Below are 57671 nucleotides of genomic sequence, written 5' to 3'. Positions count from 1 at the left end.
TATATCCCTTACAAATTCAGCACCTATTGCATCTAAAGCGCAGCTTTCTGAAGTTAGAATGTAACCTTCTTCAATTTTCCCCAACGAAAGTGGTCTAATTCCATGTGGATCTCTAGCCCCAATTAATCTATTCTTTGACATAATAGTTAATGCAAATGATCCTCTAACAGCTGACATAGCATCAACTACTGCCTTTGCAAAACCTTTTTTTGCACTTCTTGCTATAAGACATGCAATTACTTCAGAATCTGTTGTAGTATGAAAGATTTGTCCTCCATCTTCAAGTAATTCTTTTATTACATCTGCATTTACTAAAGTTCCGTTATGAGCCATAGCTATTGGTCCCATCTTTGATGAAACGAGTATTGGCTGAGCATTTTCGATGCCTTTTCCACCAGCAGTTGAATATCTTACGTGACCTATAGCTATATGACCTTTTAGCTTTTGTAAATCTTCCTGCTTAAATGCTTCAGTGATTAAACCTAATCCTTTATGTATGTCAATTTTTTCACCATCTGCTACTGCAATTCCAGCACTTTCCTGCCCTCTATGTTGAAGAGCATAAAGTCCATAGTAAGTCATTGATGCTACATCTATTGGCTTATTAGTATATACTCCAAATACCCCACACTCATCCTTAAATTTATCATTACTTGGATCCATTATTAATTCAAAATTCGGATTACTCATCTATACAATCCTTTCACTAATCTATTTTTAGAAAACTTAAAATACATGAGAACTAATGCACAATTAAGGATGAAATTTTTTTGGACTTCTAAATCACATAATTCATCAAAATTCATCAGATAGATAAGAATTTAAAATAACACTCAAGACTTAATTTATGAATTCTCAACCTTCCTCTGTGAACTTAGTTCCCTCATTGTGCATTACTAATTGCATTCTAATATAAATTTTATAATAAATCTGATTCTAAATATATACTACTTAGAAATTCTCTTTAATATTTCAACATAAGCATCTTTAACATTACCTAAGTCTCTTCTAAATCTATCTTTATCTAATTTTTCTCCTGTTGTTGCATCCCAGAATCTGCAAGTATCTGGTGAGATTTCGTCAGCTAAAACTATTGTTCCATCAGCACATCTACCAAATTCAACTTTAAAGTCGATTAAGTTTATGTTTTGTTCTTTAAATACAGCTTTAAGAGTGTCATTAATTTTTGCTGTCATATCATAGATTACTTTTAATTCTTCAAAAGTAGTTGCACCAATTCCAACTGCATGATAATCATTTATTAATGGATCTCCTAATGAGTCATCTTTATATGATAATTCAAATACAGTAGTCTTAAGTTTAAATCCTTCTTCAAGACCTAATCTCTTAGCCATGCTTCCAGCTGCAACATTTCTCACTATTACTTCAAGTGGAACTATTTCAACCTTTTTACATAATTGTTCTCTATCATTTAGTTTCTCTATAAAGTGAGTTTTAACTCCTGCTTTTTCTAATATTTCAAACAATACTGAAGTTATAGCATTATTCATTATACCTTTATCTTCGATTTGGCCTTTCTTTTCTCCATTGAATGCTGTTGCATCATCTTTGTAATATACAATTACTTCGTCAGCCTTATCTGTTGCGTAAATTTTCTTTGCTTTTCCTTCATATAACATTTCTAATTTTTCCATTATAGTTCTACCCCTTCCGCATTTTCCTCAATGAATTTTTTCTTCATATTTAATCTGAATTCTTTTAATTTATTTTTTAATTCATCATTATTAACTGATAACATTTGAACCGCTAACATTCCTGCATTGTAGCTGTTATTTATACCAACAGTAGCAACTGGAATTGATTTTGGCATTTGTACTATAGAATATAATGCATCAACACCTTCAAGAGCTGCCTTAACTGGAACTCCTATTACAGGAAGTATTGTCTTTGATGCTATTACTCCTGGTAAATGTGCTGCAAGCCCTGCTCCAGCTATAATAACTTGGCATCCTTGAGCTTGAATTTCTTCTAATGTTTCTTCTAATTTTTCTGGTACTCTATGAGCTGAAAGTATAAATGCTTTATATTCTACTCCAAATTCCTTTAAAGCATTTGCCGCTCCCCTCATAACCTCTGTGTCTGATTTACTTCCAAAAAATATTGCTACTTGCATCTTAAGCCTCCTGTTTTTTAATTTATATATTTCCTTTAAGTATCTGCAACCCGCATTATAAGTGAGAATCGAAATCTACGATTTCGCTCTTCGAACTTAAGCAGACATCTCAAATCTATGATTTGATGATGGTCGCTTACTCTGTGAGCACTCAGCGAACGAACGTGAGTCGAGTTTCCTTTAAATACCCGCAGCCCGCATTATTACTATAAGTGAGAATCGAAATCTTTGATTTCGCCCTTCGAACTTACTCAGCGAACGAAGTGAGTCGAGTTTCCTTTAAATATCCCCAACCCGCATTACAACTATAAATATTTACATATTTATATATTTATCTATTTACATATCTTCATATTTATCTTTTTAAATATTTATATACTTAACTTTATACATATTTTAAAATTTAACTTCTTACATATATACCTTTTTAAGTTTTTAAATATAAAACTATTTTCATATTTAAGTTCTTATATTCTTATATTCTTATATTCTTATATTCTTATATTCTTATATTCTGGGCACTTTATCATTCTAGCTAATAAGACGCCCAGAAACTTACTTAATCAACCTTCATAAAGAACAAATCTTTTTTAAAGGAAACTCGACTCGCATATGCTCGCTGAGTAAGTGATTCACACCAAATCATTTTTAAGGAAGTTAACGCTTTTAGGCATTAACTAAGTTCAGCTATCCAAATGTAAAATTTGGAGCTTCACTTATCTACTTAAAGTAATTTACTCCTGCTTTGAAGATCTTTTGATCAAAGTCTCCTGGAATATTTCTATATAAATCTGTTCCTATTCTTTCGCTATGAGCCATCTTACCTAAAACTCTTCCATCTGGACTTGTTATACCTTCTATTCCGTACATTGATCCATTTGGATTGAATGGCATATTTAATGATACATTTCCATCAAAATCAACATATTGAGTTGCCACTTGACCATTGGCAATTAATTCTTTAATTAAGCTTTCTGGTGCAACAAATCTTCCTTCACCATGGGAGATTGCAACTGAATGTATATCTCCTACGTTAACTTCACTAAACCAAGGTGATTTATTTGAAACGACTTTTGTACTTATAATTGAAGACATATGTCTATTTATATTATTGTACGTCAAGGTAGCCATGTCTTCTTTAATATCAACTATTTCCCCATATGGTACTAATCCTAATTTAATTAACGCTTGGAAGCCGTTACAAATACCAAGTGCTAATCCATCTCTATTCTTAAGTAATTCCATTACGCTATTACTTATCTTTTCATTTCTAAGAGCATTGGCAATGAATTTACCTGAACCATCTGGTTCATCCCCTGCTGAGAACCCTCCTGGAATCATAAGAATTTGAGCTGTACTTATTTCTTTTGCAAGTCTTTCAATTGAATCATTAAGAGCTTCCTTCGTAATATTTCTAAATACTACTTGAGTAACTTCTGCTCCTTCTTTTTCAAATGCTCTAGCACAGTCATATTCACAGTTGTTTCCTGGGAATACTGGAATTACAACCTTTGGCTTAGCTACTTTAATTGCTGGAGAAAGTTTTGATTTTTTATCATATAAAACTGTTTCTACTTTTCCTTCTACATCTTCAGTTTTAATTTTAAATACTGAGCTTAGTTTTTCTTCGTAAGTTTTTTCTAAAGCTTGAATGCTTAGATTTAAGTCATATTGTTTAGAAACTATAGCTTCAGAGCTTATTGTCTTACCTATTTCTTTGTATAAGCAATCTTTAAATTCATTTTCTACATTAATATTGTTCTTAACTTCTAGTACTATAGTTCCATAGTTAAATCCAAATAATTCATCCTTTGTTAAGTTATCAATTTCTACACCAATTCTATTTCCAAGTGTCATTTTAGTAACTGTTTCTGAAACTCCACCATACTTAACAGCAGATGATGAAATTACTTTTTCATCTTGAATTAATTTATATAGTACGTCTAAGTTCTTCTTAAGCTTATCTAAATTTATAGTTCCATCTTCTAGTTTTTCAGTTTGAAGTAAAACTAAACTTGATCCTGCTTCTTTAAATTCTGGTGATATTATATTTCTAGCTTTTTCTACTCCTACAGCAAATGATACTAATGTTGGAGGTACATCTAAATCTCCAAAGCTTCCTGACATTGAGTCCTTACCACCGATTGCTGCTGTTTCAAATGCCATTTGAGCTTCATATGCACCAAGCAATGCTGCAAATGGTTTACCCCATCTAGAGCTTTCTGATCCTAATCTTTCAAAATACTCTTGGAATGTAAGTCTAGCTTTTCTGTAATCTCCACCCATAGCTGCAAGTTTTGATATACTTTCAATTACTGCATAATATGCCATGTGGTATGGGCTCCATGTTCCAAGTTCTGGATTAAACCCAAATGTCATCAATGTGGCATCTGCACTTTCTCCATCTAGAACTGGGATTTTAGCTGCCATTCCTTCTGCTGGAGTTTTTGCATATTTACCACCAAAAGGCATAAGTACTGTTCCATGACCTATTGTTGCATCAAATCTTTCTGATAATCCTTGCTGAGATGATACATTTAATTTTCTTAAGTTATTTATCCATTCTTCTTTAACATCAATATCTGCTACCACATATGGATAATCAACTGGAGCTTTAACTGTAACATTTGTCTTTTGAGTAGCACCATTTGTATCTAAGAATGTTCTCTTTAAATCAACTATGTTTTTACCTCTCCAGAATAATCTAAGTCTGTCTGTATCAGTAACATGTGCTACCAACGTAGCCTCTAAATTTTCTTCATTAGAAAGTCTTATAAATTCATCTGCATTTTCTTTTGTTACAACTACTGCCATTCTTTCTTGTGATTCTGAAACTGCAAGTTCTGTTCCATCTAAACCTTCATATTTCTTTGGAACTTTATCTAAATCTATATCTAATCCTCTGCAAAGTTCTCCAATCGCAACTGAAACTCCACCTGCACCAAAGTCATTACATCTCTTAATCATCTTTGCTACTTTAGAATTTCTAAATAATCTTTGAAGTTTTCTTTCTGTCGGAGCATTACCTTTTTGTACTTCTGCTCCACATTCATTTATTGAATCTACCGTATGTTCCTTAGATGAACCTGTAGCTCCTCCAACACCATCTCTTCCAGTTCTTCCACCTAGTAAGATAATTACATCGCCTAAAGCTGGTTCTTCTCTTACCACATTTTCCTTAGGTGCTGCTGCAATAACTGCTCCAACTTCCATTCTCTTAGCTGCATAGTTTGGATGATATACTTCTTCAACTTGACCTGTTGCGAGACCAATTTGATTTCCATATGAACTATACCCATGAGCTGCTCCAAGTGTTATCTTTCTTTGAGGAAGTTTTCCTTCTAATGTATCTTCAACTGGAACTGTTGGATCTGCTGCTCCTGTAACTCTCATTGCTTGATATACATAAGTTCTTCCTGATAGTGGATCTCTTATAGCTCCACCAAGACATGTTGCTGCTCCACCAAAAGGTTCAATTTCTGTTGGATGGTTATGTGTTTCATTCTTGAACATTACTAAGTAATCTTCCATGCCTTTATCAGTTTCAATTTTTACGTTAATTGAACAAGCATTTATTTCTTCGGAAATATCTAAATCTTCAAGTTTTCCTCTTTTTCTAAGTTCTTTCATAGCAATTACTGCCATATCCATAAGAGTTTTATTCTTTTCTTTTTCGCCATAAACATATGATCTAGATTTTATATAACCTTCATAACTTGCTTTTATTGGAGCCGTATATTTATTATCTTCAATTTGGACATCTTCTAAGATAGTTGAGAATGTTGTATGTCTACAGTGATCTGACCAGTATGTATCTATAACTTTAATCTCAGTTATGCTTGGATCTCTTTTCTCTCCTTTGAAATAATCTTGAATCATAAGAAGATCATCAATACTCATAGCCAAACCTTGTCCACTATGAAATTCTTTTAATTGATCCAATGTCTTGCTGGTAAATCCATCTAAGATCTGTACATCTTTAGGTATGTTTGAAAGTGACGATAAATCTTTGCTATTTATATCTACTTCCCTAGAATCGACTGGGTTTATATAATATTTCTTAATTTTTTCAATATCATCTTTTGAAAGGTTTCCTTTTAATACTACTACTTTAGCTGATTTTATTTCTACCTTGTCTTCTGCTGTTAATAGAGCTAGACATTCTGAAGCTGAATCTGCTCTTTGGTCGTATTGACCTGGCAAATATTCTACACCAAAAGCTATTTCTCCTTCATTCATTGGTAATTCTGATTCGTAAACTACATCTACTGTTGCTTCAGAAAAAATTGTATGTAAAGCCTTATTATAATATTCTTCAGGTATATCTGATATTATATATTTATTAACAAGTCTCACGTCTTCTAATCCAGTTACTCCCAAGTTATCTCTAAAGTCATTTAGTAAACTTTGAGCTTCTACATTAAATCCTTTTTTCTTTTCAACGAATACGCTTCTAATATTTAACATTTTAATTCCTCCAAAAAATATTATGAGATTTAGCCTAGGTGCATTCAAAAAATACCGCAACACTATACTTGTATGTTGGACTTGTTATTTTTTTCATTTACCTACTCACTACACCTTCGTAATGGCGAATGTTTTCTGATAACACTCTACTAACTTTCGTATCGATACCATAAGATTATCATTCAACACGTATGTTGTCAACCTATTTTATGTTAAAATTTCATTTAATTTATGTTTTTACGAACTATGTATTTATATTTCTTTTTTATAATTCGTATTTTATTTATTTAATATATATTTTTATGTATTATAAAGCATTTTTCTTTTTCTTAAATCGTGCACATTTTTATAGTATAAAGCATCAATTTTAACATAATCTATGCTCAAAAAAGACGCAGATAATTATAGTGTTTTCTATCAATCCTATAATTATCTACGTCTAAAAATTTATTTTTCTATTCTTAGCAATAAAAATCTATATGTTTTTCTGCTTTTAATAATTCTTTATGCATCATCCAATGATATAATTTGCCAGAGTAGAATAAAATTTCGGTCGATGCAATTAAGTTATTCATTGTGCTTCGCACTCTTTTCATATATGCAGATTTTTTACACATATATCTCTTCAAGCGTATTTTAAATTGTATAATTCTCCATACAAAAAATAAAGAGTCATAAGATTTCTCTTATGACTCAACAACTTACTATCTGTCGAAGTTTCTGTTGTTTCTTTGTTGCTTTCTAGCTCTTCTACAATCAGGACATCTAACTGGATCGTTGTCAAATCCTTTTTCTTTGTAGAATTCTTGTTCTCCAACTGTGAAAACAAATTCCTTTCCACAATCTTTACATACTAAAGTTCTATCTTCCATTATAAAAATCCTCCCTTTTTCCAAAGATTATAACCTGATACCTAGACCCAATCTCTGAAACAGAGGCGAATGTACAGTATTGATTAAATCTTGAATTATCTTACATTCTTATAATACCACACTTTGCCACATATTTCAACACTAATTCTCACAATCAAATTGTTAAATTTAAACCTTCTCAATTTATAATGTATCAAAACTTTTATTAACTTATATATAATTTGTTAAAAAAATTGAGGTTTAATTCAACCTCAATCCTAATATAGCTAATCTTCTTCGAACATTAGACCCTCTTGCAATTTTCCAGCATCCATTGATACTATTCTATCTGACACTTTTTTAGCAAAATCCATATCATGAGTTATAATCATCATACTCATGCCTTTTTCACTTAAACGCTTTATTAAATTGGCAACTTCTCCAGTTAGTCCTGGATCTAGTGCAGAAGTTGGCTCATCAAAGCACATTATTTTAGGTTCAAGCACTAGTGCTCTTCCAATAGCAACTCTTTGTTTTTGACCGCCAGATAATTCAAATGGATAATTATCTTTTTTTCCTAATAAATCTAAAAAACCTAAAGTTTCTTCTGCTTTCTTTATAGCTTCTTCTTTTGACCATCCCAACACTTTTTGAGGTGCTTCAATAAGATTTTCTAAAACACTCATATGTGGAAATAAGTTAAAATTTTGAAATACTAACCCTATATCTTTTCTTATTTCTTTTAACGCATTTTTATCTACATACTTACCATTTTTACATAAAACTTTTCCGTTAACTTCTATATCGCCTTCATCACAATGTTCCAATTCATTTACACATCTAAGTAATGTGGTCTTTCCACCACCTGAATTTCCAACGACAACTAATATTTCACCTTTTTTTATATGAAGATTAACACCTTTTAAAACTTCTGTATTTCCGAATCTTTTTTTCAAATTACTTACTTTAAGCATATAATTTCCTCCACACTATTTATAATAGTCATACTTCTCTTCAATTTTCTTTAATACTTGACTGAAAATTGCTATTACTATTAAGTAAACAACACCAACTATTAAAAGTGGTACCAACGAAACATCTCTATTAGCAGCAGTCTTACCTATCTTTAATAGCTCGTCCATACCAACTACATAAACTAACGAAGTATCCTTCACTAAAGTTGTTATTTCATTTGCAACTGGTGGTATTACTGTTTTAAATGCTTGTGGAAGTATTATTCTAAAAAATGTTTGTTTAGAACTTAAGCCTAGAACCTTAGCCCCTTCAACTTGTCCATTATCTATAGACTCTATACCTGCTCTAAATATTTCTCCAAAATAAGCTCCATAATTTAAAGTAAACGCTAAAATTGCTGCTGGAAATCTATCAAAGCTGATTCCTACTAGCGGAAGTCCAAAGAAGATTACAATAATTTGTAATAACAGAGGAGTGCCTCTCATTATAAGAATATATATTCCACTTATTTGTTTAAGTATTAGAGATTTAGATGTCCTCATTACAGCGATTATTACTCCTAGTGGAATAGATAATACTAAAGTAAGTACAAAAATTTCTAATGTAACTTGTAATCCCTCTAATACTTGAGGCATTATCTCTAAAATATAACTCAAAGTTATTTCCTCCTCTTTATTTTCAAACTATTTGTATAAATATTTATGATTATCTAATTTGCACTATTTAAGAATTATATCTTGTTCGAACCATTTCTTTGATATTTCTGCTGCAGTTCCATCAGAAATAACTTCATCTAAAGCTTTGTTAAAAGCTTCTACAAATTTAGTATCACCTTTTTTAATTCCAACACCGTATTGTTCACTTCCAAAATTCTCATCTAAGATTTTATATTTTTCTTGTCCTCTTGCTTTCATATAATATCTTGCTAAAATTTCGTCTACAACAATTGCATCTAATCTCTTTGCTTCTAAATCCATTAATGCGGCATTATTATCTTCAAATGTAACAAGTTTTCCACCATCAAAAGTTTTTTCGATGCCATTAGCTGCTTCAACTGCATCTACTGCTGTTGATCCATTTTGAGCACCAACTTTTTTACCTGCTAAATCATTTTTAGATTTAATATTAGAATCTGCTAATGTTACTATAACTTGAGTATTACTTAAATATGGCTTTGAAAATTCAACTTTTTCTTTTCTTTCATCAGTAATTGAATATCCATTCCATATTAAATCTATATTACCGTTATTAAGTTCAGTTTCTTTCATACTCCAATCAATTGATTGAAATTTCACCTTTTTATTAAGTTTTTTACCTACTGCATTTGCTAAATCAACATCAAATCCAACTATTTCCCCGTTCTCATTTTTAAATCCCATTGGAACAAAAGTATCATCTAAACCTATTACTAATTCATCCTTATCTAATGCACTTTTGGCTGCCTTTGATTCTGATGATTTATTGGCATTCCCGCCACATGCAACCAAGCTTACTCCCAATGTAGCTATGATAGCAACTACTGTTAATTTTTTTATTAAACTATTTATTTTCATATGTAATAACCCCCTACATCACTTTCTATTTATCACTTTATCATACTAAAGCAAAAGAATCAAGTATTTTTTATATTCTAAATTATAACAGGTATAACGAAAGCTACATTAGCCCATTATACCTGTCAAAAACTTGGAACTATAAATTTTATCTAGTGGTTGCTATTCTATCTATCGCTCTTTCAAGGTTATTCATATGTGATGTAAATTCATCTACTGTATCTGTTACTTGCTTTTTATCAATTGGATCCTTAAATGTATCTGCTCTATCTTTTGCATCATCAACATTATCTTTAATTTCATCTAATTTATTAGATATATCATCAAATTTATTTTTAATATCTTCACTTTTTCCTTCAAAATCAGCATTATTGAGCTCGTCAGTCAATTCATCTGCTTTATCATTTAATTCTTTCATTACACGTGTAGTATCACTATCTACTTCATTAACTTTATCAGAAATTTCCTTAGGGTTAGACTTTAATTTATCCATTAATTCCTTCATCTTATCTGATTCAAAAACTTCATTAACCTTATCTGCAGATGGCTTTTCATCTGTATCTTCTTTTGTTTGAAGTATATAATCATCTTTAAGATTACAACCAATTAAAGAAAAAGAAAGTATTAATAAAAGTATAAAGCTCATTATATTTTTCTTTTTCATTTCTTCACCTCAATTTGTTTTTATACTACATAGTCTATATTAATATTTTTTTGCTAATCTTTCAATAATAAAATTGAGGCACACTCAAACGCAACAAGTTCATCTAAGCTAAAGCGTATTTTTCAATTTAGATAATAATCTTTTTTTATATTTTATACTTGCCACTTCGCTTATATCAGCCAATAATCTATAATTTGATATTCCACCATATATCCCAACTATCGGTATTCCTTGGATAACTTTTGCCACAACTATATTTTCAGATAAACATTTTGAAGCTGACTCAATTAATTCATTTATATCAACCTTAAGATCATGATTATTTTCAATACTATATGCAATTCTATCTGTTTCATTTGAATATAGAATTTTTTCATCTGTTTTTATAGAACTTGCACAAATTATATTTAATATAAATGCCTTCTCACTTTTGGACTTATAATCAAATCCATAATTCACACAAATCTCATACACAGTTTTTAATATTACTCCAATAAATACAGGTATATCCGGTATTCCAATTCCTAATATACCAAGTAATGTCCCTTCAGCTGCTGTGATTCCTTTATTTATAAGCACACCTTTTTTCACTCTTTTATCTATTCTGCTTAAATTTTTGTTATTCATCTGCTTAGATAAAATATATTCATCTATATCTGCTTCATTTCTAATTTTCTCTGAGTTATAACTTTTCTCTATTACTGTAGTACCTTTTTCAAAAACATAATAAAATCCCTTTTCAAATGCTTTCTCAAAAGTTTCTATCATATTTTTCGGGATTTTTTCTTCTAATTGCTCTTTTAAAGGTAATATCTTATTTTTTATATATTCATTTTCTTTTTTATAAAAAAACTTTTCTTCTCTCTTTATTAACTTTTTCATTTGACTATTTAATATTCTCTCTTTTCTTTTATCCCTATAATCCATGTATAGTTGTACCCAATCCCTTCTATAATGATAAATTTTTGTATTTAATTCTTACTTATATAATATAATAATTCCATCAAAAACGATATCTCAAACATAATTAAAGGAAACTCTACTCACAGAGTAAGCAACCATCATCAAATCATAGATTCGAGATGTCTGCTTAACTGATTCACACAAAATCGAAGATTTTGGTTCACTACTTAAAAGAGAGCAATTACCTTGCTCTCTTAATTTGTATTTATTTTTTTGCTGATGCTGATGATTTAAGCATATCTGCAATTGCAGCTATACTTCCAAGAGATGATAAAGTCTCATTTGGTAATATAAGCTTGTTTGCTGGACTGTTAGCCATTTCTTTAAGTGCTTCAACTTGTTTTAATGCTATAACAGTTTCATTTGTTCCAGACTCAATAATAGCTTGATTTACTTTTCTTATGGCTTGGGATTCTGCAATCGCTATTTCTTCTATAGCCTTTGCTTTACCTTCTGCCTCTAGTAACTGAGATTCTTTTAAACCTTCTGCTCTTCTTATATTTGCTTGCTTTTCTGCTTCTGCTGATAAAATTTTAGCTTGTTTTTCTCCTTCTGCTTTTTCTATTTGAGATTGTCTCAAACCTTCTGCTTGAAGAATCATAGCTCTCTTATCTCTTTCAGCTTTCATTTGTTTTTCCATTGCTTGTTGGATTTCAGCTGGTGGAACTATATTTTTAATTTCAACCGAAAGTATTTTTATACCATAAGCATCAGTAACTTCATCAATAATGCTTAATAGATCTTGATTTATTGAATCTCTTCCTGATAAAATTTCATCTAATGACATATTACCTAATATATTTCTCATATTAGTTGTAGCCGAATATACAATACCTGATTGATAACTTTCAATATTATAAACCGCATCTCTTGCATTCAATACCTTATAAAATATAACATTGTCTACTAATATTTTAACATTATCTTTAGTTATAACCGATTGTGGCTCCACATCTAAAATTTGTTGTTTTGTGGAAACCTTTCTTCTAACAAAATCTACAAATGGCACAATAAAATGTAGGCCTGGCTCTAACACTCTGTGAAATTGTCCAAATCTTTCTACAACATACAAATACCCTGTATTTACAACCTTAATTGATGATATAACTACTATTAATATTAATAGTAAAATAACCCCTAAAATTATAATAACACTCATAATCTAGTCCTCCTGAACCTTTTCAATTTTTAATTTTATACCTTCTATTCCTTTGATAGTAAACTTGTCCCCTTTGTGAATAATATCGCCTTCATTTATTACAGTCCAATATTCTCCACCAACTTTAACTTGGGCTTTATCTCTAATCTCTTTTTCGCTTATCATAATTTTTCCTACATATGTTTCTTCCATTAGTGGTATTCTTTCGTTTGCTGCTTTAAATTTTTTCTTGAGTAACGGGTATCCAACTGCAAATGATATTATATTTAGTACAGAAAATACTATTATTTGAATTATAAATGGTACTTCCATTACTCCACACACTGCAGCTACGACAGCACCTACTGCAAATAGTGTAAAACAAAAATTACTAGTTAAAATATCTATTGCAAATACGCATATAGCTATAACTAACCAAAAAACTGCCGCCCCCATACAAATTCCCTCCTTAAAAACATTATAATATTAGTTCTAAGATTTACTGTCCAATTTTTACATACATACTTGAATTTGTAATCTTATTTTATATTATACAGTGTATTTATGAATATTTCAAGATATTTATTAACTCAAAAAGAGTTATTTTATACCTTTTATCTTTTTTTGATTTCACAAACATGTTAGTATATAATTATTAGGATATGTTTATGTTTACTAAGCAAAATATACTTAAAACGTATTTAATTATATTAGAACTATATCTTATAAACCAATAAAAAAACTTAAATTTTATAATTGCAAGGAGTGATTAAATGGATTTTATAAAAGTCGCAGCTGCTTGCCCTACAACTAGAGTTGCAGATGTTGATTATAATGTTAAAAATATTTTACAGTGCATAGATGATGCAGTAAAAAATGAAAGTAAATTCATAGTTTTCCCAGAACTTTGCTTAACAGCTTATACTTGTGGAGATCTGTTTTTACAAGAATACTTACTAAGCAAAGCTTTAGATGGAATTTTTGAAATATTAGAATCTACTAAAGACCATGATATTTTAATTGCTGTAGGTGCACCACTTCTCTGTGGAAGTACTTTATACAATTGTGCTTTTCTATTGTTTAAAGGAAGTGTTTTAGGAATAGTTCCTAAATCATATCTTCCAAATTACAGTGAATTCTATGAAAAAAGATGGTTCACTGAAGGTCTTTCTATTGAGGATGAAAGAGTGGATCTACCATTCCAAAAAGATGTTCCTTTTGGAGTAAACTTAATTTTTTCATCAAGTATTGCAAATTTTGGAGTTGAAATCTGTGAAGACTTATGGGTAACAATTCCACCAAGTTCTTACCTTTCTCTTATGGGTGCTCATATAATCGGAAACCTTTCTGCATCAAATGAGCTTGTTAGCAAAATGGATTATAGAAAAAGCCTAATATCAAATCAAAGTGCTAGGTCAATCTGCAGCTATATATATTCTTCTGCTGGTGTTCATGAATCCACTACAGATGTATTATTTAGCGGGCATTTATTAATAAGTGAAAATGGTTCATTATTAAAAGAAAATGACAGATTTCAAAGAGAAAACGAAGTAATATATTCTATAGTTGATGTATTCAAATTAAAGTCTGAAAGAATGAAAAATTTGAGTTTTAGAGATTCATCTAAGTTTATCAATAAGAATCCTAACGCAATTAAATTTGAATTTAGCGATGTTTCAATAAGTACATTTGATAGATTTGTAGATAAACATCCATTCGTACCTTCTTATGAAAAAGAAAGAGAAATTCGCTGCAAAGAAATATTTAATATTCAAGCTGCTGGCTTAGCAAAGAGATTAGAACATACAGGCTCTAAAAAAGCAGTAGTTGGAATTTCTGGAGGTTTGGATTCCACGCTAGCATTACTTGTAATAGTAAAGACTTTTGAATTACTTGGTATTGATAAAAAGAATATAGTAACTATTACTATGCCTGGCTTCGGTACTACTGATAGAACTTACAATAACGCTATTAATTTATGTAAGGAATTAGGTACAGATCTTAGAGAAATAAATATAGTTAAAGCATCTCTTCAACATTTTGAAGATATTGGTCATGATAAAGACATTCATGATGTAACTTACGAAAATGTTCAAGCAAGAGAAAGAACTCAAATTTTAATGGATATTGCTAATAAAGAAAGAGGACTTTTAATAGGTACTGGTGATTTATCAGAGCTTGCTCTTGGCTGGTGTACATATAATGGCGATCATATGTCAATGTATTCTGTAAATCCATCTATTCCAAAAACTCTTGTAAGATATTTAGTTCAATATGTAGCTCAACATGAATCTACTGAAGTTGTACGCGATATTCTTATGGATATACTAGATACACCTGTCAGCCCTGAATTATTACCTAAGGATGCTAACGGTGAAATCGCTCAAAAAACAGAAGATATTGTAGGTCCTTATGAACTTCATGATTTCTTCTTATATCACTTTATTAAACATGGTTCAACTAAAGAGAGAATATTCTTTTTAGCTAAGGCTGCCTTTAAAGATGATTACTCTGATGGGGAAATACAAAAATGGCTTGATAAATTTATTTTTAGATTCTTTACTCAACAATTTAAAAGAAGTGCTCTTCCTGATGGACCTAAAGTCGGAAGTATTTCTTTAAGCCCTAGAGGCGACTGGCGTATGCCATCAGATGCTAATCCTTGGGAATAGCTAACCGAAATCATAAATATTTTTGTTCCGAAAAACTATGAAAATATATATGATTTCATGAAAAACCTTAATTAATCTATCACTAGATTAATTAAGGTTTTTTTGACGTGGACATTTTTTCAAATGTGAAAAGTTCTTGATTGCGCTTCGTGCTCTTATTATAGATGAAATGATCTCAATTGTGCTTCGCACTTTTTTTATAGGTGAAAAGATCTTAATTGCACTTCGTGCTCTTTTTATAGGTGAAAAGATCTTAATTGCACTTCGTGCTCTTTTTATAGGTGCGTACTTTTTTTCAAATGTGTGGAATTTTTTTTTGGATAGTGCTAAAATAGATGTTATTAAATAATAATAATAAACAATGGCAATAAGCCTTATAGATTTGGAGGAATATAAAAATGGGGAAAAAAGCTGATATAGACTGGGGTAAATTAGGATTTGATTACATAAAAACAGATCTTCGTTATATTTCAGTTTGGAAAGATGGAAAATGGGATGAAGGAAAACTTGTTGAAGACAATATGCTTAGTATAAGTGAAGCTTCTACAGTTATTCATTATGGCCAAAGTTGTTTTGAAGGGCTCAAGGCATATACAACAAAAGAAGGCAAAATTCAATTATTTAGACCTGACTTAAATGCAGATCGTATGAATGAAAGCTGTGACAAACTTCTTATGCCACATATTCCAAAAGAAAAATTTATCGATGCAGTTAAACAAGTTGTAAAAGCAAATGAAAAATATGTACCTCCTTATGGAAGTGGTGCAACTCTATATATTAGACCATATTTAATGGGAGTTGGTAACAACATTGGTGTTAAACCTGCTCCAGAGTATATTTTCGGTGTATTTTGTATACCAGTAGGCCCTTATTTTAAAGATGGTGTATCTCCTTGCAATTATATAGTTTTAGATGACTTTGATAGAGCCGCTCCTCATGGTACTGGCGGAAATAAAGTTGGTGGTAACTATGCAGCTTCATTACAAGCTCATGCTGAAGCTGTAAAAAAAGGATTTGCTGATTGTATTTACCTAGATCCAGCTACTCATACAAAGATCGAAGAAATAGGTGCTGCAAACTTCTTTGGAATAACTAAAAATGATGAATTTGTTACTCCTAAATCACCATCTATTTTACCTAGTATAACAAAAAGATCTCTTCTTTACATTGCTGAACATTATTTAAAGATGCCTGTTTATGAAAGAGAAGTATTTATTGATGAAATAGATCAATTTAAAGAAGCTGGTGCTTGCGGTACTGCTGCAGTAATAACTCCTATTGGTGGAATTCAACATAACGATAAATTGCATGTATTCTTTAGCGAAACTGAAGTTGGTCCTATAACTCAAAAATTATATGACTTACTTTTAGGAATTCAACTTGGTGATGTTGAAGCTCCAGAAGGCTGGATATACGAAGTAGAATAATATTTATAAAATAAAGTTAAAAAAATAGTATGAACTTAGCCAAAAATAAGTTCATACTATTTTTTTATACTCTAATTAAGTTCCATTTTATTAAAATAACTCCCTATAGATAAACAATATATAACTTAGACTTATGCACTAATCCACCGAAAGTAGAAACATTGTTATTTCACAGGACTATGAAAATTTCGCTGAAAGTTCTAAATTGCAGGTTGCACCACTAATGCTTGCTCCCAATTTTATTGTGACAAGCATTAGTTGAACAACCTACAATTAAGATCTTTTAACAGCTCATTTTCAAATGCCTGCTAGATAAAAATGTTTCTGCTTTCTAGTTTAGATATATTTCAAAGTATAAGTAAGCAATAATTGTGTTATCTATAAATCTTCTAAAAGGTTTAATTGATTAAACTTTATCTTAAACTGTCAGTTATTTTAAACTAAATAACTTTATAAAGAATGAATCATATAATTCACATATATATGTCACATCTGTCAATTGAGATTGAACCTTTTATTCTTTAAGTTCATAATACTGAACATAAACTTGTTATTCCCGCATATATTTTACTCTTTCGTTATATTATATTAATCAAATAAATATACATTATATTATAGAATATTTAGTAAACTTTTCTAGTAAATATACGAATATATAAGTAATATATTGATACTAATATTGAAGCTGAATTTATAATTTTAGGGAGGGGATATTATATGAGTGATAACAGAATAATTTCTAGAAGTGAATATATTGTGGCTAGTGTATCTGGTGCTGCTATTGATAATAAAATAATAAAGAGGCCTTATACTAACCCTAGAAATCCTTCCAATAAAAAACAAAACAATGCTAAATCTTTTGATAATACTTTGCATTCATCAGCTTCACAATCATCAAATGACAGCCAAGCGTCTTTTTCCAATGAATTAGAAAATATGGCAAGATTGAAAAGTGAAGAAAATTCTAGGTTGGTTCAGGCAAAATTCAATAATAAAATAAAAGATTCTGAAACTAGCGATAAGAATCCCGCTCAAACTGAATTGCATAACAAACTTGCTCAAGCTATGGATGTTGAGGTGGATGTATCCACTATATATAAAAAAGTACAATTGCTAAATTCATTAAAAAATGAATCTAATAACTAATAAGAGGTTGCCAAAACATATGGTTTTGGGCAACCTTCTTTTATCCAAAGTTTACACTGCTGCTAGTCTATGTAAATTACTATACTCTCCTTGTTTCTCCATTAATTCTTCATGAGTTCCTGCTTCTATTATGCCTGTTTTTCCAAGTACAACAATTTCATCTGCATTCTTAATGGTAGACAATCTATGTGCAACTACTATGGTTGTCCTTCCAGCGCATAACTTTTCTAGTGATTCTTGAATTATGCGTTCTGTTGCATTATCTAATGCTGATGTTGCCTCATCCAAAATTAATATTGGAGGATTCTTAAGAAAAACTCTTGCAATGGAAATACGCTGCTTTTGCCCACCAGATAATTTAACACCTCTTTCACCAATGTAAGTATCATATCCTTCAGGTAATGTATTTATAAATTCATGAATATTAGCCATCTTAGCAGCTCTTAGTAATTCTTCTTCAGTTGCATCTGTCTTTCCAAACAGTATATTATCTCTTATAGTTCCTGTAAATAAGAAAACTTCTTGCTGAACTATTCCTATATTCTCTCTAAGCGAATCTAATTTAACATCATAAATACTCTTATTATCTATTAAAATATCTCCACTATCAACTTCATAAAATCTTGGTATAAGATTACAAAATGTTGTTTTACCTCCACCAGAAGCTCCTACTAACGCCAACATCTTTCCTTTATTTATCTTAATAGAAATACTTTTTAAAACTTCTTTTCCTTCATAACTAAAATTAACATCTTTAAATTCTATTTCCCCTTGAACATTTTCAAGTTCAGTTGCATTTGCTTTATCTTTTTCTTTATCTTGACTCATTATTTCTATATATCTTTGGAAACCTGTAATTCCATTTTGAAATTGCTCCATAAAATCAATAAGTTTCTTTATTGGGGTCATAAAGATTTTTATAAACAGCATATATGCCATAAAATCCCCAATGTTTATAAGTCCAATAAGTGTAAATATTCCTCCTCCTATTAAACCTACGTAACTTAGCACGTCCATTCCAAATCCTGCACCGGAAGAATATTCCGCCATTACTTTGTATGCTCTTTCTCTGGCATTAATGAACTTTTTATTTCCTTTTTCAAATTTTTCTTCTTCAGCTTCATGGCTTACAAATGCTTTTGATATTTTTATTCCTGAAATACTATTTTCAAGATTTGCATTGACTGCTCCTGTTTCTACTTTAGTTTCAAGAAAAGCTTTATTCATCTTCTTTCTCTCATACAAGGTAAACAATACTATAAATGGTATGAATGCAAATATTAAAACTGTAAGAGGTATATTGATTGTACACAATATTATAAATGAACCTATAAGCATAACTATTGATATAAATAAATCTTCTGGCCCATGATGAGCAAGCTCTGAAATATCCATTAAGTCATTAATAATTCTAGACATTATATCCCCTGTTTTATTATTATCAAAAAAACTATTAGGTAATTTTTGAAGATGCTTAAATATATGTCTTCTCATATCCCCCTGCATTCTAACACCTACAACATGTCCCCAATACTGCATGAAGTAACCACATGCAGCCTTGATTCCAAAAATTATAAGTAATGCTATGGCAAATACAATAATTGTCCTTACATCTTTATTAGGAATCGATTCATTTACTAGATCCCTTGTCATAACTGGATATACTAAATCGCATAAAGATGCGATAAGTGCTACTACTAAATCTAAAATAAATAGTAATTTATATGGTTTATAAAATGAAATAAATTTTCTTATCATTTAAAATCTCCTTCCTCTAATGAATAAAATTCATATAGCTTGTATATACTTTAATATAATACATAATTTCCCAATTGTAAGGTGGTGAATAACTTTTATGAAAAAGCTATTTTATTTTGTAAGCTTCTGCTTAGCAATTCTATTGCCTTTATTCTCATTAAATATCATAGCAAGTAAATCTGATCCAGATTATTTTTTTCCATTAATCTTTATTTGCTTGGGTCTTTGTGATACATTGCTTGGCATTAATTTATTAAATGCAAATAAAAAATTTTTGGGTATTTCCAGTTTTGTAATAGCAAGTTTCTTATTCGTTTTAGTTGGAAGCAAAATTTGTATATATAATTAGAAATGTGTACTAGTAGTGCATCCCTACTATATAACTTTTATATTATATTTAAAATTTCTTCCTTACATTTATCTAAATTATCACTGAATGTTCCTGCTATTTTAACTGGTCTATTGTTAAATACTATTATATTCCCTCGGAAATATATAGCTTCATCTAGATCATGAGTAACCAATATAACCATTCTTTTTTCTTTGTCTAATAAATTTTTAAATTCATCAATTATGACATATTTCAACTTATAATCTAAAGATTTAAAAGGCTCATCCATTAAAATGACCTTTGATGGCTTTCCAAATGCTCTTGCTATATTAACTCTTTGTCTCATTCCTCCGCTAAGTGCATTTGGATATTTGTTTTTTGTATCGTAAATTCCAACTAAATTTAATACTTCATCAATTCTATTCTCTAAATCAGAATCCTTGAAATACCTTTTTAATGCAATTTCCAAGTTTTCTTTAACAGTAAGCCACTCAATTAACCTATCTTCCTGGAATATATAGCTTATATGACTTAATGAAACGCCGCTTATGTCTCCACTTTGAGCATCCATTAGACCTGCTATAATGTCTAATAGAGTACTCTTTCCACACCCAGATTTTCCTATTATACAATTTATCTTATCGTCGTAAAAATCTATGTTGAAATTTTCAAAAATTTTCTCAGTTCCATATGACTTATTTAGATTTTTAATACTTATATTCATTTGGACCACCTATATGTTCTCTTCCTTAACAACTTATTTAGAAACTCTAAAACTAGAGATACAATGACAATAATTACAATCCATGCAAAAATCCCTGGAGTATTAAAATTAACTTTTTCTACCTGTATCTGTGATCCTATCCCAAACTTTGGCTGACCGTATACTTCTCCTGCAATTACAACTTTAAAAGTCAATGAAAATGTTGATACAAAGATGCTCATGAAATAAAATTTCATAGTTGGAATATAGATCTTTTTGATCTTGTTTTTTAGACTCACTTCATATATCTTCGTCATATCGATTATTTTTTTATCTATTTGCAAAAGGTTATTTCGTATACCTTCATAAAGGATTGGAAAAATGATAGCAAATCCCGCAACAAATGGTGTACTATCCTTATCAAACCATACTAATGAAAGAACTACTAACACCATGGTTGGAATTGTCTTACTAAATGAATTTACAGGTTCCATTAAATACTTGAAAAATGGATACACTATTGCGAGCACCCCTAAAATCATTGAAAAAATCAAAGCTAATACATAACTAGTCATAGTCCTGTAAAAACTGCTGAAAATGATCTTTAACGAATCTTTATCACTAAAAATATTCTTAATAGCTTCTAACACTTGTTCTAATCTCGGGACATATATGTCATTATTTATTATTAATGCAATTAGCTGCCATATTCCTATGAAAAATATACATGATAGTAAAGTATAGAATCTACTTTTCCATGAATATTTCATCATTTGGTATACTTCCTCCTATTGTTTTTGGATCAAATTCATTTAATTTTTTAAAATAAGTTTCATATTCTTTATAACAATCCTTTATTCCTACGTATTTTATATTTGACCTATCAATAGCTTTTACTACTATTGGCTTCTTTGCCGAAACTCCTATTTCTTCGCAATAATCTCCAACAGTTTCTTTATTATTATATATCCACTCTTCTGAATCTTTAACTTGCTTCAAAAGTTCTGAAACAAATTCCTTATCATTTTCTAACAATTCCTTCTTAACTATAATTGTTGATTGAGGATATCCATATTGAGAGTCGTTTAATTTTTTCCATTCTTCATTTAAATTTAGCATTACATTAAACTTATCATTTTTACTCTGAACTGTTGATAAAGCCGGTTCTGGAATTACTGCATATTCTGACTTTCCAGATAAAATTATTGGTGCAAGCTCATTTACTGTATTCACATAGCTAAAGTTAATTTCTTTATCTACATCAATACCTTTTTCTTTAAGTATTGTTCTTGCAATTATATCAGGCGTTAATCCCTTCCCAATATTGTAAACTTCTTTTCCTTTTAAATCTTCAACACTTTGATTTTGATTAGTTGTGCCTATATAAAACGATCCAAATCCAACTGTTCCTGCTATTTTATATTCCTTGTTCTTATTAAACACAGTTGCCGCCACGTTTGAAGGAACAATTGCAATATCCGGCTCACTCTTCATAACGCTTGTAACTAAGCTGTCAGAGTTTTGCTCTATGGTATAATTAACATCATATCCAGATTTAATTTCTGGTTTTTCTTTTATAAGTTTAGCTACTGCTATAGCTGTAAGCCCATCTGGTGTTACAAAGCTAATATCTTTTGTTGATTTCTTATTATCTTCAGATTTGCTTTGATTTGAGCTACTGCCACAACCTGCAAATGTAAAAGCACATAATATCATGATTAAAAATAATGATACCTTTTTCTTCATTCTAATTCCCCCTAAAATATTAATATCTAAATTTAAGAATTAAATCAAAATACTTAATAGTAATATTAATTAATTGATATTCACTATTAATTATAATAACATATTAAAATTAAAATACCAAATCTGCATAAATCATTTTAATGCAGATTAAAAACGACAAAAGAACATGTAAAATAATTATTAAACATGTTCTAATATATTTCTATTTATAAAAAATATACATTTATATACTTACTGAAATTAGATTTCCACATTCCCATCTTGATTGAACGATTAATTTAATAGCCTTGTAAATGTGAATATGTTATTGCAACACGTATATCATTTATTATCTATATATATCAACAATCATCCCTTGAATTTCATCAATTGTTGACGCTATATTTATATTATCTTTTTCATCAGAAAGGAGTGCTTTTGTTAATTCTTCAAGTTTCCCATCAACAGTATCAACCGTTACGAAATACTGAGTCTGCCAAAAGCTAATATCTTTTTTAGTCTCATACATGAACTTTAGTATTGATTCTAAATATTCTTTTATCATCTTCTTGTACATAACTACATCAACATAAGTCTTAGTAGTTACAAGCCTGTTACCTCTTTTTTTTATATCATCTATCATTTTTTTGAGCTGTTCTTCTGACTTTTTATGCCTTTCCTGACTAAAACTTTGAGAAAAATCTTTTTTTTCAGAAATAATTTTTCTCTCGGAAGTTACAGTCCCTCTTCGCACTCTACCAATCTCCATGTATATTCAATCCTTTCCTAACTCAAAAATAAAGTTTATCTAAAAGTTTAAAACTCTAAAAATAGCTAATTACGCTCTATTGTATATATGTTGCAATTCACATTTCACAATTACAGATAAAATTCTTGCAATGTCTTTAAAATGATTATGAAGAATTATTTTTGCAATATATATAATTAATTATATCAAAATCCAGTTATTTTCTCTACTTAATATTTGATTTTGATATGTATATTTCATTTTTTCCCATGTATATAAATTCATTAAACCTCTAATATATATATGTATATACTAAATTATGAATGGAGTGATGTTATCCATGTGGTTTGATGCACCTTCACAAGAAGTTCTGCAAAAATTAAATGTTAATCCTGATGTTGGGCTTTCCGAATCAGAGGCAAAAGAGCGCCTTGAAAAATATGGAGAAAACAAATTAGCTTCTCAAAGTAAAAAGAGCCTTTGGCAGCTATTCTTATCCCAAATAAACGATGTTATGATTTATATACTTTTAGTTGCAGCAATTATTTCTGCATTTATGCACGAATATAGTGATACAATCGTCATACTGCTTGTAATTTTAATAAATGCTTTAATAGGAGTTTTTCAAGAATCTAAGGCAGAAAAATCTCTCGAAGCATTAAAAAAACTATCTACTCCAAAAGCCATAGTTAAAAGAGATGGTATTATAAAAGAAATACCTTCTGAAGAGGTTGTTGTAGGCGACATTATTATACTAGATGCTGGAAGGTATCTCCCTGCTGATTTACGATTAATTGAAAGTGCTAATCTAAAAATAGATGAATCAGCATTTACTGGTGAATCTGTCCCTGCTGAAAAAGATAGCAGTGTCATCCTTACAAATAGCAACATTCCTATAGGTGATATGATAAATATGGCATTTATGTCTACTCTAGTGACTTACGGCCGCGGGACTGGTGTTGTTGTAAATACTGGAATGAATACACAAATAGGAAAAATAGCTGATATGCTAAATAAAGAGGAAGACAATACTACTCCATTGCAGCGAAGACTTGCATCTCTTGGAAAAACTTTAGGCTTTGGAGCTGTAGGTATTTGTATATTGATCTTTGTCATATCAATGTTTCAAGGACGAGATTGGTTCGAAATGCTTTTAACAGCTATAAGCTTAGCTGTTGCTGCAATTCCTGAGGGCCTTCCAGCAATTGTTGCAATAGTACTAGCAATGGGTGTACAGCGAATGATAAAACAAAATTCTATAGTAAAAAAACTTCCAGCCGTTGAAACTTTAGGATCTGTCAATATAATATGCTCTGACAAAACTGGAACTTTAACTTTAAATGTAATGACAATAAAAAAATGCTGTATTAATAATAAACTTGTATCTATTGATAATTGCGATCTGGGTGATAATGATACCAAATTGTTGTTTGAAGGAATGATTTTGTGCAACGATGCTACTTCAAAAGATGGTAGTAAAACAGGGGATCCTACTGAAATAGCTTTACTAGATGCGGGAATTAAATATGACTTATATAAAGAAGATTTAAGCATAGATCACTCAAGAGTTGATGAAATTCCTTTTGACTCCGATAGAAAACTCATGACTACTGTAAATAAATACGATTCACATTTTAAAGTTTTCACCAAAGGAGCTATTGATAATTTACTCAAACTTTCAAATAAAATCTTATTAAATGGAGAAATAATTGATTTTACACAAGAAAAAAAGGATGAAATACTAAAGATATCTAATCTAATGTCTGACGAAGCTTTACGGGTCCTCGGTTTAAGCTATAAGGATATAAAGGATGAAAGTGTCAGCATAGATTCCCTTGAAAAAGATTTAGTTTTTGTAGGATTAATGGGAATGATAGATCCTCCTAGAGAGGAAGTTAAGCCATCAATTGCTTTATGCAAACAAGCTGGAATAACTCCTATTATGATAACTGGAGATCATAAAAACACTGCTTTTGCGATTGCCAGCGAACTTGGAATTGCAAATAATATAAATGAGTGCATGACTGGTGCCGAAATTGATAGCTATAGCGATGAAGAATTTAATAAAATAGTTAACAATTATAAAGTATTTGCTAGAGTTTCTCCAGAAAATAAGGTTAAGATTGTAAAAGCATTTAAGTTCCATGGGAACATTGTATCTATGACCGGCGATGGCGTTAACGATGCCCCATCTTTAAAGGCTGCTGATATAGGTGTTGCTATGGGTATCACGGGGACTGATGTCGCTAAAGGTGCTGCTGATATGATCCTAACTGACGACAACTTTACTACAATAGTAAAAGCTGTAGAGGAAGGAAGAAATATTTATGCAAATATAAGAAAAGCTATAATATTCTTATTATCCTGTAACTTGGGTGAAATAGTTTCTTTATTTGTGGCAATACTATTAAATTTTGATACACCATTATTACCAATTCATATTTTATGGGTGAATTTAATAACAGACAGTTTTCCTGCCCTTTCTCTTGGTATAGATCCAAAGGATTCAAGCGTAATGGAGCATCCTCCTAGAAATCCAAAAGAATCACTTTTTGCAGAACACATGGGTTTATTTCTAGCTTTAAATGGTGTGCTAATTGGCGGTGTAACATTAGTTGCCTTTCTCCTTGGTGAACATCTATATATGAGTTCTCTAGTTCATGCTCAAACTTTAGCTTTTGTGGTTTTAAGTTTCTCCCAATTATTTTTTTCACTTTCAATGCGAAGCAGGGAAAAATCTCTTTTAAAGGTTGGAGTATTCACAAACAAGTATCTCCTATTATCAATTTTACTTGGTATGTGTATCCAATTTTTAATAATTATAATTCCATTCTTCGCTGATGTATTTAATGTATTTATTTTAAGTGCCAGAGACTGGCTTCTAGTAATATGTATCTCTTTAATACCATTCTTGCTTAATGAAATATTTAAGTTAATTAAATATCATAGATAGGTATATGACAATTAAAATATTACATTTATTACAATATTTTAATGATCATTTTTTATGAATATTGACAAACTTTTTTTATCTTTTGAATTATAGTTGAAACAAGGTAATATCTATAGTACAATCTATCATATAAAAGGGATTTAGGAGGTATTAAAATGATAATAAAATGTATAGATAATGATCTTTGTTCAACTTTAACTTTAAATAAGGAATATATGGTCATAGAAGAAGCACCTGAATATTATGTAATTATTGATGATAAAAATGATGAAACAACTTGCAGAAAATCAAGATTTGAAATTATTCAAGATGGTGGTTTAACTAAGAAAGCTAAAGCTACTATTACAGAACTAACTTACCAATTGGAAAATGATTTTAAAGACATAAAACAATTTTCAATCAGAAAAAACTCAAAAGGTGAAATTAAAGAAATATCTGTAAAATTTAAATATATATAAAAAAAAGTTCTGCCATTTGGCAGAACTTTTTTTAATGCACAATTAAGAATTAAATTTTTAGATATATATATTTTTAAAACTCCAAAGGAGTTTTCCACATAATTGTGAAATGCGAATTGTGAATTGAAAATTAAATTAGTAGATTAACATTGTATTCTTCGAGCCAAATATTTACTTGAATTAAGAAAGCAAGCAATTGTGGTCCAGTCATTAGCTGCCCATACCATGGAGCTTTATATGATTCCCCTTTTGTTAATATTATCTCTCTAACTACATTTTCATCAATAATCTCATGAATTGGCGAAGATTTTTTATCCAAAATCTCAGTTATCATCTTACATACAATGTCTGTATAAACTGGATTATGTGTCTTAGGATATGGACTCTTCTTTCTATATATAATATCATTTGGCAATATTCCTTCAAAGGCTGCTCTTAGCAATCCTTTTTCTCTGCCTTTATATAATTTTACATCAGCTGGTAAGTTGAAAGCATAATCAACCAATCTAATATCTGCAAATGGAACCCTTGCTTCTAGGCCATTATACATACTAGTCCTATCTTTTCTTGTAAGAAGCTGAACCATGAACCATTTTAGATTTAAATATGACACTTCCCTCATCCTATAATCTCTCTTACTCTCCCCATCAAGATGAGGTACTTTACTTAGAGATTTTTCATATTGTGTTCTAACTAATTCTTCTAGCGGCATATTTTTTAATTTCTTATTAACTATAGCCTTTCTATCATTAACAAATCTTGACCATGGGAATGTATCTAAATAGAACATTTCATCCCTTGTAAACCAAGGATATCCTCCAAAGATTTCATCAGCACACTCCCCTGTAAGTCCAACTACAAAGTCCTTGCGAATTTCTTTACAAAATAGAAGCATTGATGAATCGATATCTGCCATACCTGGTAAGTCTCTTGATATTACAGCATCTCTTAATGCAGCTGCTAAATCTGAATGATTCAAAACTACTTTTCTATGATTACTATTTATAAATTTTGCCATTTCTTCTGACCAGTATTCATCTGATGTCGGTTGAAATAATGACGCTTTAAAATACTTTTCATTGTCTTCATAATTAATCGCATAAGTAGTAAGCTTCTTTCCCTGTTTTCTAAATTCCTCAGCAGCTATTGCTGATATAATTGAAGAATCTAGCCCTCCTGATAGGAATGTACAAACAGGTACATCTCCAACTAATTGTCTCTTTACTGCATCTATTAATAATTCTCTCGCATGAACTATTGCTTCTTCTGCTGTTTCATGAAATTCTTTTGCTTCAACTGTCCAATATTCCCACTTTTTAATGTTTCCATCACCTGAAACTAATAAACAGTTGGCTGGTGCGATTTCTTTTATATTCTTAAATACTCCGCTTCCTGGTATTGTCGCAGGTCCAAGTCCAAATATTTCAGTTAACCCTTCCATATCAATTTCTCTTTTAACTCTTGGATCTGCTAAAAGAGTTTTTATCTCAGAACCAAAAACAAGGGTATTATCATGAACAGTATAGAATAATGGCTTAACCCCCATTTGATCTCTAGCTAAAAAAACTTCTCTTTTATCTTCATCAAAAACTCCAAATGCAAATATACCTATAAGCTTATTTACGCAGTCCTTCCCCCAACAAATATACGATGTAAGCAATACTTCAGTATCTGAATAAGAATCAAAAGTAAATCCTTTAGCCTTTAATTCTTTTCTTAAATCCTCAGTATTATATAGCTCACCATTATAAACTAATGTGTATTTTTTACCCTCAAATATTTTAGTCATAGGTTGCAATCCACCTTCTGGATCTACAACTATAAGCCTTCTATGGCCTAATAAAACATTTGGAGATATATAATATCCTTTTGCATCAGGTCCCCTCTTCTCCAAAGTCTTTATCATATTATTTAATATATCTTTATCTTGTACTATATTCTTTTTAAAATTTACTAATCCAGCAATTCCGCACATTCATTTCACCTTCTAATAGTATTGATACTATTAAAATATGCACCTTTAAAAAAAGTGCGACAGCACATTAAGATCTTTACACATTTATAAAAAGTGCGATAGCACATTAAGATCTTTTTACTTTAAAAAAAGTACTCACAGTTAAAGAAAGCACGAAGTGCAATTAAGATCATTTAACAATTAAAGAGAGCGCTAAGCACAATTAGGAACTTATCAAGTACAATCATGATCTTTACGCATTTATAAAAAGTACTCAAAGTGCGAGTCACAATTATGATCATTTCACCTCTAAAAAATCACAAAGTTCAACCAATATCATTTCATATCTAAAAGAAGCGAGAACCACAATTACGAGCTTATCAAGTACAGTTAAAAACTTTGCGTACAAAAAGTGCACTATCCCCCAAAAAACTTTTCATATTTATAAAAAATGCATCACCTATAAAAGCGAAATAGTGTAAAAAAACTTCTCCATCTAATAATGCTATAAAGAATTATAAATTTATATATTTGATAAACATGAATACTATTTCTTATCTGTAACATACTAGATATGTATATTTAAATAGAGAGAGAAGGTAAAATAATTGAATGTTGCAAACAATTACCAAGCAAATATTGACTTAATTCATTCAAATTTAGTTGTAGATAAAAGTTTCGATATCGTTGAACGAAACTTCATTGTTGGGGGAAGAAGCTCTGTTTTATATTTTTTGAATGGTTTTATTAAAGATGCTATCATGGAGGAAATATTAAAATCTTTCTTTAAGATAACACCTGAAACAATGAATTCATACAAAACAATTGATGACTTTATCAACAATAAAGTTTCACACGTATCCGTTAAAACCGAAACTGATTTAGACAAAATTTTAATCGCGTTATTATCTGGCCAAACAATAATGTATGTTGATGGCTATGATTCATTTATACTCTTAGATTTGCGTACTTATCCAGGTTCAGATTCATCAAAACCTGAAAAGGAAAAAACTTTAAGAGGTGGAAGAGATGGCTTCATTGAAAAGTTAGTATTTAATGCTGGTTTCATTAGAAGAAGAATACGAGATCCAAGATTAGTTTTTGATATACATCAAGTTGGTAATGTCTCAAAAACAGATGTATGTATCGCGTATATAGATGGAGTAGCAGATAAAAAAGTTCTTGATTTAATAATTGATAGCATATCAAAAGTAGATATAAAAGCTTTAACGCTTTCTGACCAAAGTTTAGTTGATGTAATGTGCACAAAAAATTGGCTTAATCCATTTCCAAAGGTAAGATTTACCGAAAGGCCTGATGTAGCTGCTGCACATATAGTTGAAGGAAAAATAATTATTATTGTGGATAATTCTCCAAACGTAATAATTCTCCCAACAGGAATTTTCGATTTTTTACAAGATATAAATGATTATTATTTCCCTTTATTCACTGGAAACTACCTAAGAATTGTTAGAAATTTCGTAATGTTAGCGACAATATTCTTAACTCCAGTTTACTTAATGATTGTAAATGGGAATATTTTTATACCGAGTTATTTTGACTTTTTAAAACCGCAAGAGGAATTTGCTTTGCCTCTGCTCGGTCAATTCATGCTTTTAGAATTTGCTGTTGATATATTAAAGCTGGCTGGTTTAAATACTCCAAGCCCACTTGGAAGTGCAATGTCTTTGATTGGTGGTTTAATCCTTGGTGATTACGCTGTAAAAACAGGCTGGTTTATTCCTCAGTCTATATTATATATGTCCATCGTTACCATAGGAGACTTTACTCAACCTAGCATAGAAATGAATTTTGCTTTAAAATTTGCAAGGATGATTTTACTTATACTTTGTGGATTCTTTGGTTTCTGGGGCTTTATAGGTGGTATTATATTCATTCTAATAGTTATGGCAAGTACAAAAACAATAGCTGGTGATAAATATTTCTATCCTTTAATTCCATTTAACTGGAAAGCTCTTAAAAATTTATTATTCAGAACACGAATATCAAACGATGTGCAATAAGCTATGTAAAAAAAGTGATAAGTTAACATAAAACTTATCACTTTTAATTTATAACTTTTCATTTGTCACTTATAAAAGTCTAGTTCCCTCTTTATCCTGTGTAATTAGTTTCTCTCTCATTAGCCCGCCTAATGTCATTTTAAAATAATTTTTACTTGTATTAAATTCTCTCTTTATATCATCAGGTGACGATTTATCATTATAAGGCATAAATCCACCATTTGCTTTTAAATAATTAAGTATTGTTTCACTTAATTCACTTCTTGCTTCTAACCTTTTCTTTCTCGTTGTAACTCCAATAGTTCCATCTTCATAAATCCTCTTAACTCTTCCTTTTATTTCTTGTCCAGGATATATGTACTCAAAATGCTCATTAGCTAATATTAAACCTCTATATTCACCATCTATTGCAACATTTAAAGTCGCATTTTCATTTATTTCATAAACTATAGCATTTACTTCATCAGAAACTTTATATTTCCCCTCTTCTGCCATATCTAAATAAGAGTGTATTCTAGTAGTTGCCGCTAACCTGTCGGTTTTATCTACATACATATAAAATAAATATTTTTTTCCTTCTTTAAGCTTATAATTTTGTTCTTTTAATGGAACGAATAAGTCTCTTTCAAGCCCAAAGTTTACGAACGCTCCAATATTATTTTGACTTACAACTTCTAAATAACCAATTTCTCCAACTGTTAATAATGGTTTTTTTAGAGTTGAAATCATCCTATCCTTTGAATCTCTATAAATGAATACTTCTAATTGGTCGCCTTCTTTTATTTCATGTCCCTTTGCCGCACTGTTTGGAAGTAAGACCTCATCACCAAAATTATCTTCAAGATAATATCCAAAATCTACCTTTTTACTTACTTTTAATTTACTGTATTGCCCTACTGATATCATTTTTAATTTCCTCCATTAATCATAACATCTTAATCGATGTTATCTTCTTTATTACTTTTCTTGATCATTCTATATATTGAAATTAACTTTCTACATTGCTATCCTCAATTTGGTACTCACATTACTAGAACCTTGAATATAAATTTATTACTACACAATATGATAATAACTTGTATCTTTTCTTTATATAAAACATGTTAAATCTAAATTACTTGAAATCTTTACTCAATTCCAGATAACTTATATATGATTTCTTAATTCCTTCAATTTCTTCTTGTGTTAACTTTCGTATCACTTTTGCTGGATTTCCAAGTATCAAAACGCCATCTTCAAATTCTTTATTTTGAGTTATTAGACTTCCTGCTCCTATAATTGTATTATTGCCTATTTTTGCTCCATTTAATATTATTGATCCCATACCTACTAAAACATTATTTTTAATGGTGCATCCATGGATTATTGCGCCATGCCCTATAGTACAACCATCTCCTATAACTGTATTATATCCATAATCAACATGTACCACACAATTTTCTTGGATGTTTGTATTTTCTCCTATAGTTATTGATGCTTCATCACCTCTTATAACAGCACCAAACCATATATTCGCATTTTTCTTAAGTGTTACGTCTCCAATAATTACTGCAGTTTCTGAAATATAAATATCGCTATCCAAAACAGGTTTTTTGTCTTTATAAATTTTCACCATAACAATCACCTCACTAAACACTAAGGTTATTTTAACATTACATTCACTTATTGTCATTATTTTGCTCACTTTAGAAATACGAAATAAAATAATAATTTAAACCATAATTAATTATTAATTGTGAATTGTGCATTGTGCATTGCAATATATATATACTATAAATAATTTTTAGAGGTAATAACTTTGGGGAAAAAAAAATCACCTAAAAATAAGCTTAATATAGATGATCTGAATTTTTACTATGGAATTCCTCATGCCCATTGCAATTTTTCCACTGGACATGGAACTCCAATTGAAGCATTTGATTATGCACGACATAACGGCCTTAATTTCCTTATATTAACAGACCATAATAATCATTTAACAAAAACAATAAAAGTAAAAAGCTCTGAGCTAAGTAGATGGGATGCGCTAAAATATTTAACTGTTCGTTATAATAAAAAACATGAAAACTTTTTAGCTGTGGTTGGTTTTGAAAGCAAAACTAATCCGTTTGGAGACATTAATGTAGTAAATCCAAACAGGTTCTTTACTGGAACAGTAAATAATATGCAACTATTAGTTTTATGGATGCTTAATAATCCTAATGCATTTATTTCAATTAACCATCCCCACAAAACAATAACATATTTAGAATACAACTCTATTTTAAATAAACTAATAACTTCAATAGAAGTTGGAAATGGATCTTATCCAAACAAGTATTTAAGATATGAAAAATATTATTACCATTTACTCGATAAAAACTGGAAACTAGGCGCAATCAATGGTCAGGATAATCATAGATTAAACTTTGGTGACGATGAAAATTTAACATGTATAATTGCAGAAGAGCTTACAACTCAGTCTCTAGTCGACGCTTTTAGAAAACGACACACTTATTCAACAGAATCCAGAACTTTAACTATGTACTTTACAATAAATAATGAATTTATGGGCGATATTATACCTATGGAAGATGATAATTTACAATTTTCAATTTTTGCCCATGATCCTAATCACAAAATATTAGAAATTGATATAATATCTACTGGTGGGACTATAATAAAAAAAATATCTAACTTGAATTTAAATAAAGTAAAATACTTGTATTCTCACGAGCCCTTAAAAACTGAGTTGTGGTATGTAATAAAGATAGCACTGGATAATAACAAAATCGCTATTAGTTCTCCCATTTTTAGAGGTCAAGAATAATATTGTTTATATACTTAAAATATATATGTTGCAATTAGCAATTCATAATTCACTATGCACAATTACAGCTAAAATTCTTGCAATATTTTTAGAATTATGATGAAGATTTTTTGCAACGCATATATATTCTTAAAAAAATAATTCATATAAAAAGAAATAGAATATATAATTTCAAAACATTTACATTGTTATAAATCATACATTCTATTTCTTTTCTATGTTTCTATTTATTTTTTTTAACTCTATTTGGTTTAGCTTTTGGCTTAATCACTATTTGCTTTTCTTTTTTCTTAAGTCCGCCTCTTTGTGTAATATCCATGAACCATAAGAAAAATAGAACTGCAAAAATAGATAATCCACTTGAAATATAAGTATTTGATGCACCTACGAATATTTGGGCTGCAAATAATACTGCAGCTATCGCTAAAGGTATCCACTTATTTATACGCACTTTACCAAATATAAATTTTTTGCATAATGCATAAGCTACAAATATAACAAGAAGCATTACTACAAATAAAATAATTGATGTAAAAAGATTCATCTACTCACATATCCTCCTATAAAAAAGTCTATATGGTTAATGATAATTTATATATAAACTATTATCAAGCATTCCTTTTAATTGGTGTTGATTTCATCAGTATACATTGTAATCAAAAAGTAATAATTTTTATTAAAATATCAATATTATAATTTTTTTTTAACAAATTTATAGTTTTATCTTTAATTATTCGCGTATATTTGATAAAATAGAAAAAGTATATGATATAAAAGATATGAGGTGATATAATGAATTTAATTTCAAATAATCATTTAGATGAATTAGATTTACAAATACTTGACTTATTAATAAAAGATTGTAGAACTCCTTACTTGGAGATTGCCAGAATATGCCACGTAAGCGGTGGTACTATTCATGTAAGAATGAAGAAAATGGAAGATCTAGGAATAATAAAAGGTTCTAGAATAATTTTAAACCTTCCTAAGCTAGGATACGATGTATGTTGTTTTGTAGGTATCTATGTTGATAAAACATCTTCTTTTAACTATGTATTTGACCAAATGTCAAACATAAAGGAAGTAGTTGAATTGCATTTAACTACTGGTGATTATTCTATGTTTGCTAAAGTTGTATGTGCTAATATTTTAGATTTGCAGAATGTTTTACTTAACAAGATAAATAACATTGATGGAGTACAAAGAACTGATACGTTTATTTCTCTATCTCAACCTATAGACAGAAATATATCATTAGAATAATTATAAAAAAATAGAATAAAAACACATTTTTATATACATACTAAAGGTATCTTATAATAAGGAGTGTGTTTTTTATGAAAATTTTAAATTCAATTTCACTTGCCCTTATAATTATAGGCGGCATTAATTGGGGCTTAATAGGTTTTTTTAGATTTAACTTAGTAGATTTCCTTTTTGGAAGTTTTTCAATGTTATCTACAATAATTTATTGTTTAGTTGGAATTGCTAGTTTATATTCTATCTCTTTTTTCGTTCAAGAAAGATCTAGAGTATAATGCAGCATAATAAATATTAATATTATATTTGTTAAAATAAAAATGACTTAAACGCTAATTCTATCGCTGCTAATCTCAATATAATATTTATTTATACTTAAGCTTTATACATAGTGATAAGAAATTTTTAATGTAAAATTAATATTTCTTTAGCTATGTTTTGATATATAATGGAATAAATTATTAATACTTATATTTTACTAGGAGGTTAGTATACATTTGCGTACAGTATTAAATTTTAATTTTTATAATTTAATATATTTTTTTGTATTCTATTCATTTGCTGGCTGGTGCCTCGAAGTCTTGTATTATTTCAAAAATGAACGTAGGTTTGTTAATAGAGGATTTTTATATGGTCCCTTTTGTCCTATATATGGATTCGGTGTCTTATTTCTTGTAGTCTTTCTTGATAACTACAAACATAATATTTTCGCCTTATTCTTCTTAGCCTGTTTCTTTACAACAGTCTTAGAATATATTACTGGTTTTGTATTAGAAAAAGCATTTAAGACAAAGTGGTGGGATTATACTGACGATCCATTTAATATACATGGTCGTGTTTGTTTACTTTATTCTCTACTCTGGGGAGTTGGTGAGGTAGGCATAATTAAGATAATACATCCTATAGTGGTAAACATAATCAATAATATTCCCAAAACACTTGGTGAGGTATTTATTTTCTTTATTATTATTTATTATCTTATTGATTTTAGTTTAACTATAGCTTCTTTAATGCAATTTGAAAAAATGTCTTTTGCATTTCAATTTGTGCCAGCTAATTTTTTATTTGATAAACCAAGTTCATTATTGAATTTTACAAAAGAAAAAGCTGTTGGTAGGATTAGACACTTTGAATCATTTTTCAGTAAGCTAAAAATGAATTTATATAATAGACAATCAAGACAAAACTTTTCAAGTATTTCTTATAGATCTTTAAATATTTTTAAGGCTTTAAGAGATAAATTAAAAAGAGATTAAGGTAAATGCTTTACCTTAATCTCTTTTAGGCACATGAAAATAAATAATAAGTCCAAAGTTGCCATGGATATTTTTCATTAGGCAATGCGACAAATTGCCCTCATAGCGGGTCTATTAGGTCGATTTTCCAACGTAGCATAAGGGGAAATAGGCTGGCAAATGGACTTTTTATTTATTTGATTGTGCCTTAATACTTATTTCATCTTTTTAATTTCATCGAATAATTCTATAGCTGCATTTCTTGGCCCATTTTTTTCTTGCCCTTTTACACCTAAACAAGTTCTAATTTGTCCAACTTTTACTTGTCCATTTTCAAACATTGTATTAAAATATTTTTCTATAAGAATATTTGTTTCATCCTGCTTTTGCGCTGGCCCAAATGGATTTGCAAAAAATGACTCTACTAAGCCCTTCTCCGTTGTTGTTCCCTTCGCCATTCTAGCACCTGCTTTAAATACTTTAATGGCTTCCTCTGGAGTTTTAAAGTAATCTAAATATTTTTCTCCTTCATTAACGCCGTCGTAGTTATTAGCATAGAAGAAAAAGTCTATTGGATGTCCCTTTGATATTTCCTTATATGATGCTACTGGTACTACAAGTCTAGCATTGACCTTATCCGGATTCATAAATATACTTCTATCCATTTCTTTAAAGGCGTATCCTTGATCTAAGTCATCTAATCGGACAAATGCACCAATCTCAGTTCCATATCCATTAATTAATCCATCCTCTATTTTAAAAGTTCCCATATCATCAAAGATAATAGTCATATCTGAAATATAATCTTCGCTTAAACTACGAAAAGCTTCTAAACTTTCAGATTTACCAGCTCCGCTATCTCCCATGATAACAACATTAGCTTCATCTCCGCTTTTTAAAATAATATTCACCATTGAACCATGTATTGGCAAATATCCTCTCTTTATCATTATTAAGTTGTATAATGTTAATGTCATCTTCTTTATATACCCAAAATAATCTATCTTTTCTGAATGATTTACATATCCAAGCATTATATCATTTTGAACATCATCAAAGAACACTGTTTTTAGATCTTCATCGTTATCTTTAGCTCCATATACATAAATAATGTCTGGCTTTCTTCCCCTTGTTTCTTCACTTCTAGCCATCTCGAACAGATTACATAAAGTTATTCCATGTTCCATAAAATCTCTATGGAAATAAATAAAAGTAAGTAACCCGCCTATCTTAGCTGGATAACAAAACCAATGCTCTTTATTTATTTGTGCATACTTTAATGGGTTATATTTTATCTCTGTGAACATTCCATCTCTTGTATTCTTTTTAGGATAAGTTATAAATGGTGTTTCTAAAAGTATATGATCAATAAATGGTACTTCCTCTAAAACTTCATATCCATTTGGTCTTACCCATTCCATTTCATGAATCATTATGCAGGCATTTCCACCAGCTGGTATTTGTCTATAAACTTTTGGCTGATATCCTGCAACATGCTGTTCAATTTTTCTGTACAAACTTAGAATTAATGTAGAAAAGTTAGCATTTGCTTCTGTAAAACTAACTGCTGCAAGGCCTTGTTGAACCTTATATCTATGAACTATTGTATATCTTTCAAGCTTTCTCCAAAATAAATAGAAATCTTCTATAAATACTACAAACTTGTCCCTATCCTCTAATAGTTTCGAATATGAGTCACTAATCTCTATAATTTCCTCAACACTCATAACTGTTAAATATTTTATTACTACAGTTAAATCTCTCCTAATATCTATAAGACTATCTGTATCTAATGTCTTACTTAAATATCTGTATGCTACTGAATTTTTCTTTTTAGCTCTTCTTAGATAAACTTCTAAAATTCGTCTAAATCCATCACTTTCTAGTATAGCCTCAAAGCTATTACAGTACTTTGCTGTAAAGTTTATCATCACTTTGTCATTACTCATAGAAAATTCTTTCTTCATTTCATGGCCCCCCATATGAATTTTTTCATATTTAAATATTGCATTTTTCTTTTCAAATTCCACATATTGAAATAATTATATCATACTTTTTGCAATATTCAACCTTTGCATTTTTCATTTTAAAGTTTTTTTCATCTAAAAATAACTCGAGTTCATAAGAAATTTCTTAAATTAAAATTCAACAAAGTTAATTCCTCCACCCCTATCTGACTATGCTATAAAAAAGCTCAGAAAGCTCATTATATGAATATTATATCGTCTTTTTACAATTTTGTTCGTGTTTTATTTTAACTTTTTATTTTTCTTTTGCTTGCATTTAGAATAATTTTGTTTCCATTACATTTCCTTAAATGGTAGAATTATATTAAAACTATGTAATCAAGGAGACAACTTTTTTATGAACAAAAATAAGTATAATGTAAAAAAATATTTATTAACTTTTCTTGCAATTCTATTATTTTCATTTTCCATAGTAAGTTGTGGCCTTACAAAATTCAATTCAAATAAAGCCAATAACGCTGATATAAACAAGATGTTCGTTCATTATATAGATGTAGGCCAAGGCGATTGCATTCTCGTTCAAGTAAATAACAAAAATCTTTTAATAGATTCTGGGCCTAAATCTGATAGAAGAAAACTTTTTAACTATTTATCAGGGCTAAACTTAAATAAATTAGATTATGTAATTGCAACTCATCCACATGAAGACCATATTGGTAATATGGATGATATAATAAAAACTTATAGTATAGGAACTTTCTATTCTCCAAAAGTTGAATCTACTACAAAAAGCTTTGAGGACATGGTAGATGCTTTAAAAAATAAGAATTTAAAGGTACATGTATTGAAAAACAATAGTAATTCTATTGACTTAGGTGAAAATACTAAAATAAATGTCTTCTCTCCTAATAAGGATTTTTATGATAATTTAAACAACTACTCTCCTGTAATAAAAATTCAATATGGTAACACTTCTTTTTTATTTACTGGTGACGCCGAAAAGGAAGTAGAAAAAGAAATTCTTAATAATAATGAAGATATCAGCGCAGATGTGCTTAAAGTGGGACATCACGGATCCTCAACTTCTACTAGTAAAGACTTTCTAAAAAAAGTTAATCCTTCAATAGCAGTTATATCTGTAGGTAAAGATAATATATACAATCATCCTGATGCTATTACTACAAAATTATTAGATGAAAACAATATAAAAACTTATAGAACAGATAAAGATGGAACCATCGTCATTTGCTCAGACGGCTCTAACATATCAAAAAAATAACTCAACATAAAAAGGATGCTTCATTATATTAAAAGCATCCTAGCTATTCTTAAAGCATTAAAATAGACCCCAAAAACTTGGAGTCATTTAAAAATCAGAAATAAAATTTAATTATTTCTAAATTATTTATTTCTATTTTATTTATTTTGCAGTCATTAATTAGAATTATTATTCAATGAATTTTCTTGAATATCATATTCTTCTTCTAAATTTTCTAAATCTTCAACTTCATCTTCAGCGATAGCTTCTTCGATAATATCTTCAATATCTTCATAAATATATTTTTTCCAGTTTACATATATATAATATAAATTTATAACATCCTGCTCATTATAAAGAAGAATTTTTTCAATTTTCTCTTCTGGCATTCTTTTGAAATAGCTTTTATCCTTCATAACTTTGTGAAAAGTTTTAGCTAAATTAGATCCGCTGATTACCTCTCCCTCTCTTACAATATCAAAAACTTTTTCTAACTTTTTAAGCCCAATAGACAATTTTTTATTCTTTTCATATTCCTTTTGGATATCAATCGAATCAAATTCTTCACTAAAATTATAATATATATTATTTTCTTTGAAAAGATAATTAATAACTGAAAAATCATTATTCCCTGAAAAAGTGATAATGGCCTTTTTTCCTTTTTGTTTCATCTTTATAAAATATTCTTTAGCGAGATACAGTATATGTGTCGCCTCATCTCTATCTTCAATCATATATTGGGTTACTAGAATATTATTATTTTTCTTATCATACTCACATGCCCCAAATACTCCAATACACTTAGGCTTCTTATATACATAATGCTCTAAATCAAAGAAGATAATTTCTTCTGGTGTATATTCTTTATCTTGAGACTTCATCATAAATTCTTCACTATATTCTTCAACCTTCACCTTATTTTCACGAATAATCACAGTATCACTCTTTTCTATAAGAATTGTATATCCTCAATGTCCAAATTGTATATTACATCCTTTCTTTCAACAACAACATTCACTCTTTTTATTAATTCTCGATCTTTCAATACTTTTTGCAAAAGTTCCTTAGTTGGATTCATACAATAAGGATGTTTTACATTTTTAAACATAGTATAATCGCCTGCTGTATCTCCATATGCATAACTATCGTTTAAATCTATATCATACTTTTTAACAAATTCATTTATCGCCTTCGATTTACTTTTACTATCCCACATTGGTGTAACTTGCCCTGTATATACATTTTTATCATCTATAATATATTTTGCACCTATATAATCTGTAAAGCCATATTTCTTGGCCATCTCTCCAACAAGTTCTGAAGGCGATCCAGATATTATAATTAGAGTATGATTATTAGCTTGATGCCACTTTATTCTGTCCCTCGTAAAAGTATATACTCTATCGCCCTTTTGTTCTACAACTTTCTTAGCTATATATTCCATTTGATACTTCTGTAATCCTTTAATTGACTCAATATATATATCAATCATTTTCAACAGATATTGATCATAATCGCCTTGCCTCTTATCCCACTTCATAAAGTAAGGCCTTAAATCATTATACCATCTTTCTGAACCTATAATTTCATATTTAACCATCTTTTTAAATACTTCTGTTATTAGTCCTTCTCTGTATAAAGTTCCATCTAAATCAAAAAACGCACCTATATTTGCCATTAACTCACATCCTTTTATACTTATTTATTATACTTTATTTTTTCATTTCAGAAAAGCTTATAAAATCTATCTGATTAATTTAAATATATATGTTGCAATTCACAATGCACATTTCACGATTCACAATCACGACTGAAATTCTTGCAATATTTCTAGAATTATGATAAAGAATTATTTTTGCAATATATATTATAAATTGTATAAGTAAAAACACTACCAAATATATTTATTATTGATAGTGTCGTTAAAATTTATCCATGACTATTCTATAAAAGTTAGAATTTCATCTATATTCTTTCGCACTTTTTTTCTTATATTATCATTTTCTGGATATCCAACAGCCACCACTAGTCTAATTCTCTTTAATTTATTTATATTTAAAAGTTTTTTTAGTTCTTTTTCATTAAACCAACCTAAAATACAAGTACCTAAATTTTGTTCTGTTGCTGCTAAACATATATGCTCAGTTGCAATTCCAATATCAACAGATCTATAATCCTGCTGTTTAATTAATGCTCCAGCACGTGAAGTTAAATTTCCACTTTCCTCCACTACTATTATAAAAGCTGGACATTCTGTAGTAAATTTATTCATAACTGCATCCTGTAAGCATTCTGAAACCTTAGGCACTAGCTCTTTATTATTCACTACTACAAAATGCCATGGTTGGCTGTTACATGCTGATGGAGCTAATCTTGCAGCCTCAATACATTTTACTAACTTTTCTTTTTCAACGGGTTTATTTAAATACTTTCTGCAACTTTGACGTTCATTTAATAAATCAATAAATTCCTTCATAAAACTTCTCCTAAATTCTTTATAATTCTTTATAAATCAATTTCTCCAAGACTTTCTTTCTTAACTAATCCTGGATTCCTTTTTTTAAACTCCTCCACTGTCTTCTCATAATATATTTTTATAGTTGCCATTGTAGGCGACCCAAGAAGCATTCCAAAAGGTCCCCAAAAACCACCGCCTATTGCAACTCCCAATATTATCCCTAATGGACTAACTCCAACCTTTTTTCCTATAAGCTTTGGATCAAGGTACCAAGCATCAAAAAGATGAATACAAAGTAAAAGTATAAATACCATAAAAGCCTTCATAGGTGAAACAAAGATTGCAACTCCCGCACCGACTACTTCACCAATGAGTGGTCCAAAATAAGGAATCATATTAGTAATCCCTTCTATCAGCGCTATTAGTGGTGCATATGGTTCCCCAACAATTAATAGACCTATAAGTGATATAAGACCTATTATTGCAGAATCAATTGCCTTTATACCTATATAAACTCCTATCATTTTATTATAGGTTCTAATAAATGTAATTAACTTATTCCCCTTTTCTTCATTAAAAATCATATATGTTATGGTTCTAGCACGCTTTAACAACTTTTCTTTATCCACTAACACATAAATTGAAATTAAAAAACCAAAAATCACACTTACTAAATTTGATGTAAATGATAATAAGTACATAATAAAATTTTGTAGTAGCCCTATTGTTACGCTTCCTATCTGGCTTGACATTTCTTGTAGCTTATTTAAAAGTCCTGCTTGTACAATCAGTGTCTTTATTCTTTCATTTTGAAGAAGAGTATTGATCCACTTTTGTATAATTTCCACATAGGCCGGCATTTCTTTAGTTATATTTACTATACTGTCTACTATACTTGGTATCGTAAAAAATAATATTATAATAATTAAAGCTATAATTATAAAATATGTAATCAATATTGATATTGCTCTTTTAGTTTTAAAATTATTCTCAAGAAAACTTACTACTGGATTTAATATATAAGCACAAATAATAGCATATATAAAAGGTGACATAATAGATAAAACTTTTCTGCCTATATCAAAGAAAAAATTATAATTATCTATAAGTTTGTATCCAATTACACCTATTAAAGCAAATATTAATATATCCCTATACTTAATATTTCTATTTATGAACAATTAATCCCACATCCTTTCCATGCTTTTTTCAATTATACCATATATCACTTTTTTAAGGCATATAAAAGAAATTAACGAGTCAAAAAATATCATAGGATGCTCCTATATGCACCCCCTCTACTTTTATAAATATTCATCTCTTACAACAGGTAATAAAATAAAACATTTTTATTCACAAAAATATTCTATTTAAATATATATATTGCAAAAATAATTCTTCATCAAATTCTAAAAATATTACAAGAATTTTAGCTGTAATTGTAAACTGTGAAGTGTGAAGTATACTTTGTAAATTGCAACATGTATATATCATAAAAGCTTAAACTCACCTAAAATTATCTAGAAATCATAGGATAATTAGATTTAGGTAGTTTTATAAGTAATGAAAATAGAGGGTTGTTACATAAGACATCCCTCTATTTAAAGAAATTATAATAAATTTAATATTAATTAACTACATTTTTTCTACTACATCTATTCCAAGTAACTCTAATCCATTTTTTATTACTTGTAAACTTGCTTTAACTAAGTTTAATCTTGTAGCTTTTAAATCCTCATCTTCTAAGTTCAATACTGAATGTGCATTATAGAATTTATTAAATCCTTTTGCAACTTCAATTACGTATCTTGTTAATATTGAAGGCTCTAACTTATCTAACGCTAAAGTTATTACGCTATTAAAGTTAGCTATACTCTTAACTAACTCAAATTCTTCTTTTGAAGATAATTTACTATAGTCAACAGTTCCAATGCATTCTTTACCTCTGTTCAATATACTATTTCCTCTTGCATATGAATATTGAACATATGGACCAGTTTCTCCATCAAATGATAATATTTCTTTCCAATCAAAGACAATATCTTTTTCCCTTGAATTTTTAAGATACGTAAAGATTACTGCTCCAACACCAATCTTCTTTGCTACTTCTTCTTTATTTTCAAGTTCAGGATTTTTCTCATTAATAACTTCCATAGTTTTTTCAACGGCTTCACGTAATAAATCATCTAGTAAAACAATTGAACCATTTCTAGTTGAAAGTTTTCTATCTGCGAACTTAACTAATCCAAAACCTACATGAACGCAATCCTTAGCCCACTCATGTCCTGCAAGTTCTAACACTTTAAATACTTGTTTGAAGTGAAGTGCTTGAGGAGTTCCAACTACATAAACACATTTATGAAAATCATAAGTTTTCTTTCTATACATAGCAGCTGCTAAATCTCTTGTAGCATATATTGATGCACCATCACCTTTTAATACTATACAAGGTGGCATATTATATTCTTCAAGCATTACAACTTGAGCTCCATTACTTTCTACAAGAAGTCCTTTTTCTTTTAACTCATCAACAACAACATCCATTTTATCATTATAAAATGCTTCTCCAGCTAGTGAGTCAAATTTAACTCCTAAAATGTTATAAACTCTTTCAAATTCTTTTAAACTTAATTCTCTAAATCTAGTCCAAAGAGCTGTTGCTTTTTCATCACCAGTTTCTAATGCTTTAAAGTTTGCTCTTGCTTCATCTTCTAATGAAGGATCTTTTTCAGCTTCCTCGTGGAATTTAACATATATTCTAAGTAATTCATCAATCGGAGCCTTTTCTAATGCTTCTTCATCTACCCATCTATCATATGCACTTATAAGCTTACCAAATTGAGTTCCCCAATCTCCTAAGTGATTCAATCCTACAGTATTATATCCTTCCTTTTTAAACATCTTGTATAAAGAATTACCTATAGCTGTAGTGAATAAGTGACCAACATGGAAAGGTTTTGCTATATTAGGTGAAGAGTATTCAACACAGACTGTTTTCCCTTCTCCTATATTTGACGCTCCATAATTTTCTCCATCTTCTAAAACCTTTTTGATTGTATTTTCTGCAAATACTCCTTTATCAACGAAGAAGTTAACATATGGTCCTAAATTTTCAATTCTTTCAAATCCTTCAGTAGACATATTTTTTTTTAATTCTTCTGCTATCATATTAGGTGCTTTTCTCATAACCTTTGATAGCTGAAAACATGGAAATGCATAATCCCCCATTTCTGGCTTTGGCGGTATTTCAATTAATTTTTCAATAGTTTCAATTTCTAATTCCACATGTTCTTTTATTAGTTCTGCAACTTTACTTTTATAATCCATAACATCCTCCTTGATTTTGGCTAAATAGTATTATCTTAAATTCAACAGGAGCTACTAACCTGTAAGACTTATAGCTAATCATTTAACTTTAATACTAATTATTATTTTTAACTTTTTGCAATAAATGTATTTATATAATTTATCACAAATATGTTATAATACGAACAAAAAAAGCCCATCTCTTAAACAAAGAGACGAACTATCCGCGGTACCACTCTAATTGTATTTTATATAAATAAAATACCCCTTAACTTTTAACGCAAGTTTTTTTGCGACCAGCCCTACTAAAGGTTTAAAAATAATAACTTATATATCATATCAGCTATATTAAATTATTATCTTTTTAACCACTTATTTCAGGTGATTTCTCCAAGGCTCTCTTCATTATAATCTATCCATAGGGCTTACACCGTCTCCCCACTCGCTTAAGGAATCAATTAAACTACTTTCCTCTTCTTAGAATTTTCAATATTAATGATAATATATTATACAAATTATCTTAAATTTTGTCAACTTAAATTTCAATATCCCCTGAATATACTATTATATTACAGGGGATTTCATATTATAGAAAAATCTTTAGTAATGCATTTTTTATTATTTCTGCTGGAATATGTATTATTCTTCCCCCAACAAATATTAATGCTAGCATTATTAGCATTTGATATTGATAAAACTTTTCTTCAAATCTATAGAACGTATTGGGCTTCAAATCTCTTAAAAGACTGAATCCATCTAATCCTGGTATTGGTATCAAATTAAATAATCCTATGTTTATATTAATTACAATTATTAAATATATCATTGAATATAGTACACCGGCTAATGCCATTGGCAGAAATCCGTATACAAACCTTACATAAATCCCCAACACCAATGCAGCTACTATAGCAACTATAAAATTTGCAATCGGCCCGGCTAAGCTTACCTTTAAATCATCTTTATAATAATTTTTATAAGCTGACGGATTAGTCTGTACTGGCTTTGCCCAACCAAAACTAAAGATAAGTACCGCTACAAACCCTACAGGATCAATATGAGCAATTGGGTTTAATGTTAATCTTCCTTGAAATCTCGGTGTCTTATCCCCTAACTTATCAGCTACTAATGCATGAGCATATTCATGAAATGTAAATGCAATAAGCATTCCCGGAATCATTAAAATCATATTAAGTATTGAATTCATGTTTTCCTCCTCTTTCGATATGTATGTTTTATATTATATCATACTTAGAACAAATTCCATTAAAGTAACTTATATATTGCAACTAAATAATATAATTCTGTTCTTACAAGATTATTCAGTTTTTATTCCATAATAGTTTAAGACAAACTTTTATAAATTAAACTTTTTAGGCATATATATTTTTTATTTTCATTAACTTTATTATAACTGTCGTAAGTATTTACATAAAACGTTAAAATCACTGCTTACTATTTATTTCCAACATTATATCATAAAAGATTAATCTCAACAATGTAAGTGCACTTATTCGTTTAGATTACAACCTTATTCTATGCACATTTTACTAATAAACTTGCATTTTAAATTTTAGTAAACCAAATACCTAACTAATATAAAAGTTAGAAGCTCAGTTGCAACATATATATTATAAGATCTAATTTAATAAAGAGTGTTTAATTTAAATTCAATTAAACACTCTTTACTTACCAACTTTATTTATTATCATTTAAACTTTTATAAACCAATTTTCCACTATTATCTTCCGTAGCTATAAAATCTTCTTTAATTTGAACAAGTTTCCCTTCATATTCAACTTCTTTTCCTGTACTTAAATTCTTGACACTACCTTTAAGATTATCATTAACTAGTATTTCACTCTTATTGCTAAAATACAAGTCATTAACATTTACAACCGAATCAAGTGTTACCTTTTTCCAATTTGCTGTATCCTCATCAACTTTTCCATAAGTGATATTGGTAATTTTATCACCATTAAGCTCCCCAACATAAATCACATCATTTCTATCAATTCCAAGAAGTGTCAGATTCTTATTACCATTAAACACCAATTGCTTATTAGGGCTCGTAACAAAAAATTTACTATTCAACTTATCTTCATATACTAATCTATCGTTATGTGGAACTACTTGCATATTTCCTAATACATTAGTCTTAAGTGACACTTTACTCATATCATTATTTATGTCAATTCTATAAACTATACTCTTTAATCCACCTTTATAAATATCTACATAGTACACGTTCGTAAATATAGATGCACTTATCTTACTAACTTCCATGTCATCTTCAGCTGAGCATATTTCTTTAACTAAAGACTCTGTTGAATTTTTTACATTATAGGTTACAATTTGAACTTTAGATTCTCCTTCTTTTTTGGCTTTCTCAGCTATTACTAATATGTCTCTTTCTTGAAGCCAATCACAGTACATAATAGTTCCTTTGCTTTCTGTTGTGACCTTATTGCTGGTACCTGTAGCAGTGTCCTCCAAATATAACTCTTCATCTAACTTATACGTTAAATACTTACCATCATATGATATGCTAACATCCTTAGCTTTACTTGGAATACTAGCCTTAATATCTTTTGTAATATCTTTTTTTTGAACTTCTATTTTATTACTTTTAAATTCTGACGTATGCTTAAAAATAAAATTTTCTAAAATGTATAAGCCAGAAATTTGTAATAGTATAGATAACAATGCCCAAGCAGTTATCTTCTTAAACATCTTCATAATTCTACCTCACCTTCTGTTTATTTAACAATAACTGCTGTTGGAATAGATCTTTCTCCCATACTATTTGATGGTTTATTTCTAACTTCTCCATAGTAATACAATGTTGTTGATTTTCCACCATCCAAGTTCATTGCATTCCATGCACCTAGCTGATGCATAATCTCTTGCAATTCCTTTAATGTTGCTCCTATACTTCCAATTTCTCTACCATCTATAACTAGAAGAATTATTGAGCCATCCTTCATTTGTCCTATAGCAGTTTTAGGGGCTGTCCCAAATCCTCCATCACCGTTTATCTTTACCATATTTCCATTAATTATCAATGCCGGACCAAAACTTAAAGCTTCTTGAATTCCAAGTTCTTTAAGCTTAGCTACTGTATAGTCACCTACAACCATTACTCCATTTTTATCTATCCCAAAAGTTGTTGTTGGGTTATCTCCTACATCATTAACTCTCACTTCCCCACCAGTCATTACAATTCCTGATGCCAACCCACCATTTCCTGTCCACTGAGCAGCAGATGATTGATCTGTAAATGCTCCACCATTAATAGCCGCTATAGCATCATTGTTTTCAGCAATTGTTGATGTAGTTTCACCTTCAACTCCCAATTTAGAACTTACTCCAATTTTAACTCTTGTTGGATCTTTTACCACCAAATAATAACCATTATACTTAGAATTTTCTATATCATGAAGTTCTATAGTATCGTCTTTAACCTTTGGAACTTTAATATCAGATATATTGGTAGTTTCACTAGTTTCTTCAGTTGAGTTTTCTCCCATAATTTCTGCTATTTTTTTATCTGATAAAAACCATGTTGCCAGATATTGATGACTCATTGAAGTCATTGCTGCTCCAACATATTGGCTTTTCGCATTATCAAATGGCCCATATAAAAGTAAAAATGGGAATGTACATCCAGTAAAAAACAATTCAAATGCAAAAAATATAGCTAATGTCTTAAATGAAATCTTATTTACTTTTTTCTTGCTTTTTTTCACCTTAGATTTCTTATTTATATTCTTATTTTTTCTATTTATATCCATTTTATTATCCTCTCTAAAAATGCATTTTAGTTGCATTTATAAAAATCACACCAGACCTAATTATATAATATTTTCAATTAGATTACAATAATTTCATTTTTCCAGCATTTTATTCTATTTGGTACTTGGATTTTGCTTTTAAATACTCACATTATGTTATAATGAGTCTTAGGAGGTATATATAAATGGAAGATAAAATTTTAAATGAATTAAAAAAATCTCAAGATTATGTTTCTGGCGAATACCTAAGTTCTACTTTAAATGTTTCACGAACTGCTATATGGAAACATATAAAAAACTTAAAATTAAAAGGCTATATAATAGAAGGAATTTCTAATAAGGGGTACAAATTACTTAATTCTCCCGACTTATTAAATAAAAATGAAGTTTTACCTCTATTAAAAACATCTGCTATTGGAAAAAACATAGTTTACTTTGATGAAATAGATTCTACAAATATTAAAGCAAAAGAGCTTGCGCAAAAAGACATTGACCATGGCACTATAGTAATTGCAGAAAAACAAACTTTGGGAAGTGGTCGATTTAACAGAAAATGGGTTTCCCCAAGTGGCGGTCTTTGGTTTTCATTAATATTAATGCCTAACCTTCCTCCAACGGAAGCTCCTAAAATAACTCAAATTGCTGCTGCTTCTGTCTATAAAACACTAAGTAATTTAGATATTAATTCAACTATTAAATGGCCTAATGATATACTTTTAAATGACAAAAAGTTTTGTGGGATCCTAGCTGAAATGAAATGTGACATGGATAGTGTTCATTATTTAGTTTTGGGCGTAGGGATGAATATTAATATAGATGAAAGTGACTTTGATGACAGTATAAAACCAATTGCTACTTCACTAAAGATTGAATATGATAAAGATTTCAAAAGAAGTGAGATCCTCTCAGCTTTCTTAAATAATTTCGAAGTATTATATAATAACTTCATAAATAAATTAGATCTTTCCGAGACAATCTCAATCTGCCGAGATCATTCCAATATTTTAGGGCGAAAGGCAAAATTAATTACATATAATAATGAAGAAATTGTTACCTGTGTTTCTGTCTCTGATAACGGGGACCTTATGGTCATAGATAGCAATGGAAATGAAAAAGCTGTAATTACTGGAGAGATTAGTTTTAATGGAATGAACTAAAAAACAGTATTGGGAAACACTCAAAGTGATTAGATAAACAACCGAAAGAGAATACATATATATTCCACATGACTAGAAAAATTTCACTGGATATATCTAAATAGAAAGTTGCACCATTTCTTCATGCTCCTGCGACAAGCGCAGGACAAGCAAAAATGGAACAACTTCCCATTAAGATATAAGCAGCTTATTTTTCAATGCCTGCTTCACATATATGTATTCTCTTTCTTTGTTTTGCTATCATTTTTAGTATTTCAAATATTCTAAATTTATGATGATAGTTATAAAAAAGTCACAGAAAAAAAAGTGGAGCCGGATATTTTTTACCAGCTGCTTTTTTAAACATATGTGCGAAATACTTAGAAATCAATATAGACTCTTAAATATTTAAGTCAATTATTAGATGGGATATTGCTAAATGCAGGAATATAAAAATACTTGTATAAATATGAATTTAATTTAGATTTACTACAAAATAAAGAAAGAGAATATATGCTTTTGTGCAGTGTTCATTAGAAGATCTTGCTGGCTGTGATTCTTAGATTAGAAGTTGTTCCAAATATGCTAGTTCAAAACTTGCTTTTGAGGCTAGCATTTTGGGCACAACTTCTGTTCTTAGAATCACCCGATAAAATCTTCAGAGATCCAGAACAAACGCATATATTCCCTTTCGAGAGTTTAGCAGTAAACTTAGAACCTACTCATACTGCAAGTATTTTTATATTTCGCTTAGTACAAAATACATTTAGTTAATTCTAGTTATTTATTCACAACTTTTTCAATATGCCCTTTTAGAACACTTGCTGATTCTTTTAATTTTTTCAATTCTTCATCATTTAGAACAGGGTTTACAATTCTTACAACACCCTTACTATTTAAAATTGTTGGCACCGCTAAGTAAACATCTTCTATTCCATACTCTCCCTGCATCAAACATGATACAGTTAAAATAGTATTTTCGTCTCTTAATATAGCTTCTACTATTGTATTTACTGCTAATGCTACAGCAAAATAAGTCGCATTTTTCCTACTTATTATTTCATAAGCTGCATTTTTAACATCGCTTTCTATTACTGATTTTACATCATCATCCCACTCTAAATTGAACTTTTTAGCATATTCTTCAAAAGTTTCTCCAGCTATGCTTGCAGTACTCCAGCTAACAACTTCGCTGTCACCATGTTCTCCTAAAACATATGCATGGATATTATTATTATTTACATTAAAGTATTTACCAATAACGTATTTTAATCTTGACGTATCTAATACAGTTCCTGATGCTATTACTCTTTCCTTAGGGAATCCAGATAACTTATAAGTTATATATGCAAGCACATCACATGGATTTGATACTACTAACAAAATAGCATCTGGGCTTGCTGCTGCTAGTTGTGGAACAAAGCTCTTAAATATATTGTAATTTTTTTCAATAAGATCTAGTCTAGTTTCCCCTTCTTTTTGAGCTGCACCAGCTGTAATTATAACTATATCTGAATCTCTAGTTTCTTCAATACTTCCTGCATAAATACTAACAGGCTTTACAAAAGAAGTACCATGAACTAAATCCATAACTTCTCCCATTGCTTTATCCATATTTATATCAAATAAACATATTTCTGTAGCTACTCCACTATTCATTAATGCATATGCTGTTGTTGCACCTACAAAACCTGCACCAATCACAGATATTTTACGTTTTCTTTCTACCATTATATATTCCTCCTAATTAATCCAATATTAATTCTATTCTTTCCAGATAACAAATTTATTATTTGCTCATAACAAGTTTCATCTTAAATTATTATCTAACAATTTTATTAATTAATAATCATTCTTATCTGATTATACCTTATTTGAATTTTTTCGTAAATACTATATAATTAAATTTAGCAACTTAATAATGAATTTATTAGTAAGCATATAGACGTAATTGTTTTTAAATGTTTTACGCAGAAGATGGAGGTACACTTTAATGAAATTATTATTTTTTGATACAGAAACCACTAGTATAAAACCCGGCAGCATATGTCAGTTAAGTTACATAACTGTTGATGCTAGTACAAAACCTCAGATAACTACTGGTAAAAACTTCTTTTTTACAGTCGATGAGATGGACCCTTCTGCCCAAGAAATTCATGGTTTTTCTTTAGAGAAGCTTTATGAATTATCTGATGGACAATATTTTGAGGATTTAGTACCTGAATTTCTTGATGATTTTATGACTGCTGATTTTCTAATCGGTCATAATGTTAATTTTGATGTTAGATTTTTAAAACATGAATTGTTCTCTTTAGGAGAAGATTTTTACCCAAAAAATGTTTTCTGCACTATGGCTTACTATAGAGATATATGTAAGATTCCAAAGGCCAATGGAGAAATCAAAAATCCAAAATTATCTGAAGTAATAGATTGGTTAAACATATCAAATGAACAAATTGTTGAGACATCTGAAAAATTATTTGAAGGTAGTGGAAATTATCATGATGCTAGATTTGATACAGCTGCAACATATTTAACTGTTATCGAAGGATTAAAGAAAGGGTACTTTCCAAAGGGGTATTTTTCAAATATTCTAGCTAAGAACTCTAATGGAGTAAAATAAAATATAATTTTTATTAATTAACACCTCAATAAAAATATCATATAATATACTATAACTCGGGGCTTTTACTATATGTATTCTTTATGGTATCTAAAATTTTAGGATTTAAACAGTTTTAAAATTTATTCTTGTCTTGTTTAAACTATAAATGAGGTGATAAGATGAAAAAATATGTTTGTGAAGTATGCGGATATATTTATGATCCAGAACTTGGAGATCCTGATGGTGGAATTGCTCCACATGTAGATTTTAATGATTTGCCTGACTATTGGGTATGCCCCATTTGCGCTTTTAACAAAGATAATTTTTCTGTACTAGAATAACACATTATAAAAATTATATTTAACTCATCTCGTAAAAATTAGTATACTTAAAGATAATTTAAATTAATATTTTCATACGAGATCAAAAAGACTATATGGACTGGTATATTATGTCCTATAGTCTTTTTATATCCACAATTAATTTATTAACTTGAAACCATTAAAATCTTCTTAAAATTTTAGTTCATTGAAATTCATCTATAATTTTACTAAGACAAAGCCTAAATATAATTATTACAAATTAAAATAGAGAAGGGATTTTTGCTTATCCCTTCTCTATTTTAATTTGATTAAATACTTTCATGGAATGTTCTGCTTATAACTTCTAATTGTTGTTCTTTTGATAATCTGCTAAAGTTAACAGCATATCCTGATACCCTTATTGTAAGTGTTGGATACTTATCTGGATTTTCCATCGCATCTATTAATGTTTGTCTGTTAAGAACATTAACATTTAAGTGATGAGCTCCTTGAGTAAAATATCCATCCAAAATTGCAACTAAATTATTAATCTTTTGATCTTCATTTTTTCCAAGTGCATCTGGCACGATTGAGAATGTATTAGATACACCATCCTGACAAATTTCATTGTATGGTATTTTAGCTACTGAGTTAAGTGATGCCAACGCTCCATTTATATCTCTACCGTGCATTGGATTTGCTCCTGGCGCTAAAGGTTCACCTTTCTTTCTTCCATCTGGTGTTGTTCCAGTCTTCTTACCATACATTACATTTGATGTGATTGTTAGCGCTGATAATGTATGTTTTGCATTTCTGTATAGAGGATGCTTTTTAAGCTCTCCAGAGAATTTAGTTACTAATTCTACGCCTAGATCATCTGCTCTGTCATCATCATTCCCGTATTTAGGGAAATCTCCTTCAACTTCAAAATCTACAGCTATCCCTTCTTCATTTCTAATAGGCTTAACTTTTGCATATTTTATAGCTGATAATGAATCTATAGCTACTGATAGACCTGCAATACCAAATGCCATTAATCTTTCTACTGCTGTATCATGAAGAGCCATTTGACTTGCCTCATAAGCGTATTTATCATGCATAAAGTGAATTATGTTCATTGTATCTACATAAACTTTTGCTACATATTCCAATACTTTGAAGTAATTTGCCTTTACTTTATCAAAATCAAGAATTTCTTCATCTGTAAGTTTTTCAATTCCTGGTACTACTTTTATACCTTTTAATTCATCTACTCCACCATTTATAGCATATAAAAGTGATTTAGCTATATTGGCTCTAGCTCCAAAGAATTGCATTTGTTTACCAACCTTCATAGCTGATACACAACAAGCTATAGCATAATCATCTCCATATATTGGCCTCATAACTTCATCATTTTCATATTGAATCGAATCTGTCTTTATTGAGATTTCCGCACAATACTTTTTAAAGTTTTCTGGAAGTTTATCTGACCATAAAACTGTTAAGTTTGGTTCTGCTGATGTTCCTAGATTTATTAATGTATGAAGATATCTAAATGAATTCTTAGCAACAAGAGGCTTCCCGTTTATACCAACTCCACCTATTGACTCAGTTACCCAAGTTGGATCTCCCCCGAATAATTCATTATATTCTGGAGTTCTTAAATGTCTAACTAATCTTAACTTTATAATTAATTGGTCAACTATTTCTTGAGCTTCTTTTTCTGAGATTAACCCAGCTTCCAAATCTCTTTCAATGTATATATCTAAGAATGTTGAAGTTCTTCCAAAGGATGTTGCAGCTCCATTATTTTCTTTAATTCCTGCTAAGTATCCAAAGTATAAATGTTGTGCTGCTTCTCTTGCATTTGATGCTGGCTTAGATATATCAATTCCATATTTTGCTGCCATTGATTTTACTTCGCCTAAAGCTCTTATCTGCATTGAAACTTCTTCTCTTTTTCTTACCAATTCATCAAGCATATCACCATTTAGATTATCAAGATCCTTTTTCTTTTCTTCTATTAAGTAATCTATACCATAAAGAGCTACTCTTCTATAATCACCTATTATTCTTCCTCTACCGTACGCATCTGGCAGTCCAGTTAATAATCCAGCACTTCTTGCTGCTCTTATTTCTTTTGTATACGCATCAAAAACACCTTCATTGTGAGTCTTTCTATATTTTGAAAAATGATTATTAATTTCTGGATCAAGTTCATATCCATATTCCTTTAATGAACTTTGAACCATTCTCATTCCACCAAATGGATTTACTATTCTCTTAAGTGGTGCATCTGTTTGAAGCCCAACTATAACTTCGTTATCTCTATCTATATACCCAGGTTCATAGTTATCTATCCCTGATACTCTATCTGTAGCAACATCAATTATTCCCTTTTTTACTTCCTCAACTATTAAGGCATAAGCTTTGTCCCAAACTTTGCTTGTCCTTTCTGTTTTCTCTTCTAAGAAACTTCCATCTCCCTCGTATAACTTATAATTTTTCTGTATAAAGTTTCTTACATCAATACCCTCTTGCCATGTTCCGTTTTTGAATCCTTCCCATTGTTTAAACATATTTTTTCCTCCCTAAAATAAATTCAATTATATAATTTTTTCCATATAAAAAAGCCGACACAATCCAGGCTTTTTTGCCCAGACGGTCGGCTTTTTGTGGCATATAAGATAATACGCCTAGTCATACTTCATGTGGTAACTCCACTTCCGTCAGTCATATGACTAATATCTAATATAAGAATAATACTAAACCATTTGGTTTGTCAACAAGAATAATTTTACACTTATTATTGTTAAGTATAATCAAGAAATAACGCATCCATCTGCAAAACTTATTTTCCATTATGCTTCTATCAGCAGATTACACTAATAGACTAGCTATAAGCCCAATTTGCTTCTTTACCTAATGAAAAATAATCATAGAATTTTGAACCTATTATTTTATTTGATAATGCATTAAGTTAATTTTGATACTAAATTTAAAATCCCCATTCAATCATCTTATTTGTCATAAGAATAATCTCCAAATATCTCTTTTTGATATTTTTTAATTAATTCCTTATCCATGGCTTTTACATTTTCAAGAGGATATTTAATCCCTAGTCCTTCATACTTATTTGTACCTAATAAATGATATGGAAGTAATTCTACTTTTTCAACATTAGGTATCTCATCGATGTATTTTTTAAGCTCCTTTAAATGTTCTACATCATCTGTTAACCCTGGAACCACAACATGCCTTATCCACATCTTTGTATTATTTCTCTTCATCGCCTCCAAGAATTTTAAAGATTCATCTATATTCATTAGTGTTACATTTTTGTATCCCTCTGGTGTAAAATGTTTTATATCAAATAAAACTAAATCTGTATATTTTAATATTTCATCATAATCACCAAATCCATAACCTGCTGTATCTATACAGGTATTAATTCCTTTACTTTTACATAATTTAAGAGTTTCTAGTAAAAATTCTGGCTGCCTTAAAGGCTCTCCACCTGAAAATGTGACTCCTCCACCACTACTTGCAAAGTAAGTTTTAAATCTTTCAATCTTCTTAACTAACTGCTCTGGAGTATATTCCTCTCCACCATTAGCAGCCCAAGTATCAGGATTATGACAATACTTACATCTTAACGCACAACCTTGCAAAAATACTACCACTCTAATTCCTGGTCCGTCCACAAGACCCATGCTCTCTATTGAATGAACATTACCTTTTACCATTTGTTACACCCCCTATACTTTATTATACTTCAAATTAATATACATAAGTTCTAAATAATATAATTCATCCTCTATAAAATTATTTTGGGATATTATTTAGTACTTTAAGAGAACGCTTATTGAATTAACACTTTTAGAATATATATTAATTTATTATTCCCTTAAATAAGCTTATTAATATTTAAGAGAATTGTATATGGTACACCATATCATCCCTTAATATTATCTAACTCTATTGTTTCTTCATCATAAGGCAAAAGAAGGGAAAGTTCACCTTCCCCTTCTTCCAAAAACTTATTTTATAGTAATCCTTAACTAATATACATTACCGTACTTCTCATTAGATGCTCTCATGGAATGTTCTGCTTATAACTTCTAATTGTTGTTCTTTTGATAATCTGCTAAAGTTAACAGCATATCCTGAAACTCTTATTGTAAGTGTTGGATACTTATCTGGATTTTCCATTGCATCTATTAATGTTTGTCTGTTAAGAACATTAACATTTAGATGATGAGCTCCTTGAGTGAAATATCCATCTAATATTGCAACTAGGTTATTAATCTTTTGATCTTCATTTTTTCCAAGTGCATCTGGAACGATTGAGAATGTATTAGATACACCGTCTTGGCAAATTTCATTATATGGTATTTTAGCTACTGAGTTAAGTGATGCTAATGCTCCATTAATATCTCTTCCATGCATTGGATTTGCTCCTGGCGCTAAAGGTTCACCTTTCTTTCTTCCATCCGGTGTTGTTCCTGTCTTTTTACCATACATTACATTTGATGTTATTGTTAGCGCTGATAATGTATGTTTTGCATTTCTGTATAGTGGATGTTTCTTAAGCTCATTTGAGAATTTAGTTACTAATTCTACACCCAAATCATCTGCTCTGTCATCATCATTTCCGTATTTAGGAAAATCTCCTTCAACTTCAAAATCTACAGTTATACCTTCTTCATTTCTAATTGGTTTAACTTTTGCATATTTTATAGCTGATAATGAATCTATAGCTACTGAAAGGCCTGCAATACCAAATGCCATTAATCTTTCCACTGCTGTATCATGAAGAGCCATTTGACTTGCCTCATAAGCGTATTTATCATGCATAAAGTGAATTATGTTCATTGTATCTACATAAACTTTTGCTACATATTCTAATACTTTA

Annotated in this window: 49 protein-coding genes, 1 riboswitch and 1 other annotated feature (2 of these 51 only partly in view); of the genes, 15 read left to right on the top strand and 34 right to left on the bottom strand. The window is 29.7% G+C overall.

Annotated elements, in window-relative coordinates:
- The 12 genes from purF to PZA12_RS05585 all read right to left on the bottom strand — a co-directional run.
- Positions 1 to 690, bottom strand: the 5' end (the start) of a protein-coding gene (purF, locus tag PZA12_RS05640; RefSeq protein WP_103697860.1) for an amidophosphoribosyltransferase. Its footprint begins 726 nt before the window's first position; the window shows 690 of its 1416 coding nt (coding positions 1-690); the start codon lies at positions 688 to 690; the stop codon falls past the left edge of the window.
- Positions 691 to 947: 257 nt separating this feature from the next.
- Positions 948 to 1655, bottom strand: a complete 708-nt coding sequence (purC, locus tag PZA12_RS05635; protein WP_011968398.1) for a phosphoribosylaminoimidazolesuccinocarboxamide synthase — start codon at positions 1653 to 1655, stop codon at positions 948 to 950.
- Positions 1655 to 2134: a 5-(carboxyamino)imidazole ribonucleotide mutase gene (gene purE, locus PZA12_RS05630; RefSeq protein ID WP_017210869.1), complete on the bottom strand. Its 480-nt coding sequence runs from the start codon at positions 2132 to 2134 to the stop codon at positions 1655 to 1657. The genes purC and purE overlap by 1 nt, the downstream gene beginning before the upstream one ends.
- 720 nt (positions 2135 to 2854) lie before the next feature.
- Complete coding sequence (locus tag PZA12_RS05625) at positions 2855 to 6601, bottom strand: phosphoribosylformylglycinamidine synthase (RefSeq protein WP_103697861.1); 3747 nt, start codon at positions 6599 to 6601, stop codon at positions 2855 to 2857.
- 704 nt (positions 6602 to 7305) lie between these two features.
- Positions 7306 to 7473, bottom strand: a complete 168-nt coding sequence (locus PZA12_RS05620) for a zinc-ribbon domain-containing protein (RefSeq protein WP_023973460.1) — start codon at positions 7471 to 7473, stop codon at positions 7306 to 7308.
- Positions 7474 to 7739: 266 nt separating this feature from the next.
- The gene (locus PZA12_RS05615) at positions 7740 to 8426 is read right to left on the bottom strand and encodes an amino acid ABC transporter ATP-binding protein (RefSeq protein WP_103697862.1); all 687 of its coding nucleotides are present in this window, start codon (positions 8424 to 8426) and stop codon (positions 7740 to 7742) included.
- Positions 8427 to 8441: 15 nt separating this feature from the next.
- Positions 8442 to 9083 (bottom strand): amino acid ABC transporter permease, encoded by a 642-nt coding sequence (locus PZA12_RS05610; RefSeq protein ID WP_077841365.1) that lies wholly within the window; start codon positions 9081 to 9083, stop codon positions 8442 to 8444.
- 63 nt (positions 9084 to 9146) lie between these two features.
- A complete protein-coding gene (locus PZA12_RS05605; protein ID WP_103697863.1) occupies positions 9147 to 9980 on the bottom strand; it encodes an amino acid ABC transporter substrate-binding protein in 834 nt (277 codons plus the stop codon).
- A 148-nt stretch (positions 9981 to 10128) separates the two neighbouring features.
- On the bottom strand, positions 10129 to 10644 hold the full coding sequence (locus tag PZA12_RS05600) for a hypothetical protein (RefSeq protein WP_017210874.1): 516 nt from the start codon (positions 10642 to 10644) through the stop codon (positions 10129 to 10131).
- 108 nt (positions 10645 to 10752) lie between these two features.
- Positions 10753 to 11571, bottom strand: a complete 819-nt coding sequence (locus PZA12_RS05595; RefSeq protein ID WP_103697864.1) for an EcsC family protein — start codon at positions 11569 to 11571, stop codon at positions 10753 to 10755.
- Positions 11572 to 11812: 241 nt separating this feature from the next.
- Complete coding sequence (locus PZA12_RS05590; RefSeq protein ID WP_078116413.1) at positions 11813 to 12766, bottom strand: SPFH domain-containing protein; 954 nt, start codon at positions 12764 to 12766, stop codon at positions 11813 to 11815.
- 3 nt (positions 12767 to 12769) lie between these two features.
- Positions 12770 to 13201 carry an NfeD family protein gene (locus tag PZA12_RS05585; protein ID WP_017210877.1) on the bottom strand — a complete coding sequence of 144 codons (432 nt, stop codon included), beginning with the start codon at positions 13199 to 13201 and terminating at the stop codon, positions 12770 to 12772.
- Positions 13202 to 13518: 317 nt separating this feature from the next.
- Between PZA12_RS05585 and PZA12_RS05580 the strand changes: the two genes are divergently transcribed.
- From PZA12_RS05580 to PZA12_RS05570, 3 genes are all read left to right on the top strand, one after another.
- Positions 13519 to 15417: an NAD(+) synthase gene (locus PZA12_RS05580; RefSeq protein WP_103697865.1), complete on the top strand. Its 1899-nt coding sequence runs from the start codon at positions 13519 to 13521 to the stop codon at positions 15415 to 15417.
- A gap of 398 nt (positions 15418 to 15815) precedes the next feature.
- Positions 15816 to 16844 carry a branched-chain amino acid aminotransferase gene (locus PZA12_RS05575; RefSeq protein ID WP_011968386.1) on the top strand — a complete coding sequence of 343 codons (1029 nt, stop codon included), beginning with the start codon at positions 15816 to 15818 and terminating at the stop codon, positions 16842 to 16844.
- Between the two features lie 717 nt (positions 16845 to 17561).
- Entirely contained in the window at positions 17562 to 17990 is a 429-nt protein-coding gene (locus PZA12_RS05570) for a hypothetical protein (protein ID WP_103697866.1), read from the top strand.
- 51 nt (positions 17991 to 18041) lie between these two features.
- Here the strand turns inward: PZA12_RS05570 and PZA12_RS05565 are convergent, their stop codons facing one another.
- A complete protein-coding gene (locus PZA12_RS05565; protein ID WP_103697867.1) occupies positions 18042 to 19748 on the bottom strand; it encodes an ABC transporter ATP-binding protein in 1707 nt (568 codons plus the stop codon).
- Between the two features lie 97 nt (positions 19749 to 19845).
- On the opposite strand from PZA12_RS05565, the gene PZA12_RS05560 reads away from it, so the two are divergent.
- Positions 19846 to 20097 carry a hypothetical protein gene (locus PZA12_RS05560; protein WP_017212760.1) on the top strand — a complete coding sequence of 84 codons (252 nt, stop codon included), beginning with the start codon at positions 19846 to 19848 and terminating at the stop codon, positions 20095 to 20097.
- Between the two features lie 37 nt (positions 20098 to 20134).
- On the opposite strand, the gene PZA12_RS05555 is transcribed toward PZA12_RS05560, so the two are convergent.
- The 4 genes from PZA12_RS05555 to PZA12_RS05540 form a co-directional block, all read right to left on the bottom strand.
- Complete coding sequence (locus PZA12_RS05555) at positions 20135 to 20803, bottom strand: ATP-binding cassette domain-containing protein (protein WP_103697868.1); 669 nt, start codon at positions 20801 to 20803, stop codon at positions 20135 to 20137.
- Positions 20800 to 21555 (bottom strand): ABC transporter permease, encoded by a 756-nt coding sequence (locus PZA12_RS05550; protein ID WP_103697869.1) that lies wholly within the window; start codon positions 21553 to 21555, stop codon positions 20800 to 20802. The genes PZA12_RS05555 and PZA12_RS05550 overlap by 4 nt, the downstream gene beginning before the upstream one ends.
- Complete coding sequence (locus PZA12_RS05545) at positions 21530 to 22528, bottom strand: ABC transporter substrate-binding protein (RefSeq protein WP_103697870.1); 999 nt, start codon at positions 22526 to 22528, stop codon at positions 21530 to 21532. The genes PZA12_RS05550 and PZA12_RS05545 overlap by 26 nt, the downstream gene beginning before the upstream one ends.
- Before the next feature lie 328 nt (positions 22529 to 22856).
- Positions 22857 to 23276 carry a YaaR family protein gene (locus tag PZA12_RS05540; RefSeq protein ID WP_011968380.1) on the bottom strand — a complete coding sequence of 140 codons (420 nt, stop codon included), beginning with the start codon at positions 23274 to 23276 and terminating at the stop codon, positions 22857 to 22859.
- Between the two features lie 319 nt (positions 23277 to 23595).
- Here PZA12_RS05540 and PZA12_RS05535 point away from each other — a divergent pair, with 319 nt between their 5' ends.
- Entirely contained in the window at positions 23596 to 26208 is a 2613-nt protein-coding gene (locus PZA12_RS05535) for a calcium-translocating P-type ATPase, PMCA-type (RefSeq protein WP_103697871.1), read from the top strand.
- Positions 26209 to 26363: 155 nt separating this feature from the next.
- On the top strand, positions 26364 to 26666 hold the full coding sequence (locus PZA12_RS05530) for a hypothetical protein (RefSeq protein WP_103697872.1): 303 nt from the start codon (positions 26364 to 26366) through the stop codon (positions 26664 to 26666).
- Between the two features lie 130 nt (positions 26667 to 26796).
- Here PZA12_RS05530 and asnB read toward each other — a convergent pair whose 3' ends face one another.
- Entirely contained in the window at positions 26797 to 28641 is a 1845-nt protein-coding gene (asnB, locus tag PZA12_RS05525; protein WP_103697873.1) for an asparagine synthase (glutamine-hydrolyzing), read from the bottom strand.
- Positions 28642 to 29228: 587 nt separating this feature from the next.
- Here asnB and PZA12_RS05520 point away from each other — a divergent pair.
- Complete coding sequence (locus PZA12_RS05520; protein WP_103697874.1) at positions 29229 to 30644, top strand: spore germination protein; 1416 nt, start codon at positions 29229 to 29231, stop codon at positions 30642 to 30644.
- Positions 30645 to 30713: 69 nt separating this feature from the next.
- On the opposite strand, the gene PZA12_RS05515 is transcribed toward PZA12_RS05520, so the two are convergent.
- Positions 30714 to 31550, bottom strand: coding sequence for a CvfB family protein (locus PZA12_RS05515; protein WP_023973475.1), 837 nt, complete (start codon positions 31548 to 31550; stop codon positions 30714 to 30716).
- 208 nt (positions 31551 to 31758) lie between these two features.
- The gene (locus PZA12_RS05510; protein WP_026015891.1) at positions 31759 to 32259 is read right to left on the bottom strand and encodes a gamma carbonic anhydrase family protein; all 501 of its coding nucleotides are present in this window, start codon (positions 32257 to 32259) and stop codon (positions 31759 to 31761) included.
- A gap of 183 nt (positions 32260 to 32442) precedes the next feature.
- On the opposite strand from PZA12_RS05510, the gene PZA12_RS05505 reads away from it, so the two are divergent.
- Positions 32443 to 33453, top strand: coding sequence for a CehA/McbA family metallohydrolase (locus PZA12_RS05505; protein ID WP_017212753.1), 1011 nt, complete (start codon positions 32443 to 32445; stop codon positions 33451 to 33453).
- A 223-nt stretch (positions 33454 to 33676) separates the two neighbouring features.
- On the opposite strand, the gene PZA12_RS05500 is transcribed toward PZA12_RS05505, so the two are convergent.
- Complete coding sequence (locus PZA12_RS05500) at positions 33677 to 33997, bottom strand: hypothetical protein (RefSeq protein WP_023973477.1); 321 nt, start codon at positions 33995 to 33997, stop codon at positions 33677 to 33679.
- 248 nt (positions 33998 to 34245) lie between these two features.
- Here PZA12_RS05500 and PZA12_RS05495 point away from each other — a divergent pair, with 248 nt between their 5' ends.
- The 3 genes from PZA12_RS05495 to PZA12_RS05485 all read left to right on the top strand — a co-directional run bounded on the left by PZA12_RS05495 (position 34246) and on the right by PZA12_RS05485 (position 35969).
- Positions 34246 to 34716 (top strand): Lrp/AsnC ligand binding domain-containing protein, encoded by a 471-nt coding sequence (locus tag PZA12_RS05495; RefSeq protein ID WP_011968371.1) that lies wholly within the window; start codon positions 34246 to 34248, stop codon positions 34714 to 34716.
- Between the two features lie 74 nt (positions 34717 to 34790).
- Complete coding sequence (locus tag PZA12_RS05490) at positions 34791 to 34991, top strand: DUF378 domain-containing protein (RefSeq protein WP_011968370.1); 201 nt, start codon at positions 34791 to 34793, stop codon at positions 34989 to 34991.
- A 219-nt stretch (positions 34992 to 35210) separates the two neighbouring features.
- Positions 35211 to 35969 carry a putative ABC transporter permease gene (locus PZA12_RS05485; protein WP_011968369.1) on the top strand — a complete coding sequence of 253 codons (759 nt, stop codon included), beginning with the start codon at positions 35211 to 35213 and terminating at the stop codon, positions 35967 to 35969.
- 194 nt (positions 35970 to 36163) lie between these two features.
- Here the strand turns inward: PZA12_RS05485 and PZA12_RS05480 are convergent, their stop codons facing one another.
- The gene (locus tag PZA12_RS05480) at positions 36164 to 37915 is read right to left on the bottom strand and encodes a phosphoenolpyruvate carboxykinase (protein ID WP_039770465.1); all 1752 of its coding nucleotides are present in this window, start codon (positions 37913 to 37915) and stop codon (positions 36164 to 36166) included.
- Positions 37916 to 38312: 397 nt separating this feature from the next.
- Between PZA12_RS05480 and PZA12_RS05475 the strand changes: the two genes are divergently transcribed.
- Positions 38313 to 39194, top strand: a complete 882-nt coding sequence (locus PZA12_RS05475; RefSeq protein WP_103697875.1) for a ComEC/Rec2 family competence protein — start codon at positions 38313 to 38315, stop codon at positions 39192 to 39194.
- A gap of 155 nt (positions 39195 to 39349) precedes the next feature.
- On the opposite strand, the gene PZA12_RS05470 is transcribed toward PZA12_RS05475, so the two are convergent.
- The 8 genes from PZA12_RS05470 to PZA12_RS05435 form a co-directional block, all read right to left on the bottom strand.
- Positions 39350 to 40108, bottom strand: a complete 759-nt coding sequence (locus PZA12_RS05470; RefSeq protein ID WP_077840245.1) for a ribonuclease H-like domain-containing protein — start codon at positions 40106 to 40108, stop codon at positions 39350 to 39352.
- A 14-nt stretch (positions 40109 to 40122) separates the two neighbouring features.
- Positions 40123 to 40851, bottom strand: coding sequence for an HAD-IB family hydrolase (locus PZA12_RS05465; protein ID WP_011968365.1), 729 nt, complete (start codon positions 40849 to 40851; stop codon positions 40123 to 40125).
- 261 nt (positions 40852 to 41112) lie between these two features.
- Positions 41113 to 41649, bottom strand: a complete 537-nt coding sequence (locus PZA12_RS05460; RefSeq protein WP_011968364.1) for a nitroreductase family protein — start codon at positions 41647 to 41649, stop codon at positions 41113 to 41115.
- Positions 41650 to 41678: 29 nt separating this feature from the next.
- Positions 41679 to 42812 (bottom strand): AI-2E family transporter, encoded by a 1134-nt coding sequence (locus PZA12_RS05455; RefSeq protein WP_103697876.1) that lies wholly within the window; start codon positions 42810 to 42812, stop codon positions 41679 to 41681.
- A gap of 454 nt (positions 42813 to 43266) precedes the next feature.
- Positions 43267 to 44958: an arginine--tRNA ligase gene (gene argS / locus PZA12_RS05450; RefSeq protein WP_103697877.1), complete on the bottom strand. Its 1692-nt coding sequence runs from the start codon at positions 44956 to 44958 to the stop codon at positions 43267 to 43269.
- A gap of 187 nt (positions 44959 to 45145) precedes the next feature.
- Positions 45146 to 45425 (bottom strand) — a binding site (T-box leader).
- A 98-nt stretch (positions 45426 to 45523) separates the two neighbouring features.
- Positions 45524 to 46144 carry a site-2 protease family protein gene (locus PZA12_RS05445; protein ID WP_103697878.1) on the bottom strand — a complete coding sequence of 207 codons (621 nt, stop codon included), beginning with the start codon at positions 46142 to 46144 and terminating at the stop codon, positions 45524 to 45526.
- Positions 46145 to 46635: 491 nt separating this feature from the next.
- Positions 46636 to 47676: a dipeptidyl-peptidase IV gene (locus PZA12_RS05440; protein WP_103697879.1), complete on the bottom strand. Its 1041-nt coding sequence runs from the start codon at positions 47674 to 47676 to the stop codon at positions 46636 to 46638.
- A 20-nt stretch (positions 47677 to 47696) separates the two neighbouring features.
- Positions 47697 to 48731: a phosphodiester glycosidase family protein gene (locus tag PZA12_RS05435; protein ID WP_242984801.1), complete on the bottom strand. Its 1035-nt coding sequence runs from the start codon at positions 48729 to 48731 to the stop codon at positions 47697 to 47699.
- Positions 48732 to 48916: 185 nt separating this feature from the next.
- Here PZA12_RS05435 and PZA12_RS05430 point away from each other — a divergent pair, with 185 nt between their 5' ends.
- A complete protein-coding gene (locus PZA12_RS05430) occupies positions 48917 to 49888 on the top strand; it encodes a biotin--[acetyl-CoA-carboxylase] ligase (RefSeq protein ID WP_103697881.1) in 972 nt (323 codons plus the stop codon).
- A 759-nt stretch (positions 49889 to 50647) separates the two neighbouring features.
- On the opposite strand, the gene PZA12_RS05425 is transcribed toward PZA12_RS05430, so the two are convergent.
- Complete coding sequence (locus tag PZA12_RS05425) at positions 50648 to 51598, bottom strand: L-lactate dehydrogenase (protein WP_077840238.1); 951 nt, start codon at positions 51596 to 51598, stop codon at positions 50648 to 50650.
- A 262-nt stretch (positions 51599 to 51860) separates the two neighbouring features.
- Here PZA12_RS05425 and PZA12_RS05420 point away from each other — a divergent pair, with 262 nt between their 5' ends.
- The gene (locus PZA12_RS05420; RefSeq protein WP_103697883.1) at positions 51861 to 52490 is read left to right on the top strand and encodes a 3'-5' exonuclease; all 630 of its coding nucleotides are present in this window, start codon (positions 51861 to 51863) and stop codon (positions 52488 to 52490) included.
- A 161-nt stretch (positions 52491 to 52651) separates the two neighbouring features.
- Positions 52652 to 52813, top strand: a complete 162-nt coding sequence (locus tag PZA12_RS05415; RefSeq protein ID WP_011968355.1) for a rubredoxin — start codon at positions 52652 to 52654, stop codon at positions 52811 to 52813.
- Positions 52814 to 53103: 290 nt separating this feature from the next.
- Here PZA12_RS05415 and pflB (PZA12_RS05410) read toward each other — a convergent pair whose 3' ends face one another.
- From pflB (PZA12_RS05410) to pflB (PZA12_RS05400), 3 genes are all read right to left on the bottom strand, one after another.
- Positions 53104 to 55335, bottom strand: a complete 2232-nt coding sequence (pflB, locus tag PZA12_RS05410; protein WP_206501099.1) for a formate C-acetyltransferase — start codon at positions 55333 to 55335, stop codon at positions 53104 to 53106.
- A gap of 69 nt (positions 55336 to 55404) precedes the next feature.
- A riboswitch (ZMP/ZTP riboswitch) is annotated at positions 55405 to 55503 on the bottom strand.
- A 273-nt stretch (positions 55504 to 55776) separates the two neighbouring features.
- Positions 55777 to 56502 (bottom strand): pyruvate formate-lyase-activating protein, encoded by a 726-nt coding sequence (gene pflA, locus PZA12_RS05405; RefSeq protein WP_077841187.1) that lies wholly within the window; start codon positions 56500 to 56502, stop codon positions 55777 to 55779.
- A 340-nt stretch (positions 56503 to 56842) separates the two neighbouring features.
- Positions 56843 to 57671: the 3' end of a formate C-acetyltransferase gene (gene pflB, locus PZA12_RS05400; RefSeq protein WP_173711171.1), read on the bottom strand. Its footprint extends 1403 nt past the window's final position; 829 of the gene's 2232 nt are visible here — the last part of the coding sequence; its start codon lies beyond the right edge, outside the window; it ends in the stop codon at positions 56843 to 56845.

It is taken from the genome of Clostridium beijerinckii, assembly GCF_036699995.1.
Taxonomy (GTDB): Bacteria; Bacillota; Clostridia; order Clostridiales; family Clostridiaceae; genus Clostridium; species Clostridium helianthi.
Note: the sequence above shows the minus strand (reverse complement) of the source record. Positions and strands in the feature narration are given on the sequence as shown.

Excerpts from the sequence above, each read along its gene's own strand:
- purC (WP_011968398.1), bottom strand. The coding sequence starts at position 1,655 with ATGGAAAAATTAGAAATGTTATATGAAGGAAAAGCAAAGAAAATTTAC.
- purE (WP_017210869.1), bottom strand. The coding sequence starts at position 2,134 with ATGCAAGTAGCAATATTTTTTGGAAGTAAATCAGACACAGAGGTTATG.
- PZA12_RS05625 (WP_103697861.1), bottom strand. The coding sequence starts at position 6,601 with ATGTTAAATATTAGAAGCGTATTCGTTGAAAAGAAAAAAGGATTTAAT.
- PZA12_RS05620 (WP_023973460.1), bottom strand. The coding sequence starts at position 7,473 with ATGGAAGATAGAACTTTAGTATGTAAAGATTGTGGAAAGGAATTTGTT.
- PZA12_RS05615 (WP_103697862.1), bottom strand. The coding sequence starts at position 8,426 with ATGCTTAAAGTAAGTAATTTGAAAAAAAGATTCGGAAATACAGAAGTT.
- PZA12_RS05605 (WP_103697863.1), bottom strand. The coding sequence starts at position 9,980 with ATGAAAATAAATAGTTTAATAAAAAAATTAACAGTAGTTGCTATCATA.
- PZA12_RS05600 (WP_017210874.1), bottom strand. The coding sequence starts at position 10,644 with ATGAAAAAGAAAAATATAATGAGCTTTATACTTTTATTAATACTTTCT.
- PZA12_RS05595 (WP_103697864.1), bottom strand. The coding sequence starts at position 11,571 with ATGGATTATAGGGATAAAAGAAAAGAGAGAATATTAAATAGTCAAATG.
- PZA12_RS05590 (WP_078116413.1), bottom strand. The coding sequence starts at position 12,766 with ATGAGTGTTATTATAATTTTAGGGGTTATTTTACTATTAATATTAATA.
- PZA12_RS05585 (WP_017210877.1), bottom strand. The coding sequence starts at position 13,201 with ATGGGGGCGGCAGTTTTTTGGTTAGTTATAGCTATATGCGTATTTGCA.
- PZA12_RS05580 (WP_103697865.1), top strand. The coding sequence starts at position 13,519 with ATGGATTTTATAAAAGTCGCAGCTGCTTGCCCTACAACTAGAGTTGCA.
- PZA12_RS05575 (WP_011968386.1), top strand. The coding sequence starts at position 15,816 with ATGGGGAAAAAAGCTGATATAGACTGGGGTAAATTAGGATTTGATTAC.
- PZA12_RS05570 (WP_103697866.1), top strand. The coding sequence starts at position 17,562 with ATGAGTGATAACAGAATAATTTCTAGAAGTGAATATATTGTGGCTAGT.
- PZA12_RS05565 (WP_103697867.1), bottom strand. The coding sequence starts at position 19,748 with ATGATAAGAAAATTTATTTCATTTTATAAACCATATAAATTACTATTT.
- PZA12_RS05560 (WP_017212760.1), top strand. The coding sequence starts at position 19,846 with ATGAAAAAGCTATTTTATTTTGTAAGCTTCTGCTTAGCAATTCTATTG.
- PZA12_RS05555 (WP_103697868.1), bottom strand. The coding sequence starts at position 20,803 with ATGAATATAAGTATTAAAAATCTAAATAAGTCATATGGAACTGAGAAA.
- PZA12_RS05550 (WP_103697869.1), bottom strand. The coding sequence starts at position 21,555 with ATGATGAAATATTCATGGAAAAGTAGATTCTATACTTTACTATCATGT.
- PZA12_RS05545 (WP_103697870.1), bottom strand. The coding sequence starts at position 22,528 with ATGAAGAAAAAGGTATCATTATTTTTAATCATGATATTATGTGCTTTT.
- PZA12_RS05540 (WP_011968380.1), bottom strand. The coding sequence starts at position 23,276 with ATGGAGATTGGTAGAGTGCGAAGAGGGACTGTAACTTCCGAGAGAAAA.
- PZA12_RS05535 (WP_103697871.1), top strand. The coding sequence starts at position 23,596 with ATGTGGTTTGATGCACCTTCACAAGAAGTTCTGCAAAAATTAAATGTT.
- PZA12_RS05530 (WP_103697872.1), top strand. The coding sequence starts at position 26,364 with ATGATAATAAAATGTATAGATAATGATCTTTGTTCAACTTTAACTTTA.
- asnB (WP_103697873.1), bottom strand. The coding sequence starts at position 28,641 with ATGTGCGGAATTGCTGGATTAGTAAATTTTAAAAAGAATATAGTACAA.
- PZA12_RS05515 (WP_023973475.1), bottom strand. The coding sequence starts at position 31,550 with ATGATATCAGTAGGGCAATACAGTAAATTAAAAGTAAGTAAAAAGGTA.
- PZA12_RS05510 (WP_026015891.1), bottom strand. The coding sequence starts at position 32,259 with ATGGTGAAAATTTATAAAGACAAAAAACCTGTTTTGGATAGCGATATT.
- PZA12_RS05500 (WP_023973477.1), bottom strand. The coding sequence starts at position 33,997 with ATGAATCTTTTTACATCAATTATTTTATTTGTAGTAATGCTTCTTGTT.
- PZA12_RS05495 (WP_011968371.1), top strand. The coding sequence starts at position 34,246 with ATGAATTTAATTTCAAATAATCATTTAGATGAATTAGATTTACAAATA.
- PZA12_RS05490 (WP_011968370.1), top strand. The coding sequence starts at position 34,791 with ATGAAAATTTTAAATTCAATTTCACTTGCCCTTATAATTATAGGCGGC.
- PZA12_RS05480 (WP_039770465.1), bottom strand. The coding sequence starts at position 37,915 with ATGAAGAAAGAATTTTCTATGAGTAATGACAAAGTGATGATAAACTTT.
- PZA12_RS05475 (WP_103697875.1), top strand. The coding sequence starts at position 38,313 with ATGAACAAAAATAAGTATAATGTAAAAAAATATTTATTAACTTTTCTT.
- PZA12_RS05465 (WP_011968365.1), bottom strand. The coding sequence starts at position 40,851 with ATGGCAAATATAGGTGCGTTTTTTGATTTAGATGGAACTTTATACAGA.
- PZA12_RS05460 (WP_011968364.1), bottom strand. The coding sequence starts at position 41,649 with ATGAAGGAATTTATTGATTTATTAAATGAACGTCAAAGTTGCAGAAAG.
- argS (WP_103697877.1), bottom strand. The coding sequence starts at position 44,958 with ATGGATTATAAAAGTAAAGTTGCAGAACTAATAAAAGAACATGTGGAA.
- PZA12_RS05445 (WP_103697878.1), bottom strand. The coding sequence starts at position 46,144 with ATGAATTCAATACTTAATATGATTTTAATGATTCCGGGAATGCTTATT.
- PZA12_RS05440 (WP_103697879.1), bottom strand. The coding sequence starts at position 47,676 with ATGAAGATGTTTAAGAAGATAACTGCTTGGGCATTGTTATCTATACTA.
- PZA12_RS05435 (WP_242984801.1), bottom strand. The coding sequence starts at position 48,731 with ATGGATATAAATAGAAAAAATAAGAATATAAATAAGAAATCTAAGGTG.
- PZA12_RS05430 (WP_103697881.1), top strand. The coding sequence starts at position 48,917 with ATGGAAGATAAAATTTTAAATGAATTAAAAAAATCTCAAGATTATGTT.
- PZA12_RS05425 (WP_077840238.1), bottom strand. The coding sequence starts at position 51,598 with ATGGTAGAAAGAAAACGTAAAATATCTGTGATTGGTGCAGGTTTTGTA.
- PZA12_RS05420 (WP_103697883.1), top strand. The coding sequence starts at position 51,861 with ATGAAATTATTATTTTTTGATACAGAAACCACTAGTATAAAACCCGGC.
- PZA12_RS05415 (WP_011968355.1), top strand. The coding sequence starts at position 52,652 with ATGAAAAAATATGTTTGTGAAGTATGCGGATATATTTATGATCCAGAA.
- pflB (WP_206501099.1), bottom strand. The coding sequence starts at position 55,335 with ATGTTTAAACAATGGGAAGGATTCAAAAACGGAACATGGCAAGAGGGT.
- pflA (WP_077841187.1), bottom strand. The coding sequence starts at position 56,502 with ATGGTAAAAGGTAATGTTCATTCAATAGAGAGCATGGGTCTTGTGGAC.